A 57,671-nucleotide genomic window follows, 5' to 3' on the forward strand; every position below is an offset into this window, starting at 1 on the left:
CCCTTGGCGGGTGCAAACCTACTAACTATTCACGTATAAACAAGACTTTTTTTAAAGTATTTTTAAAAGAAATGACAACCTCCTGAAAATACAAGATTTACAAACAAAAAAATCAATAATCAATACCAAATTGTAAAAGACATCAGAAGCTAATCATTGAAAAAGATACAGTGAAAATTAAAAAATCCTCTTAGATTTTTCATAAACATTGTTAGAATCACTCTAATAATAAAACATTAGGTTTACTTAACATCCAAGAAAACTCAAATACTAACGATACTCTTACATCCTCGTTTACGTATGTAACACACGCATAAACAGATCATAAACAACAATTTTACACTTTCTCTATAGTAATTACAATCGATTTACTGATTGGTGTGTTGCTTTTATCTGCATAGTGATTATATGGAACCAATACATTGGTTTCTGGAAAATAGGCAGCAACATTGCCCTGAGGTATATTATAAGGGACTACTAAAAACTTTATGGCTTTTCGCTCCTTACCATCATACTTACTTATTAGATTAACAACACTTTTCTTTTCTAAACCAAGTCGCTGCATATCTGATGTATTCATCATTACAATTCTTCTTTCATTATATATACCGCGATATCGATCATCCAATCCATATATTGTAGTATTGAATTGATCATGTGAACGAATTGTCATCAACATAAATTCTCCTGATTTTAATGCATGATCAGGTAGCTCACAACAACTAAATTGTGCTTTTCCTTGTGGGAGTTTACTGAAATCCAAATTCCGAACATTATTAGGTAAATAAAAGCCTCCATCTTTTGACTTATCATTAATATTTTTAAATCCTTTGATCACCTGCTCCATCTTTTCTCTCATCAAATGATAATCTTCACTGAGCAATTTCCAAGAAACTGGGTGTTGATCTTTAAAGTAAGCTTGAGCTATATTACCTATAATTTCAGGTTCGCTTTTTAGGTTATCAGATACTGGTTGCAACATCCCTTTGGATCGATGTACTTTACCCATACTATTTTCTACGGTAAATGATCGCGATTCATCTCCTTTTTGATCCAATTCTGATCTACCTAATGTAGGTAATATTATTGCTGTCTTTCCTGTAATGAGATGTGTTCTATTAAGCTTTGTACTAATCTGCACGGTAAGATTACATGCTTGTAATGCCTCTGCAGTATATGCAGTATCTGATGCCGCCGAAAGAAAATTACCTCCAAGACCCATAAAAACTTTAGCTTTTCCCTCATGCATTGCCTTTATTGAATGCACCGTATCAAGTCCTGCTTTATCCGGAGGTGTAAATCCAAAGGTGTTTTTTATAGCTATATTTAGTTCTTCTGACACAAAATGCATAATCCCCACGGTTCGATCCCCTTGCACATTACTATGCCCTCTTACAGGGCAGGTCCCTGCGCCAGGTTTCCCCAGGCTTCCTTTTAGCAATAAAAGATTCACACACTCTTTTATATTATTAACTCCATTTTTATGTTGAGTAAGCCCCATAGCCCAACAAATAATAATCTTATTTTTTTTAGCTAACACATCAACCACTTCATTTATATACTTTTCATTTACTCCACAGAGAGAGAGTAACTCTTCCTCTGGATAGCTATCCAGATCTTTCAATAAATTCTCATAACCCTGGGTATATCTTTTTATAAAATCGTGATCAAATACATTCTTATTAATTGCATCTAAAGCTTTTAGTTTCTTAATTATTAGTTTTAACAGTGCTATATCTTGATTAATCTTTACCTGAAGATGTATATCTGCAATAGCTGTACCTGATAGTAACACTCCGTTCACTGATTGCGGATTCTTAAAACGGACTAAGCCTGCTTCCTCTAATGGATTGACACTAATTATAGTTCCTCCATTATTTTTGCATTTCTCTAATGCAGATAACATTCTAGGATGATTGGTTCCAGGATTTTGACCTAAAATCATAACTACTTCTGCTTCATAAAAATCTTCCAGTTTAACTGACCCTTTACCAATACCTAAAGTTTCTCCTAAGGCGACTCCACTGGATTCGTGACACATATTAGAACAATCAGGCATATTATTAGTTCCTAGTGCTCTAACAAATAGTCCATACAAAAATGCTGCTTCGTTACTGGATCTTCCGGATGTGTAAAAAATTGCCTCGTCAGGAGATGCTAATGTGTGCAAATTTTCTGCGATGGTATCAAAAGCTTCTTGCCAAGAGATCGATTCGTAATGAACACTACCAGGCTTAAGAATCAGTGGCTCGATTAATCTTCCTTTTTTTCCTATTTCGTAATCTGACCATTTTGAGATTTCTTCTACAGAATGTTTTGCAAAAAAAGCTTTATCTATAGTTTTATTAGTTGCCTCGTCTGCCAGAGCTTTAGCTCCATTCTCACAGTATTCAGCTATTTTTGATCTTTTTTCAGGATCTGGCCAGGCACAACTAGGACAATCAAATCCTTCTTTTTGATTCATCTGAGCAAGACCACTCATCGATTTTACAACTCCCATTTCCTTAAAAGCATGCTGCAATGCTATTTTTACCGCTGGTACACCTGCAGCATAATCAGCTTGTTCTTCTATTCTGATCCCGGTGAATTCTGTAGAACCGGTTATAGAAACATTTCTTTTGTTCATTGGTTTATAAAATAATGAAGGTTAGCTCTAAACTCTTCTAATGGTAATTAGAGACCTGAAAAGTAAAAATTAAAGATACAATGAATATAAATAATCCAAGATATGATTACTAATTTATGCTAAAATTTAAGAAGTTACTAATCTCAATCACTAAGAATATAGTTCTATTAATTTACAGAAAGAAATTCCAAACTAATCCAAAACGAATGACCGCATCACGGGGTGCATATCCTGGTGCAGAGAATTCTGTATTTTGCTGAAAAGCTTCTCCAAAGTTTTCTACCTTAAAATAAATACGAGTTTGTCTTATTTTAGCATTAAAGAAAATATCAAACTGTGGAAATCCGCCAAAGCGCTGTGCATTGTTTTCAAAATAGGTCTGCTCTTCTGCACTTTGGACATAAAATTCTGATAAAACAGGATCATATCCATCAGCAGTATATTGTGAGTAATACTTGAATGTTACTCCCGTTTGTAAGTACAATGCGCTCTTAAACCAATAATCTTTATAGTACAAACTATTTCTAGTAACAATCTCTGGCACATTATACACCTCATCTCCTTCTGATACATTCTGATACATTATGGTGTTATCTAATCCAATAAAACCAAAATCTAAATTCTGAGAGAGTTTTACTTTTAAAAGATTTACATTTTCTCCATACTGTAAAGGGGTTGTAATAGAATCTGAACTTTTTGTAAAATAAGTATGATTTTTTATTGTCGTATAACTTGCATCAATCGCAGCGATATTTTTTGCTTTCAGATGTAACTTAATTTTTTGAGTTTCAATGTTGGTGAAATTATTCTGTGCTTCTTCATTATTAAAATTTTGCCAGTTATAACTAACATAATCACTTTGATGCAGTAAAAAATTATAATTCGGTAGTACAGAGTTACTATGAATACTTATCGATGCTCCATATTTATCATTAAGGTCATATCCTGCTCCTGCATTGAGATAATTACCCTCAATATCTCCAGCTAAGATTGCACTTCCGTCTACAGATAACAGAAATCCTTTATAATTATTAACATAGGAACCACCAGCAGCATACGCATCTCCTTTAATTCTATTGGTTATATTAATTTCATTTCCTTCTTCATCTACTTGCCTGAGAATGGTATTATATCCATAATTATAATTAGAATTACTTGCATGAAGGCTAATAGTACCAATCCAAGGATTCGTATAAGCCACGTACATTTTATTACTAAAATCTTCTAGTGCAACTTTATTCGACAATTCACTATCTTCATAAGATGTTCCAAAAAGATCATTTGCCGTTGTCTGATTGAAAGTAAAAGATTTATCGGTAAGGTCAAGCACATGACCTAATGATAATGATGTATCACTGCTATCTGTTGATTTAATAATTGCATAAGAGTGATCTAAATAAAATCTTTTTCCTAATAACGTACTTTCTGCATCTGTAAAATTAACTTGTATAGATGACCTATCCTCAAAATCATCTCTATTATCAGCTGCCTGTCCTAATCCTAAATATTCTTCGACTCCGGAAGATGCACTAGTTGTGCTTGAAGTAGCAGATAAACCTCCGTATTCTTCATTTAATAAATCTTGCGCTACAAAATGAGTTCGGACTTTGTATCTCTCATTTTTGGTACTATAATTTGCTGTGGATCTAAAATTACCTGTGCTAGCTAATGCATGTTGATACTTTCCCAGAGATCGAACTCCTTTATATGCAATAGAAAGATTAAGTCTAGGGGATGTATTTATCGCAATCAGTGCATCTAATTGTTGCCCTTGCTCAAAAGTAGTTTTAAAATATAACTCTGTAAGTGGTGTGGGAACGTGATAATAAGTAACGTCTTCTGCTTCTATAAAATTAAAATGTCTTGCTCTAGCGCCAAAAAGTGGCAACATATGATCCGCTTCTTCAGTTTTCACTAAACTATTATAAGCTTGTCCCACATTGTTTAATGGCATCAATCCAAAATCATCTTTACGCAAATAATTAAAATTGTAATCCTTCTGGATAGTAAGGGTAGTATCCACAAAAGTGGTGTCATTCTCAAAAGTTATAATTTTATAATCAGAAATTGGTGGTTTCTCTTGTTCTTCTTCTTTCTTAGCTGCATCTCTTCTTTCTCCTAAACCTTTTCTTTCTCTAGCTGTCTGTTTTTCACTAGTGCTACCCTCTATTTCTTCCTCTTCATTCCCTTCCTGTGCAAAGCTTATGGCCCCCATGAGAAGTATAATTATAAATACTATGTTTTTTTTCATTGCTATGTTAAACTGTGACAAAAATATGCTTTTTTAATGAAAGTTAACCTCCTGATCGAATCGTTTGATTTTAACCTTTTTGACTAATATTTATAAATAGTTTTCTGATTTTCTATTGATACAGTATCTTCGTAATATGCTTACACTAAAATTAAATGCTGATCTTTTAGAATGCGGCACTGACGAGGCTGGTCGTGGGTGCCTGGCAGGTCCAGTTACTGCAGCTGCTATAATTTTACCCGATAATTTTAAAAATGAACTCCTTAACGATTCTAAACAGCTTAGTGAATCAAAACGTGCATTACTGCGTCCTTTATTAGAAGACTGTGCTCTCTCCTATGGTGTGACACATATTTTTATGGAAGATATCGATAAAATTAATATTTTAAATGCTTCTATCCTGGCAATGCAACGGTCTATCGAGCAATTAAAACCTCAACCGGAACATATTGTTGTGGATGGAAATCGATTTAAACCCTATAAAAACACTCCATATACCTGTGTTATTAAAGGTGATGGAAAATTTATGAATATTGCCGCAGCATCTGTATTAGCAAAAACATACAGGGATACATTTATGGAAAAGATTCATGAAGAGTTCCCAATGTATAACTGGAAAAAAAATAAAGGATATCCTACAAAGGAGCATCGAGAAGCTATCCGGAAATATGGAATTACGAAGTACCACAGAAAGAGCTTTAGGTTGTTACCCGAACAGCTCACATTAGAACTGGAATAAATAGATCTTACAGATCTTTTTAACGAACTATAAAAAGTAAAAATGAGTTATGTATCTTTGAAACCTTAATGGGATTTAATAAAAAGTAAAACATACACATGAAAAAAATAGTTGTACTTGTATTATTAACAATTGTTTTAGCTTGTAATACCTCAATACAGAAATCATATACGCTTATAGACTATATCCCAAAAGACGCTCAAATTGTTTTAAAAATTAATGATTTAGAACAAACTAAGAATCTTTTACGGGATAATGATCTTATAAAAAATAACAGTAATACTAATTTCTTTCAGTATTTTAAAACACTTCCTGTTCTTGACCATATTAATCAATCTAAGGGGCTTTTGTGTTTCTCTCCAATAGGAAAAAATGATTTTGAATACACTTATATTTCAAAATTTGATGCTTCGGTTATTCAAAAAGATTCTTTAGGCATAAAAACTATTGAAGCGATCTCATACGCTAATAAAACTATTCATAAAATTAAAACTGGCGAAGCGGTTTTTTTTGCCACACAGCAAGATAGTATTCTCATCGCCTCTTCATCAAAATTACTTATTGAAAATGCGATACGCCATCAAGAAAACAAAGTTTCGGTTAGTCAAGATCTTATAAAAGCATATGAGGTTACTGATACAGAAAAACCCCTTTCTATTTTGGTGCACGGAAAGAGACTTAAAAACATTCATGATTCTTTATTACCTAATAGAGATCTTTCTGGTCTAACAAATTTTAGCGGTTGGATCTCTGCAGATGCTTCCATAGAACAAAATGCATTATATATTGATGGAATTGCCATAGAAAAAGATTCTTTATCTTCTACAATAGGTATCTTTGACAATACGATACCTCAGGAAAATCATATCGCAAAAATTACTCCTGTAACCGCACTTGGTTTTATTTCCTATACATATGATGATTTTAACTTATTAAAAAGAAATCTGGCATTTGCCCAGGATCGCAAACTTGATAATGTCTCTGATGATCTGGATGAAATTTTATCAGGAGTTTCTGAAATAGGCATGATTTTCATGGACACTGATGACATCCTTACCCTAACATCTTTGGAACCAGAAAACACAGCTGATCTTCTGGCAGGATCTTCTTCTGGTACTTATAGAGGTATTACCATTTACAATTTTAATTCTTCTACATCCTTTTCTGATATCGTATCACCATTGCTCCCTGATTTTGAGGCTAACTTTTATATTTTGTTTGAGAATCATGTACTTTTTGCTTCTTCTAAAAATGGATTACAAACGGTTATAGCTAATATTCTTAACAAGACTGTTTTACAACAGCAGGAATATTATATCAATGCTGTAGAAAAATTATCGGATGAATCCTCTATACTTATGGTAAGTACCGTGAATCACCTCAAAGACTATATCAGCAGTGGAGTTACAGAAGAACAAAAGAAACAATGGAAGGATCTGAACAGCAATAAGTATAAAATCGGCGCATTACAATTTATTAAAGAAAATAATTTTGCTCATGTTCATGGTGTTCTTCAGAAAAATGTTGCAAAAGGATCTGCTACGTCTGTTATACAAGCAACATCTACTACCTTAGAAAATAAAATTCTCACAAGACCAATTCTAGTAAAAAATCACCGAACTAAAGGAATGGATATTGCCGTACAGGACATTGACAATCAACTATATTTAATTTCTGACAAGGGAGCTATTTTTTGGAAAAAGCAAATAGATGGAGCTATTATGGGTGATGTCCAGCAAATAGATATTTACAAAAACGGGAGATATCAGCTACTTTTTAACACAGAAACTACAGTATATCTTGTGGATAGAGATGGCAACGATGTAACCTCATATCCAAAAAAACTAGAGAAATCAATTACACAACCACTTTCCTTATTTGATTATGATAAGAGCAAAAGATATCGCATTCTTGTAACCCAAGGAACTGACATCACTATGTTTGACGCAGAAGGCAAGGTCGTATCTGGTTTTGGTTTTAATACTACAGAAACCAGTGTAACACTACCTCCTAAGCATATCCGCATAGGTAGTAAAGATTATATTCTCATTCCGGAAGAAAACGGAACTCTACATATTCTGGATAGATTAGGAAGACCTCGGGTTCAGCTAAAGGAAAAAGTTAGTTTTTCTAAAAATCATTGGTATCAGTATCAAAATAAATTTACGTCTTTACAAAAAGATGGAAAATTATTACAAATAGCATCAGATGGATCTATATCACTAGAAGATCAAGAATTAACAGAAAATAGTTCTTTAACCTCCACAAACAAAACGTTAGTTACCTTATCTGAAAACAAATTAACTATTAAAGGAAAAACTATAGAATTAGATTTTGGAGTGTATACAACTCCGCAATTATTTTATATTAATGATAAAATATACATTGCTATTACTGATATTCAATCTAAAAAAGTATATCTCTATGATAGTAATGCTGAGTTATTTCCTAATTTCCCTGTTTATGGCAATTCTTCTATTAGTTTAGGAAATATGGATAAAGACCCTAATCTTGAATTTGCCGTACAAGGCGAAGAAAATAGCATCCTAACCTATCAAATTAATTAAACCATATATATCTTTGTAAAAATCATTATCAAATCCCATTAATTTTAGTGCCTGTACTCTGTTATAAGTGTAATTGCAAAAGCAATTTTATAATACACTATAAAATTACCTCAGGATACACTACGGAAAACCGCAAAAATAATTGGATTTTTTTCACAATATTACTCAAGTTAAATTGATATATAATCTTTAAATCCCAAATGAGATTATAGATTTAAAGTAATAAGTTAATGAAGAAAATGAACGATGATATATATTATAAATTTGCAAGCGATATATTAGAAGCTTTACATCTGAAATCCAAGACATTCTATGATGATGTTAAAAACCAAAAATCCTACGAGGTTCAGATTTTCAAATGGATCAATGAACTATATCAACAAGAAAAAAACAGTAAAGAGGCTATTCAGGATATTCATCGCAAACGACTGACTGCATTAGCCTGTATTGATATTTCTCCAAAACTATAAGTTCATCAATCTATCAAAGCACATTACTATGATCAAATATTACAGAGAATTAAATGATGAAGAAAAAAGAATAGCTATAGAACGCCTGGCAGTAAGAATAAAAACTTCGAAAGAAATTATGCTCTCTGTATTACTTAAAATGAACCCTTTATTAGCGATAAAAGGCGGCAAAGTGGTCATTTATCGAAATACCTTTACCAGACTAAATAATAAGATAAGAGAATATGTCACATAGTATATATTAAATCTACTTACGCTACATTATTAGAGCTTTTTTCACAAACCTCTTAATGGGATACAAAAAAATTAACAATTTTTGTATAAGAGAGGACTAACCCTTTACTAATTCTCCTTTCAAAATTGAAATACCTAACAAAAATCTCAAAATTATTTTTTAAGTTTTTGACTTAAAATGTTTACTTCTTTATAAATTCTTCACTAAGTAGTATAGAACGTATTAAAACTTAACTCTATACTACATTATGAAAACAACCCTTATACTTTTATGCCTATTTTTTGGGGTTCAGGCACAAGCACAATCAGACGATCCCAACGTAATATCCAACTCTGGAGGAGCAGATGTAAACGCATCATATCAAATCTCTTTTACCATAGGAGAAATTTTCACAGGAACAATTTCGAATACAAACGATATAGAACAAGGATTTTGGGCAGGAATATCAACTGATAATATCTTGTCTACAGATGATTTTAATCCAGAAGACAACACGATACTTTTTTATCCTAATCCAGTAACAAATTTCTTGAATGTTCATATAAAGAACACAAATGAATATAACATGATGCTTACTAATATTCATGGACAACTGGTAATGCAAAAAACGATAACCGTTGCTCCACAAGGGAATAATATAGATGTTCGTGCTTTACCAAAGGGTATGTACATACTCACCTTACAAATTACCAAAAGCAAGCAAAACAAATCCTTTAAAATCATTAAAAACTAGTTTCTCATTATCTAAAAAATCATATCTCATGAAAAATATACATACTCTTTTTAGCATTCTTTGTATTGTATTAATAACTACTAATTCTTTTGCACAGGCACTACAAAAAAACTTTATTAATTATCAGGGAATTGCAAGGACAGCGGATGGAACCCTTATGTCTGATCAATCCATAAATATGCAAATAGCGATTAAATTTGGTGCTCCAGATAATACAGCCAGTTATGTAGAAAATCATACTATAACCACAAGTATAAATGGAGTTTTTAATTTACAAATAGGTAATGGGACTTCTATTACAGGTGATTTTGACACACTACCTTGGGGTGGAACCGCTTCATATGTATCAGTATCGATGAATGGTTCTGAAATTGGAACTAATGAGTTGATGGCAGTGCCTTATGCAATTTCATCTGGCGATACCAAATGGTTTTCTAACGGAAATGATATTGAAAATATGAATAGCGGTAATGTAGGTATTGACAGATCTCCAACCTCTAAACTAGATGTAAACGGAGATTTGAAACTACAAACCGGAACTGCTGTAAATGAAATCTCTATAGATGGTACATTAGGAGGCAACAGTAACAATGCAGTACCTACAGAAAGAGCCGTAAAAACCTATATTGATAATGCTACAGCCACAACCACACCAGTTGTTTTTAAAGTTCGTGGTAGTGGTTTTGCCGTGAAGGATCTCGATGGAGGCACCTCTATAGAAACAGATATCTGGGACATCAGAACCTATGATACCCGTAATGCTTTTAACACAACTTCCAAACGGTTTGTGGTACCAGAAAGTGGATATTACTACTTACATGCGGTTGTACGTCAGTCTAATACTGTAACTACAGCATTTTTTAGAATTCATTTTAATGTAGACACAGGAATCAATCATAACCAAATCATTGATGGTGATGACGTGAAAATAAATGTTAGCGGTATTTACTTTCTTAATGCAGGTCAGGAAGTATTTGTCAACCTCCGTAATTACTCGACAGGAAATGATGTTCGAATTGATGGAACAGGTAGCTGGTTCGAGGGATATAAAATTAATTAGCCATATCCTTAACAAGGATATAAAGCACCAAATTTTATAAAATTTGGTGCTTTACTATTTCTATCTGATTATGAATCCTATTTATTTCGTGTAAATTTTATTCATTATCTTACACTTTTTAGCAATAAAATTCCAAAAAAGAAAAGAAGATCTAGGATTTCTTCTCTTCAACAAATATAAAAAGCTTGTAATCAGTTTGATTAGTTGAATATTTTATCCTATTATACCTTAAAATCATACTATACCCCAATTTATAAGACGCGATAATAGCGTACAAACTCAATTAACAAATGAAGATACCTTACCTAAAAGTAACTTTACTAATCATCCTCGTTGTAAATAGTTTATCCATCAATGCTCAAATATGGACCTCTACAACCGCTTCAAAAACTCAAAATAAGGCTAAAAAAGTAAGGACGACCATGCCTACTAACTATCAGCTATTTAACCTCAACAAGGATCTGCTTATATCTATTTTAAAAAAAAGCGCTCCAAGAGATTCTCAAAAAAAAACAACTACTATTATAGATTTACCTGTAGAAGGCGGAATGCTACAAAAATTTAGTGTACAAGAAGCATCTACCTTAGACAAAGATTTGGCAAAGAGATTTGTGGATATTAAATCTTATGTCGCCCACGGAATTGATGACCCTACATCCGTCGCTAGATTTAGCATTTCTCAAATTGGTTTACACGCTATGATTTCATCAGGCAATCATGCTACTATATTTATTGATCCATATACTAAGGATAAAAAAGAATATATCTGTTATGCCAAAAAAGATGTCCCTTCTGATCCCAATTCTTTTGAGTGTCTAGTGGAAGAACAGGTTAAAAAAGAAATACCTCAAAATCCTTCTCGAAATTTCAGAAATGCCAATGATGGTAAGTTAAGAACTTTTAGACTTGCTTTAGTCTGTACCGGAGAATATGCTCAGTTTCATCTCGAAAATCAAAGTATTGCGCCAGATGCATCTGATGAAATTAAGAAAGCTACTGTTCTGGCGGCTATGAATACAACGATGACCAGAGTAAATGGAGTTTTCGAAAGAGATTTAGCCCTTACTATGGTTATTATAAATCAAACTACAGAAATGATCTTTTTTGATCCAGCTACTGATGGATTGACTAATAATGATGCTACTAATTTAATCAATGAAAGCCAAACGACTTGTGATAATATTGCTGGTTTTAACAATTATGATATCGGTCATACTTTTAGCACCGGAGGTGGAGGTCTAGCGTCTCTAAGATCTCCCTGTACTACTTCTAAAGCCAGAGGAATTACCGGAAGTTCTCGCCCTATAGGAGATTCTTATGACATTGATTACGTTGCCCATGAAATAGGACATCAATATGGTGGTAATCATACACAAAACAATAGGTGTAATCAATCCAATGCCTCCGTAGAACCTGGTAGTGCTTCTACTATTATGGGATATGCAGGTATTTGTACTCCCAATGTTCAAAATAATAGTGATGCTTATTTTCATGCCATTAGTATTGAAGAGATGTGGAACAATATTTCTGGAGGAAGGAGTACCTGTGGAGAAGAAAGCAATACCAATAACACTGCCCCTACTGCAAATGCAGGAGCTAATTTTACTATTCCCGCTTCTACTCCATTTATATTAAAAGGTACCGGAACAGATAGTAACTCTGATAATATACTAACATATTGTTGGGAACAAATGGATAATGAATCAGCGGATATGCCACCTTCAGCTAACTCTACTGTTGGACCCACTTTTAGATCAATCAGTCCTACAGCTTCTCCTGACAGGTACATGCCTGCCCTACCTACAGTAATAGCAGGCGCAACCTCTTCTACCTGGGAGGTAGTTCCATCTGTAAGCAGAACTATGAATTTTAGATTAACCGTAAGAGACAACTCACCGGGAGGCGCAAGTACCGCTAGCGACGATACAGAAATTACTGTATCGGAAAATGCAGGACCATTTATAGTTATGGTGCCTAATACCAATATAAATTGGGCAGCTGGATCTACACAGTCTATTACCTGGGATGTTGCCGGAACGACAGCTAATGGTATCGATGTAGAAAACGTAGATATTTTATTATCCACAGATGGAGGTAATACTTATCCAACAACTATCGCATCTGCAGTAGCTAATGATGGCTCTCAAAATATTACCGTACCTAACTTAGTAGGAACACAAAACAGAATTATGGTGAGAGGCACAAATCATATTTTTTATGATATTTCTAATACGAACTTTATAATTACTTCTGGTAGCGGTGATGATACAGAACTACCCACTGCTCCTACAACACTAACCGCTTCTAATATAACAGAAACAACTGTTGATCTTAGTTGGAATGCAGCTACGGATAATGTAGGCGTAACTGCATACGACATATATCAAGGAAGTATCGTTATAGAAACAATAGTAGCCAATACTTCATTTCAGATAACTGATCTATCTCCAGATACCACATATAATTTTAGTGTAACCGCAAAGGATGATGCAGGTAATGAATCAGATGCAAGTAATATAGTAATGATTAATACACTCCCAGAAATTTCTCCAGATACAGAAATGCCTGCGGCTCCAACTATGCTAACAGCTTCTAATATAACTCAAACTACCGTTGATCTTAGCTGGAATGCAGCGACGGATAATGTTAGCGTAACAGCATATGACATATATCAAGGAGGTATCGTTATAGAAACGATAGTAGCTAATACTTCATTTCCAGTAATTGATCTATCTCCGGATTCTACATATAATTTTAGAGTAACCGCAAAGGATGCTGCGGGCAATGAATCAGATGCAAGTAATATAGTGACAATTACTACATTCCCGGAGATTTCTTCCGTTACTTGTACAGAAGTAGATTTGCTCATTAATTTAGATAACTATCCAGAAGAAACAAGCTGGAGCCTTGAGAACAATGGTGATATTGTTGCAACTGGAGGCACTTACGAACTAGAGGGTGATAGCACCTCTATTACAGTGACCGAATGTCTGTTTCCAGGCACGTATACCTTTACACTGAATGATAGTTTTGGTGATGGCATATGTTGTGGATATGGAAACGGCACCTATACACTAACATCTCTGGAAACTATCTTAGCCTCTGGCGGTACTTTTGGAAATTATGAGTCCACCACGTTTACGATTACTGATCCTGTAAAAGTGCCTGTTATTGATAATAGTACCACTACGGATCAGAGCAAAATACTGGTATTCCCTAACCCTTTACAATCTGCTGATATACTAAATGTGGTAGCATTTAAAGAAAATACTGTTTACGCTATCTTCGATATGTTGGGAAGGATTGTTATGACTGGGAAATTAACTAATAAATCTATTAATACCAGTGGATTATTATCAGGCTCTTATATCCTGAAATTAGAAATTAGTAGCAAAGATAAGGCTCGAAGTATTCAATTTATAAAATAGTAATACCAGATGTTATTAATAGAATAAGGTATAGTGTGAGGAAAGTCTTATGATTTTAATTCGTGCTTACATTCAGCCTCGAATAAAGTGGTAAAATGTTTTAATAATTTTTCTTTCACCTGATTTACATCAACTTTCTCCACTCCTAGCTCTACCTGTAGAGATGTAACTGCTTTATCATTGATCCCACACGGAATAATATGGTCAAAATATCCTAAATCGGCATTTACATTAAAAGCAAAACCATGCATGGTCACCCATCGACTGGCACGAACACCTAACGCACAAATCTTTCTAGCAAAAGGAGTTCCTGCATCTAACCAGACTCCCGTTTCTCCATCACTTCGTACTCCTTTGATATTATATTCTGCTAGGGTTAGAATAACCATTTCTTCTAGCAATCGTAAATATTTATGAATATCAGTAAAAAAGTTATCAAGATCAAGAATAGGATACCCTACAATCTGTCCCGGTCCATGATATGTAATGTCTCCACCTCTATTAATTTTATAAAAAGTAGCTTCCTTTTCTTGTAGTTGTTTTTCGCTCAAAAGAAGATTACTAATATCTCCGCTTTTCCCTAAGGTGTACACATGAGGGTGCTCTACAAAAAGAAAATAATTTGGTGTTGGGTGTAGCGTTTCTTCTCTTCTGTTTTTAATCTTAAGGTCCAGTATCATTTTAAACAATTCTTCCTGATACTCCCAGGTTTCTTTAAAATCTTTGAGCCCTAATTCTTGTATGTTTATCTCCTTATTCATGATAATCTAAGTACACTATTCTTCCAATTCTACCTCAACATCCAATAATTTTGGATTATTCATAAATTGCATAAAACCTACTTCCAGGGTAAAACTTTTTCCATCAAGACTAAACATCGCTTTATCTGAGGATATTTTCTTTATTTTTCTTGGGAAATTATATTTAAGTTTATATTTAGAGCTCGCTAAAAACATTTCCATAGAAGCCATACTATCCACGTTTTGCTTTAGTTTTTCTTCATCAAGAATTTCTGTTATTCTAGAAAATTTATTGTTTTTAAAAGAATACACAACTTTTGTAGGCTCCTCGTCAGCCGTATCGGAGAGAGGACTTACCATACCCGCTGCTGAAGCATCTTTTTTTGGATGTACCGCACCAGAAGCTGTTTTAAAATTATTCAATAAATCACTCAGTTCATTCACATTCTGAAAATCCTGATACAAATCAAATTTCATCTCCTTTGTTTCAGGGTTCATTACCATATGCATTTCAAAGTTTTCTAACTTCTTTAATTTTTCCTGTTGTTCTATTGGTAATGATAAGATACTATCCTTATTTTCTTCAAGAAACTCTTTAAAAACGACTAGTGTATCTATAATTTCTTCTCTTCCTTCGGTTATTTTATCTCCGCCCATTTGCATTAGCTCAGACCCATCAAAATTGAATGTTATTTTTCCGGTTCCATCTTCATTTAAATTTAATTCTTCAGAAAATTGACAGCCTATCAGTAGCGTTATCACTAAAAATGTCTGTATATACAAGTAAGCTTTTTTCATAGGTACCAGTAACTTATAATTATTTATTAGGATTATTTAGAATGATCAATGCCGCTATGACTCCAGGAATCCATCCACACGCAGTCAATAAAAGCACAATAATAACAGAACCACAGCCTTTATCTAAAACAGCAAGTGGTGGAAAAAAAATGGATAATAAAACTCTCCAGATACTCATATTACTTGATTACAAAGTTATAATTAAATACTACCTGATTAGACTACCTAATTACTTTTTTGTTACATAATTAAAAATAATTTTAATCATATATACCTCGGCTTATCTCTTCTCTGATTTTATTTAATCATTTTTTGAATTCTAAAATCGCTCCATTAGATGAATATTTTTACAAACATACAATCTATTTACGAGTACTCTAATACTAGTATTAGGATTTTACACAAAAAGATCTCTAAACAAAACAGAAACTCTCATAACAATTTTATTTAAATATGAAAACCAGTAAAATCCTCGGTTTTTACTGGTTTTCTATACAGTGTGAGATTAAAGAATTATTTAGATTCTTTGATCTTTTCTATTTTAAAAAAGTTATTATCTAACTTTTCCACCTGATACTCCTTTTTCATGAAGTCATAATTTAATTCTTTACCCTTTACTGTAATGACAAATCCATTTTTTGTGGGCACAATTTTAAAATCTGCATCATCATCAACAGCATATGATAATTCAATCAAGTTATCATAGTAATGGTCTGCATCATCATCAATTCTGATAATTTTGGTTATCATTTCGGGAGTATTTATCCTCTCTTGATTTAACGCATTTTGATCTTCTTTTTTTAATAAAACTTCACTAGTTTCTTTATTCTTAATATGTACTTTATATGGAATGGTAGATGCTCCCTTTTCTACTTCATACTGTTTAGTGATTGTTTCTTGTATGATCTGCTTGTTATCATGTTGAGCTTTTACCAAAGTGGTTGTTAAGAATAATAGAGTAACCGTAAATAATTTTAAATTTTTCATTTTTATTTATAAATTTTTAATTAATAGTTTATACTTTTTCTGAGAAAAAATAAAACCTTAATTAGCATTTATAATTTCATTTTCCTTTCTCAGATTGGCTAATTTTTTCTCTAATGATTTAATTACATCATCAGCTTTTGTATTCATATCACTTACCATGGTATCAAGATTTGATTCGAATTGCGCTCTTTGAGAATTAAATTTTAAAGCTATCTCGTCTGACACAGAATTTGCTTTTTGCATTAAATCCTCTTTTGTATCTAGAGCCTTAGTCTTAATTTTTTTTCTTGTTTTCGTTCCTTTATCTGGTGCAAATAAAACGCCGATTAAAGCTCCGGTTAACGTTCCTGCTAAAGTTCCTATAATGGCTGTACTTGTGCTATTTTTCATTTTTCTAATTTTAAATTAAATTTATTAATAACTTTTATTAATAAAAGCATCGGATTTTTAAACAACCCAAATGCCTGTTTATATTCTATTACATAATTTGGATTCCGTATTATGCAACTTCTTGTTCTAACATACTTTTGTTGAGTTGATCACTTGTCTTTTTAGACCAAGCGTTTAACATCCAACTTGTTTTTTCTAGTTCTCTTACATATGCTCCAATCAGATCAATAGTTCCTTCATCCTTGGCGTTATCCGCATTTTCAATAACTATTCGCATCTGAGTCAATATTTGTCTATGATCGCTTAATAATTCTTCTACCATTTCCTCATCTTTTAATAAAGGACTGGTCTCATTAATTGAAGAAACTTTTATATAATCACTATATGAACTCATAGGATGAAATTGTAAGGTGAGGATTCGTTCAGCAATTTCATCAATTTTTACTCTTGCATCCGTATACATTTCTTCAAATTGAACGTGTAAGTCAAAAAAATTCTTGCCTAAAATATTCCAGTGAAAATTTCTGAGTTTTTGATAATACATATTATAATCTGCTAATAATGTATTCAATTCAGTTACAACCGGTATCAATTTTTTTTCACTTAAACCTAAATAATTCATTTTTCTATATTGTTTTTTAAAATTAATAATTCTTTGATGTCGTATTTATCCTAAGAGTTTTTCATTCAATTCTAGGATAGAAAGCTCTGATATCAATTGCTTTCAATAAATCAACACTTTCAATATATAGGCTATCTTAATTTTGTCAAGCGGTTTAACGTTGTTTAACCCATATTAGCAAATATTAACGTAATACCTCCTTAAAATATCCCATATTTGTTAAATTAATTAACTATTAAGTCAATATTCAAAATTAAAAAAATGAGTAAAATTGATCAAAAACTATAAAAATAATCTATTTTTAATCAAAAATTACTTGTTTTTAGCCAATAATGAGTTTTTTTTACAAAATCTAAATGCGTCATAACAAAGTCTTTATTTCTTAAATTTATTAACACGGAAGTGTATTTGTATTTAAAAAAGAACAGTTACAGACGAGATCCTCTTTCTTAAAAAACAACTTTATATTTTATAATAAATCTTTATATTTCGATCTTAATTCTCAGAATGAAACATCTTTATTTATTTGTTGCAATAGCTTTTATTATTACACCTCAAATTAGCAGAGCCCAGTATGAATTTTCTGGACATATTGATAAAAATATTTGGCGTGGTGATATATATCTATCGTTAATTGAAGACTATAGAAAAGTATCAGGAATTCATACAGAGCAGATTATTCAAAAAGCCACTCCTGATTCTACGGGCTATTTTAGATTTTCTGGAGACAACTTACCACTTGATAATAGAATTTATAAAATTCAGGTAGAGAATTGTTTTACAAATAATGAACCCTCCCTTCATTTTAAAGGGCATTGTACTCAGGGTAAAGAAATATTATTTATTGCTAATAATAAGGATACACTTTCTACACCGCTTTCTTCTGATCAAGAAATGTTTTGTCGTATGTATTCTACTAATGAAAAGAGTATTGGCTTTATTAAAATTGACTCTATTATCAATGAGATGCAATTCGCTTTTAGTACTTATCGCAGTGAGACAAATAGAAAAATCAATTCTAAGCGATGGTGCACAGCACTACAAGAATATGGAGTATCCATAAAAGAACCATTAATAGAACTGTATATCTATTCACTGTTATCAGATAAAACCAATGAGTTGCATTCATATTATTTAGAAGATTTAAAGACAAATACATATTATGATCAGTTATTTAACCGCCTTCTACAAAAATATCCTGACAGCCCCTATATCAAACAATATGAGCCAGAACTAGCTGCTGATAAATTCCTTATTAATAGCTCAGCAATACAGTCATCTAACCGTTGGTGGATATATGTAATACTTATTTTATTAACAGGTTCTGTGCTTCTCAACATTTTTCAGTTATTCCAAGCAAAAAAAACACATAATCATTCAGTAACAATTGATAAAAATCTAACGGAGCAAGAACAGAAAATCTTAAATCTTATTCTAGAAGATAAAACAAATAAAGAAATTGCTGCAACTATGTTTATAAGCCTTAGCACGGTAAAAACACATATTAACAATCTCTACAAAAAGCTAAATGTTCGATCTAGAGAAGAAGTTAAATCACTGTAAAACATTGTTTTAAAAAATATCCACCCTGGTTCTAGTCCTTATTTCAACCTATCCACTAACATTTTTTACTCTATTTTAATTCATTTTTGGATCATTATTAATTTAAAATCTAAATAATGAAAAAAGAATTTTTAATTGCCATGAGTATCCTTGTATCCATCATGGCATCGTGTAACAATAGTACTAAAGGACAAACCTCTTCTGCCAGTCTAGAAACAGCCACTGCTTCTTTAGACAACAATGTTCTTGTACCTATTATGACATTTACTGAGACTGAACATGATTTTGGAACTATTAATGAAGGGGATTTAGTAAGCCATGAATTTTTTTTTACGAATACCGGTAAAGCTCCTTTAGTAATTATCAATGCTAAAGGAAGTTGTGGGTGTACCGTTTCTCAGTGGCCTAAAAAACCTATTGCTCCCGGAGCAAAAGCATCAATGTTAGTATCGTTTAACTCTAAAGGAAAACCTAACTTACAAACTAAAAAAATTACCATTACTGCAAACACTTCAACAGGCAAGGAAACTTTAAAAATAAGAGCCATGGTAACGGCTAAAACCAAGTAGAAAAGTCCTTGTTTTTTGCTAAAAGTTATTTGTAGTTCGATTAAGGCAAATAACTTTTAGCAATTAACACTACTCTTTCTGGTCTCTTATAATATAAAGGTCTTCAAATCTCTACACATTAAAACACATTTATGAAAACAATTATCCTTAGTATCAGTTATTTTTTTCTATCCCTTACCACATTGTGCGCGCAATCATTCAATCATGAAATTATTAATGAAAATAAAGACACCCTACTTCTAGGTAAAATCAATAAACAAAAATTAGCAACTCTTCCTTACTCATCCTGGTTTATGAGCGGCTATGAAAACTATATCCCCAAACAAAAAAGTATAGATTCTATAAAACATACTTTAGACCAATATACAATTACTCTTTTTTTAGGTACTTGGTGTGGTGATAGTAAACGAGAGGTACCACGTTTCTACAAAATATTAGAAGAAAGTGAATTTTCATTAGATCGATTAACAACAATCGCAGTAGATAGAAAAAGAAAATCATACAAACAAAGTCCTGGTGGAGAACATGAAGGTCTTACTATACACAGGGTGCCTACTATTATTTTTTATAAAAATGGAAAAGAAATAAATCGCATCACAGAATCACCGGTAATCACCTTAGAAGATGATATTATTGCTATTCTTAATCAAGAGTATACTTCAAAATATCAATCCGTAACAATAGTAGATTCCCTATTGACTACTAAAGGATTAAAATATTTTTCTGAAAAAAGAGATAAGATAGCAAAACAACTTAGTACTGAGAGCTTCTCTGAACTTAACACTTATGGTAATGTTCTGTTTTTTGCTGATAGAAAAGAAGAAGCCATTGAAATATGTCATCTAAACACCATATTATATCCTAAAGAGGCCAACACATATATAAGCTTGGCTAATAAATACGTTGCTACTCATACTATAGAGAAGGCAATCACATATTATAAAAAATCTCTGGAATTTTCGGATAATGAGAACGTATCTAAAAAAATAAAAGAATTAGAAGATTCACTTAATTAAGCTATCTAATCCATTATCTTTTTACAGATTCTGGATTTTATTATCTATTGCAATACTTACAACTAAAAAGCACAACTCATAAAAATTAGTGGGATATAATGAAAAGAACAACGTATATGCGCTCTCTTTTAATAGTAACAATTTTCCTGATAAGCTGTAATAGAAGTATAGTTAAGCAACCGCATTATGAAAATCAAATTGGTGATACGCCGTTTAATGCATACTTAGATACTGATGATTTTAAATTCTGTGACCCTACTAATGTTTTACACAAACGCTCTTTGGTAACTTACAAAGGTGGCACTAGAGCTTTTGAGCAGCAACTTATCAAAAACTACAATTATAAGCTCAGTTATGAGCCTTATAGTGGCTATTTTATTATTCGCTTTGCTGTTAATTGTAGTGATCAGGCAGGAAGGTATCGCATGGAAACACTTGACGTTAATTTTAATCCATCAAAACATCCTACAGAATTTCAGGAACATATTCTTTCCACCGTAAAAGAATTGAAGGGTTGGAGGCATGCTTTTTATCAAGGCAAAGATTATGATTGCTATAAATTTATTACCATAAAAATCATAAACGGTCAAATTCAAAAAACATGAAAGTCACTTTAATTATCTCATTACTTTTATACAACATTTTATGCTACGGTCAGGACAACTGTTTTATTTATCCGGAAGGAAGTGGCAATAGAAAAGCCTGTGAGCTTTCTTATAAAGCAATAGAACTCTCGCAAGGTAGCAAAGAATCGCAATTAATTTTTGATGCTGCCATTGCTATTGGTCCAGAATATGCGTGGACCTATTATGAAAAATCTGTACCCTATTTTAAAAGAGGTTTTTTAACACAAGGGCTTCACATATTAAATAAGGCTGTAAAACTAAAGCCTTTGGACTACTTATGTTATAGAGCGTACTGGTATTGGCAATATCAAAATTATAATCTATGTATACAAGACCTGGAAACCTATTATTCACTACCTAAAAGTTATCAGCAATTTACACCTGGGGGAGAGAAAGATATGAGACTAATTCTAGGATTGGCTTATGCAAAAAACAACAAGTATGCAAAAGCAATCAAAACAATCGAAGATTGCATCAATAGCTATGAATCAGAAGACGATATTGGGTTAGCAGATTATCATTCTCTTGGCATTCTATATTTAAAGAATAAACAATATGATAACGCTATTAACACTTTAACAAAACAATTAGCCATATACGACATGATACCCGATAGTTACTTTTTTCTTGGATTAGCATATAAAGGTGTATCTGATTTTAAGCAGGCTCAGGTCCAATTTAACCAAGCTCTTATAATGTTTAAGGATGATCAGCGTTATCCGAATCCAAATGCAGGGTTTCGAATCTATGCATCAGATGTTGAAAAAGAAATCGATAAATGATTAAACTCCACCTAAGGGTACGAAGTGTCAAAAACAAGACTGCTTCACTACAAGCATTAGGAAATCAGACTCACTTATCCTGATTTTAGGCACTACACCCGAGGCAGAGCCTTAGGAAATTCTATGAACTAAATGTGTCAAATTATGGATCATAAGACTACCCCTATTCATAAATTATAACATCTTCTGGGTAGTAAAAAAGAAAAACGATCCTTATAGAGATCAAGAAATAAGAACTATTACATAGTAAAAACTATAGAACCCTCACAAAACAACGAATCCTAGTTGAACTACGTCAAATTCTAGAAGACCAGTCTCTTAACCTTTTTTATTTGGTATTTTGGAAGCTTTATTTTATAATCCCAAAACACATAGCGTATGACCTGCAATTTTTCTGGACTGGCACCCTATATACCAACGACAGAAAAGCCCTGGAATGCCATGAGAGCCAAACACTTTTATCGTAGATTTGGTTTTGGAGGCACACCTGATATGATTAAAAATGCACTAACGCAAAATCCTTCTGATCTAGTTGATGACCTTATAGGTCAGGCAAGCGTCTTACCCACCACACCAGATCCCGGATGGGGCTATTTAGACAAGGAAGAAGGAATACAGTATGTAGGTGAAGATGCGTATTGGCATCATCTAAGAGCTCAATTTTTACATATGATATTTGATGATCTTAGAAAGGATCAGATCAGAGGTCGGATGACTATGTTTATGCATGGTTTATTTGTATCGAGAAGAGAAAACAATATCCCTTATATGTATCAATCTTATCTTACGAAACAGAAATATGCGGTTGGTAATTTTAAAGATTTCATACACGATATGGGATTAGATGCTTGTATGATTCGATATTTAAATAATTATGATAATAAAGCAGGAAAACCTAATGAAAATTATGCGCGAGAATTATATGAACTATTCACTCTTGGCGTAGATAACGGATATACAGAAAATGATATCAAAGAGACTGCAAGAGCATTCACAGGATATAATACAGAAAAGACGTCTTGGGGTGTTATTGAATTTAATAAAAATGACACATTTGATGATGGAGAGAAAACAATTTTTGGGCAAACGGGAAACTGGGGATATAGCGATGTTATAAATATATTATTTGATCAAAAACCAACAGAAATTGCCACTTATATTTGTACCAAATTATATGAATATTTTGTTTCCTATACTAAAAATGAAGATATAATCGCTGGATTAGCTCAGACATTTCTTGAAAATAATTACGAATTAGCTCCCGTATTAAGTCAATTATTTAAAAGTGAACACTTTTTTGACGAAGCATGCATTGGAGTTTTAGTCAAATCACCTTTAGATTTAGTAATCTTACATGATCATGAAGTAAGTTATCAAACACAAGATATTGATGGTCTTAATAGTATGTATAGCTTATACCCTTTTAGCGCATTATACAATTTAGAAATGGATTTATTACGCCCTCCTAATGTATCAGGTTGGATAGAACATAAAGCCTGGATTAATTCTGTATCAGTATCCGAAAGAATTTCAAGGATGCAGAACTATTCGAGACAGCATAATAATCTTACAGATAGTGCAAAAACATATATAAATTTTGCAAAAGACTTATTCGATATTGATGAAAATGTAGAAGTTGTAGCGAGAGGAATTGTTGATTTTTGTTTGAGTAAAGAGATCATATATGAACCCGAATACCAGGAAGCTATTTCTGTTTTTAAAGAAGGGGTACCCGATAACTATTTTAACGATGGAATTTGGAATTTAAATTACCCAAACCTATCTGGTCAGGTAAAAAATTTAATAGACTATATTTTTACCATCCCAGAATTTCAATTAAAATAAAATCATCATGAAAAAAAACACCTGTAATCATAAAGATCATACCCTATGGAGCAGACGTTCCTTTTTACAAGGCTTAGGTTTATCCGGGATTAGTTCTATGTTATTTGCAAATTCGACTATTTCATTTGCTACTAATAATCAACTCACCTCAGCTATCGAAAATGCGGATAGTGAGAATATTTTATTAATTATCAAACTTTTTGGTGGTAATGACGGTCTTAATATGATTGTACCCGTCAATCAATATGATGCTTACGCCAATAACAGACCTACTATAAAAATACCTAAAAACAACTTACTTAACCTTACTGATGAGTATGCTATTCCTGACTTTATGAGTAGTCTGGATCCCATGTGGAAAGAAGGTAAAATGAAAGTTGTTCACAGTGTTGGTTATGACAACCAATCAAAATCTCATTTTAAAGGATCTGATCTATGGGCCTCTGCAGAAATTGATTCAAATATTCAGGAAACAGGTTGGCTAGGTCGATATTATGACAATATTTATACTGACTACGTCCTTAACCCTCCAGAATCTCCAGTAGCTATTCAGATAGGAAGTACACGTAATATTACTTTTGATGGAGAAGAACATAAGTATAGTTATGCCGTTGCTAATATCTCCAGTTTACAAAATATCGCACAGACAGGTAAAGTTTACCAATCAGATAATATCCCTGATTGCGAATATGGTGACAATGTTTCATTTTTAAGAAACACATACAATAGTTCGTATAATTATGCTGGCAAAATACATGATGCCTATAATCGGTCTTCTGATTATACAGGAGGTGTAGGAGGATATCCTGCCAGTACTCCAGCCTATGGAAAACTGGGAGAAAGTTTAAATATAATCGCTCGTTTAATTAAAGGTAATTTAGGCACCAAGATATATATGGTCACATTAAGTGGATTTGATACTCACGCGACACAATTTGACACCCATCAGGGCTTATTAACTAATATATCAGAAACTATTTCTTATTTTCATGAAGATTTAACGGATGCTGGCTATGGAGATAAAATTTTAACCATGGCACAATCTGAATTTGGAAGGCGTGTAGCAGAAAATGGATCTAAAGGAACTGATCACGGTGCCGCTGGTCCGATACTGTTTTTTGGAGAAAGCTTGCAAGGCAGTGGTTTTGTGGGTGAACACGCTGATTTAAATGATTTGGTCGCAGGAAATCTTAAACATCATACTGATTTCAGACAAGTATATTCGAGTATTCTAAAAAACTGGATGTGTGTAGATGCTTCTGTAGTCAATGCCACAGTCCTGGGCAGTGAATATGAAGATTTAAATTTAGGGTTTGCTTGTGAGACTGAAACGGAGACAGAGGTACCTCCCGTTCCTCCGATTCCTCCAAATGAAGGTGAGGGTGTTCCAGATAGTGTTGTAACCTTTGAAACTTATGTTTCATTTGAAGGAGATGATACAATCATAACATTACAATCCAATACCACGCAACATATCACTGTAACCCTTTATGACATAAAAGGACAACGCTTAGGAGTTATAGAAAACAGTATATTATACGCAGGGGTTAAGAAAATAAACGTGAAACAAAAAAACCCAAGTTTAGCCGCTGGTCTATATATTTTTAAAGCACAGAGTAATTATGACGCCGTGAGTAAAAAGATTTTAATTCAATAGTTCTGTATGAATTACATTTAACGAACCATCTCGACCCAAGAGTATGAGGTGTCAACAACAAGACCGCTTCGCTACAAGAATCAGGAAACAAAACTATTATATCCTGATTTCTGATTCTATTAGTTACACTCGAGATAGAGCATCTAGGATTTCTATTGATTAAAAAGGTATTTGTTTTATATCTGCTAAATTGTGAAATTAGAATTATCATTTCAAAAATATAATTCGATACTTATTCAAAACTTTAGACCATACATCTGTTTTTTCTTACAAACCTAGCTTCGATTGAAAAACAACTCCACAAATTGAAAGATACTTACAGACTTCGTATCTTTGCACGCTTAAAACGGCAGCATTATGCAATTATCAGAACAAGAATTGGTACGAAGAGAAAAATTAAAATCGCTTCGTGATTTAGGTATCAATCCATATCCAGCAGCATTATTTCCTGTGGACCACACATCAACAGATATAAAACAGCAGTATACAGAAGGAAAAAAGGTAGTGCTGGCAGGAAGATTAATGTCCAGAAGGATTCAGGGTAAAGCTTCTTTTGCAGAGCTACAAGATGCTAATGGTCGTATACAGGTTTATTTTAACAGAGATGAAATCTGTACGGGAGATGATAAAACACAGTATAATGAAGTGTATAAAAAGCTACTGGACATAGGAGATTTTATAGGTATAGAAGGTGAGTTATTTACTACTCAGGTAGGAGAGAAAACAGTAATGGTCAAAAAATTTACTTTATTAAGTAAAACATTAAAACCACTACCTCAACCCAGAACTGATGCAGACGGAAAAGTGTATGACGCGTTTACGGACCCAGAATTACGATACCGTCAGCGATATGTGGATCTAGTAGTAAACCCGTTTGTTAAAGAAGTTTTTGTGAAAAGAACAAAACTTTTTAATGCCATGCGCGAGTTTTTTAATTCTAAAGGATATTTTGAAGTAGAAACTCCTATTCTTCAGCCAATTCCCGGAGGTGCGTCTGCACGACCTTTTATAACACATCACAATTCATTGGATATACCTTTATATATGCGTATTGCAAATGAGTTATATCTAAAAAGGTTAATCGTTGGTGGTTTTGATGGCGTATATGAGTTTTCCAAAAATTTCAGGAATGAAGGAATGGACCGGACACATAATCCAGAATTTACAGCCATGGAAATTTATGTCGCTTATAAAGATTATAACTGGATGATGGAATTTACCGAAAATTTGGTAGAACATTGTGCTATAGCAGTAAATGATACTACAGATGCTACCTTTGGAGAACATCATATCAATTTTAAAGCTCCTTATGCCCGTGTAACAATGACTGATTCTATTAAACACTTTACAGGTTTTGATATTACAAACAAGTCTGAGGATGAGATTAGAGAAGCCGCAAGAGGTATGGGCATTGAGGTTGATGCTACCATGGGAAAAGGAAAACTAATTGATGAAATCTTTGGTGAAAAATGTGAAGGAAACTATATTCAGCCTACTTTTATTACTGATTACCCTAAAGAGATGAGTCCTTTATGCAAGGAGCATAGAGATAATCCTGAGCTTACAGAGCGTTTTGAACTGATGGTCTGCGGTAAAGAGATTGCGAATGCATATTCTGAGCTCAACGATCCTATTGATCAGCGTGAGCGTTTTGAAGAACAACTGAAACTTGGTAAAAAAGGAGATGATGAGGCTATGTTTATTGATCAGGATTTTATCAGAGCATTAGAATATGGTATGCCTCCTACCTCTGGAATGGGAATTGGAATGGATCGTCTTATTATGTACCTTACTAATAATCAATCGATACAAGAAGTATTATTCTTCCCTCAGATGAGACCAGAAAAAAAGGCTGTTGAACTTAATGATAATGAAAAAGTGATTTTTGACATTATTAAGAAAGAAAATAGTATGGTATTGTCTGATCTTAAAACCGCATCAGGGTTAAGTAATAAAGCCTGGGACAAAGGGATGAAAGGGTTGTCTAAATTGGGACTTACCAAAGTCACTAAAACAGCAAACGAATTGATTGTAGAAGTTACAGAATAACTTACAATAAATATTACTACAATAATTAAAATAAACGGTGTGCTTTAGGTAAACCGTTTTTTTTATTTTTTAATATATATATCATGAAATCAAAATACATATCAGTATTCTTCTTTTTCTCTTTCGTATTAGTGTTTGCTCAGAAAAATAAACTTGTAGAAGAATACTTAAGTGTTTACTATATCAAATTACCAACGAATCCCATTCTTGATGAAAACAAAAGAACATACGCTACAAACAATGAATCTATAAAAGTTAATGGTTTTTCTAAAACAACCTCAAATGGATCTTTAACTTTTGATTTCATTTTTAATGAACCTTATACTCCGGAAAGCAGCGAAATTTATATACAGAAAGATGGTAAAATAGAGATAATAGATGCCTATGGAATGGTAAAACTAGTAGATGCCTACTGGTATGGTGTGGATTATACTTCATCTGCCTCTATAGTAATTCAAGATACGCGTATTGCAGAGACGACTAAAAATAATTATACAGAAGAAAGCACTTATGAAAGCCCCCTTTTTGATAACAGTAATAAAGCGCTAAATCATTACATCAGTAATCGAAATAGTATACAAGAACGTTATCGCACTCAACATTATCAAACCATAACCAGTACCATTAATAAAACGATCAGTAGTACCTATGGTTATGCACCTTATACTACTAAGTTTGAAATTTTTCTTCGCCCTGCCTCTAAAAGAAATCCTGAATACAAAAATTTTGAAGTAATAATGCCTAAGTTAAAAAGAACATTGGCAAAGATGAAATATAGCATGAATAGAACCAAGGAAGATGCGCAGGAAATTATTACGTATTTTGATAAGACAGCCGCTAGCTATCCAGATGATCAAATGAAGCCTATGAGATATGCCTGTTATTTTAACAATGCAAAAATTTATTACTTCCTTGATATGCCAGAAAAAACCCAAGAATATGCCAAAAAGCTAATCGACAATGGATATAATATAGAGGATGGACAAAAACTTGACAGTATTTCACGGGTTTTACTTAACGATTTTGAGGTTAATAAAACAAGATCCAGACACCCCAAGATACCTATAGAAAGTACTCATAGAGTTAGTAACAGACGAGCCTTATATCAGCCGCCTATCAAAACAAGAAAAGCATATATAATCTCACAAGAAGATGATACCATTGCAGTAGAGATTAACCAAAAAGAAATTATTCGAATTGGGAAAACATTAAAAATCGTAAAATATGATGAAAATGGAAAACCTTTTGGGTCTAAAGTTATAGAAGCTTCAGAATGTAAAAAAGTTATCATAGAAAATGGAGCACACTTCAAAAATGTAAAATTTAAAGACTTAAAAAATAAATACACCTCTGTAGATGGATCATTAGATATAGGAGCTATTGCAACAACCCGATCTCAGCCAAAACTTTGTAAAATACTTTTTGAATCGAATGTTATAGGTTTATATCTTTATGAAAATGATCAACACATTATAATACCAGCTGGAAAAGAGAAAGGAAAATCTACACAATCTATGGATTATATTCTGGGATTTAAAGCAAAGCTTAAAACGTTAGCCGAAGCTTATCCGCAAGTGAAAGAAAATGTTAAAAATGACAGCTACCATAATACAGAAGAAGGCCTGTTAAACTTTTGTAAAGACCTCACTACTGCGTATGAGGCAAAAAATGAATAATAACCGAGTTGTATTCAATATTATTCATTTTCTCAATTGTAAATCCACTCATCTATAAAAAGTATATAACACTGATTAATTAGTTTGATCAACAAATGTTATTGGATATATTTAGTTATTCTACCCATGGACAATAGCACTCATATTTCTTTTCTCTACATCCAAAATCAATTCCTAATGTTATCTGATGAAAACCACCATTGTTAAAAGTCACAGGGTTTGATTGATATGAATAAGTATAAGCCACCATATATTTTCCAAAATTAACTCCCATAAAAGGTGTAATATAATTCAGATTCTGACTTTTTGACTCTGTACCATCCACAAATTCAATCGCATCCAGACTTGTTCTATATGATACTCCTCCCCATAATTTTCCAAACTTCATAGTACCATAAGCTTTTAAATTGAAATCCACATTAGATTGCTTAATCCCTTCTCTGTATGAGTACAAAATTGATGGTTCAAAAGACCAGGTTTTTCCTGGTCTGGCAATTACATAACCTAGAGAAACCAGTAGATTTCTAAGATTTGTACTTGCTTGTAAATCACTATTAACTCCTGAGTTATCAAGTAAATTCTTTAAAGTAACATGGGTATAAAAATTATACAAATTATAAGAAAGACCTATATCCATATTAAATTCACTGGAACTTACAGCTCTGGAAGAGATCAAAGCATCTCCATTTGCTACAAAAGTACTTTGGTCTAAGCGATATTGAATCACACCTGCACTCAGTCCAAAAGACAATTGATTTAAATCAGATTCACTTCTGGAAAACATAAGATGATGCGCATACGTAGCGTAACCTCCTGTTTGCGAATAATAACCATTTTTATCATTATATAGAATTGCTCCAATTCCGGATTGATCTCCTACTCTCGTATTATATGCTGCTGTAAAAAGACCCGGAGCATCTTCCTGACCTACCCAATTCCTGCGACCTGTAATTCTTATTTGAGAGCAATTAGAAGCTCCTGCCATTGATGGATGTAATAAATAATAATTATCTGTTAGATAATCTGAATATACAGGCAAGCCTTCTTGTGCCATTGTCATTTTAGTGAATATGACCACAAACACAATAATAAAGGCGTTTTTAAAATTCATAAGTTTTAATTTTTTTTGTTGAATAAGATATCGTGATATATTATCGTACAAGACTAAAATGACCTCTATATGCCTCAGAGCCATCTTCTAGTGTAGCAGCAAACCAATAATCAGATGATGGTAGGTCTCTCCCATTATAAGTACCATCCCACCCCTTGCCGTCTGGTGATAATTGCGCAAGAAGTTTTCCATATTTATCAAATAAAAATATAGACATATCTGGTAACTCCTCATCAGCAATAACATTCCAGAAATCATTAGCACCATCATTGTTTGGAGTAAAGAATTTAGGAAAACCAATGACAAATATTTCTTTTGATATAGAACTACACCCATATATATCAGATACAGTAACTGTATGTAGACCCAGCGAAACATCTGCAAAAACATTATTTTCCTGAAAAACACCTCCATCTAAGCTATATTCATATGCTCCAGAACCATCTACAGTAGCTATAATATTATTATTTTCTGCAAATGTCCCATTAGATAAGGCTAACGTTAATTCTTGCGTTTCTAGAGCAGGTATCAAATTGACCATAACTTCTGCTATACCAGCCGGACAACTTCCTAAGGCAGGTAAGGTATAGGTATACAAACCTTCTAGGTGTAAAGAAGGATCAAAGGTTCCTAAAGAACCATTAGTTAATCCACTTGGTCCGGTCCATACGCCTTGTGTATTATTTACTAGACTAAATTGATCAAATAAATTAATAGTGATTACATCGCCCTCACAGATATCCATAGTTAGCAGAGGCTCTGTAATTTGTAGATATTCTTCCCTAAAATCAACATCCACACCGGGATTTTGGTTATCCGGTAAATCCGTGGGTAGTTCTCCTCCGTCAATAGGATTTGTTTTAGCAGTAGTCATAGTAAGTGTAATACGATCGAATACCTCATCTAATCCATCATTATCTGTATCCATTGCTGTAATTACTTCTATATCTGCTATACCATCCTGATTAATATCATAAGCTTCTATAGTATCACTGAAACAGTCATTATCTGAGTTATTGTCTATATAATCAGGGCTACCATCTGCATCAGTATCTACAGGTTCGATAGCAGAAGCTCCCTGATATATATCGTCTACACCATTCATATCAGAATCAACACCACTTGGAGGGATATATCCATTTGTAGATTGACCTTCTATAATATCCTGAATTCCATCAGCATCAGCATCAATATCTATATAATCAGGCAATAAATCAGCATCTGTATCAATCACATCAAACCCTCCACCCGCAGCTATTGGAATTCCGTCTACAGAGACAGCACCATCTACTATTCCATCATTATCAAGATCCAGATCGCTATGACCTACCTCTACTACATCATAGATACCATCGTTATCACTATCTAAATCAAAACAGTCTAAAATACCATCCTGATCAGAATCTCTCGCTGTTGCCAGAGGACACTCTATACTATCTAAAATACCATCATCATCACTATCCAAATCCTGAGCAGCATCACAGGCATCCGAAGTACCATTTGTATTCTGATCCGGTCCTGACTCTATATAGTCATCTACCATATTCATATCACTATCTGCAGGTGGTGTATAAGGTGCAGTGATTACTAATCCATTTTGATTAACAATCGTTGAGAAATCAATTGGATCCTCGCCATAAACACCTGTATCCCCTCCATCCGCATCTGTTGCAAAATAAGCCTCATTAGCATCACTACATAAATCATTATCACTATCCAGATTTAAATAATCAGGTATGCCGGTAGTTGTTGTTAAAGGTGTTAACCCACCAGCTGCTGCACGTGGTACCCCATTAGCATCTACATCTCTAACTAAAGCTCCATCAACCATACCATCTCCATCCACATCCAGATGACCATATCCTGCTTCTACAATATCATAAATACCATCGTTATCGCTATCCAGATCCAGATAGTTAGGCACTAAATCTTTATCAAAATCACATTCTAAAGGTGCAAATCGAATATTATCAATTCCGATATCATTTCCCGTATTGGTGGCTCCACCTACCTGTTGATTAGTAATTCTTAAAGTTAATAACGTATTTGCAGTTACCGTTAATGGTAGTTCTAGTCTTCTCCATATATCATCATTAGCAACACCAATGATATCAGATGTGGTCTCGAAGATAGGAGGTGATCCTAATGGAGCATTCTGATCAATGATCTGTAAATCTAATTTTGGAGCAAACTCACAAAAACCGGCTCCAACCCCTGGTCTATCGCATAAACCTGCAATATCAATCCTAAAATTATACGGTATATTACCAACAATAGGAATATCAGTAAGTTCATATAATACTTCATCAATAAAATTATCTTTAATATTGACGGCCAGATATCTTCCTTCATTAGTACCTGCTCCATCAATATGTGGTGTTGGATTAATATCGGTAGCCATAAACCAAATATCAAAACTATCAGAATTAAAAATTGTTAATGAGTTCGCTACTGTATATTGTCCGTCATCAGGCCAGGAAGTGATAAAATTATGCCCTATAATATTCTCATCTGCAATAAAAGTATTCCCTGTTCCAAAATGTATGTCCTTGACCGGTCTTGATTCTGTTAAATCACTGGGTGCACAACTGTCATTTTCATCACTATCTAAAATCCCATCATTGTCATCATCCAGATCTCTGTCATTATCAACCCCATCGTTATCAAAATCATTATCAAAGCATTCTTTTACCTCGATAATTGCTTCTCCATCATTACAAGGAGCATTTCCTGTCACAAGATATTTATATTCACCTACAGCATCTGTCCCTACTACAAAAGTACCAAGATGACCATTTGCTAATGGAGGAGACCAAGTTCCTGTATCATCAATATCGACTCCTTTCAGCGAATCAAATAAATTAATTGTACCAGTTTTATTACATAATAAAAGATCAGATGAAAAACCAGGATTAGGAGAGTTTTCGACGACTATTTCAATGGTTTGTACTAAAGTAGCATCTCCTCCAAACACTTCAACCTGAATCATAGATGTTTGAGTAAGCGCATATTCGTCTATTAAGATGACATAAGTACCTTCATCACCAACAGCACTTTTTATAAATTGACTATTGGTGGTATTCGTCCAATTATATGTGTATGTTCTTCCGGATTGAGGATTCATTACTTCTGCCTGAATTTGAATCGGACTCCCTGAGCAAAGCGCAGGAATTGCACCGTCCTTAATTGTTAATTGAACAGATTGCGAAAATAAACTCTGACAAAAAAATAGCAAAAAGAAAAATGACGTAGGTAAAAGAGTGTTTTTTGAGTTCATGGTTAGTTGGTTAAGCCCTTAAAGGACATCTTACACATTGGGGGGAGGAAAGAGGTAAGATATCTTTTTACAAATGATAAAAAACATACAACGTTTGGTTGACCAATTTTATTTTTGCTTATATTAACTATTCGTTAGAATACTAAAATAATCGTTAACAGTATTTTCACTAAATAAAAACATTGTTTATCAAAATTTTATAATCTCGTCATATGAAAACCACAGTATCTTTCTTCAACTTTTCATTATAGAAACCAATACATAAATTTTCATTTTTCTTACATTGTAAGAAAAAGCTTTCCTATTGAATACTAAACAAAAAATTCTAAGCTATTTTTTAAACTAATTATACCGCAATTGTAAATACGTTAATCGTATATATAGATTCTAAAGTATTTACTATCCTTACAGATACTGTTCAATTCATTAGTATATTAAGGGAATTATGATTAATACTCCGTAACTTCTTTAAGGTTAATCTGTAATTCTTTTTGAGAAAAACAATAATCCCTTATATTTGAATGCATTAAAACTAAACGCCATGCCACATATTAGTGACGAAGAACTGTTAGATTATAAAGTTCAAATTGAAGACGCAAAAGAAGAAAAGCGAGTAACCGACTATGCTCACACCAAAAAAATCAGAGACGAAAAGGAAAATACAAAGAAATTTAAAATCGCCACCATTATCCTTGGGATCATTGCATTAATAGGAATTGCAGGAACTATTTACTTTATGAATTTTTATGTGTCTGACAATTTGATTGAAATTAGCAAAGCCAATGCTCAGAAAAAAGTTTTACAAGATAAAATCAACACATTAGAGGAAGATCTTAAAACTATGGCCATGAATCAGGAGATTAATGAATCGGCTGCACTCGCTGAGCAAAACAGAGCATCTTTATCTGATGAGATTATTTATGCGGTACAGGTTGGAGCTTTTCAGAAAAAAGATTTATCCATGTATTCTGATAAATTTGTCAATTTTAAAGAAATTAAAGATGGGAATTTTAACAAATATGCCTTAGGTAATTTTGCATCCCTATCAGAAGCAAAAGAATTTCGTAAAGAGCTTGTTCGATTAGGTTTTAGAAATGCATTTATCGCTTCTTATCAAAACGGCGAACGCTTAAAAATTGAAGAGGCCTGGTAAGGAGGTAAAGGCAACAAAAAAGCAAACTAACTCCTTACCTAAAAAGATAATTAGTAAGCTTAAGCAACATTCTAAAGATTAAAAACAAAAAACTCCCTATTGCGCTTTGGCATTAGGGAGTTTCAATTAACTAACTACTAATCTAACGAAAAATTATCTATTCACAATAACATAACTTCTTCCGGATCTCTTATAATATACACCCTTGTATTTATATAATTGTACTCCTCTAACTTTTACTACTTTATAGCCTCTTGGCAACGTATTTATCCTTACCCCAACCGGAGCAGCAATACTTACATATCTATTATTTCTCAAAACATACCAGACTCCATTATTTCTGTAATATCTTTTATTTTTATAAACTACAAGTTTTGGTTTATTAATATTTCTGATCTCCAAAGAGTTCTCCATATCCGGAGTAACTGTTGCCGCTGTTGTTGTATGTATTGTCATAAAAGTGAAAATAGATGCCAACACGAATACTGTTTTAAATATTGTTTTCATAATCTTACTTTTTAATGTTTACACTACTATGACAGTAATTATATCAAAAGGTTTAATTATTAATTTTTATTTATGTGTAAAATCACTTTTCTACATACTTCTGGATAGAGATTTCATTGATGAAGACATCTTTTAAAACAGCTTCCCCTTCTTTTATATAGACTAAAGCATATACATTATCAGGCAGACTATCTCTTACTGCCTCAGTATAAGCCAGCTCTGCGTCATATGCTTTGGTTTCTTCCATATAAAATTTATTAAATGGCAATTGAAATCGGACCCTATCCTGATAAGACGCAGTCACTTTTGCTATTACATACTCTTTTTCATTATCTAACAACTCTTTACTAACCTTTTTTACTGTAGCAAAATCTTTAGTATCTTTCTCCAAATACACATAGATATCATCCCCTCTTACATATGTAGAATCTGATGTAGAAAATGAATTTATATCAAAATCTAATGTTATATACTTACCTCTATATGGATCTGTAGGATCAATAGGTCTGGTTTTAAAATGATACTTGGTTCCTAACGATAATGTATCTTCGCTATCCTTAACCATTTGGGCAGGCACAAAAATCTGAACAAGTGCTACTACTACAAATAACACAAATATATAAGTCGTTTTCATCTCTTTAGTTTTTATTTTTTTGTCTTTTTAACATCATATAATTAGTTATAAAAAAACCTGTTCCTACAACTACAAATAATATTCCTCGTACTACAAAACTCATATCAGTATCAAAAAACCTACAGATAATCAATACAGAAATGATGAGTAGTCCATAATTAAGAATTCCAAAATTAAAAGTATCAGTACCTATTTTAATAACACTAATACCTAAAGCAAATACGAGTATATTCATAAGAGTTACAGACACTATTACTCTATCTGCAAAAAGAAAGAACAGTATTCCAAATATGAGGTATGAAAACTGAAATAAATTGACCGATTTAATGCTGGTTTTAAAGATATTATACCCTATCAGGAGACTATTAAAAACTCCAAGTATACAAATCACATAAAACTCCAAAGAATCATATTGCCATTCTGTAAGTTCCTCCCAATACCATCTAAATGTAAATGTCATACATAGCAATACTACACCCAGTGAACCTAACACCAAAAGACCATTTCTCAATGTTCTTGTTGTATTAAAAACCGGCAATCTGCCTATTGTATAAAACAACCCAAATAAGCCAACATACATAACAAATCCCAATACCTCATTGCTTTCTATAAAAGTCCCTAATGTTATGATTAAACTGATAGGTAACAACCAATTAAAAATAGAGACCACATTACTTGAACTGTTATTTTTTAACTGCATCCAATAATGAGGTAAGACAGCAAAAAACAACGCCAAATAAGCCCAGGGGATTTTATCATTACGATAATTCCAATATCCAACTGTTGTCGCATAATTAGTACTTAAAATAAGAATAAGTAATGCCACAGCATGAGATCTTAATAAATATATAAGAGGCAAACACAATACAATCCACGTGAGCAAAAAAGAATCCAGATCCCCTATAATATTGTAAATCTGACTCACTAAAGCGATACTAGCTCCTACTACAAAAAACAAAAAAGTTCCTGAAGCTTCTTTCCATGCTTTACTTTTATTTTTTAAAATCGAAAAACCAGCAAAAAACTGCCCAATTAGTAATGGGACAAATGCTAAAATTGTTTTTGTTGTTCTCGAAAAATGATCCCAATTATGTGCCAGCATTAAAATAATACCAGACCCAATCAGTAATCCTCCAAAAATTCCAAAAATAATAAAGAGCCTATTGGTTCCTGAAGTATTTTTATCTCTATAATATTGCGATATTTTCTCTGAAATCTCAGAGGAAATAACCTGGTCTTTAACCAAGTTTTCTAATTCTTTAGTAAATTTTGAACTCATAATAATATTTTTTATACCCAATCAAAAAATAACTGATTGCTACTTTTTTAGTGTTTCTATAATTAAACTCTTTTTTTTAAAAGCATTCAATACAACGTAAAATCCAATTCCTGCAATAATATGTTTTAATGAATTTCTTTTTGTACAGATAATACATTTAATTACTCAAAGAAAAAGTTCTTTTATAAGTACGGTTCAAATAAGTGATCCCTACAAAATAGATTGCAATACAAAGAGGAACACTTTTCATTAGTATTGTTTCTATATTGTTTATTGAAAAATAATCTCCGTTTAAAACTATCCACGTTACTAAAACGTATAGGGCTACAACACTCCAATAAATAATTAACCCTTTTCTTACAACAGTATGATGTTTTTTCCAGTAAATAAAAAAACATATTCCTGTAAGTAGCTGAACAATTCCTAGAGCAAATTGCCACATATAACCGGTTATAGCCTCCGTCCTATTGACATGATCGAAATACGATTTGGATTGAAAAAATAAAACAACTATCAAGAAGATAGCATTTAATATGAATAATAAATTTTTCATTTATAAATTTTTATATTGATTATCGTAAATTTTGATTATTTATTGATTTATAAAAAAGCAGCTGCAACTACAGCTGCTTTCTCTAATCATCAAAACAAGAGGCTATTTATGATAGCCCCTTCTTCTGATTATTCCTCTTCTTTACTTTCAATAAAGTTTTTATCTCTGGTATTTTTTTGTACAGCAATCGCTGAGAATAAACTAAGCGTAAAAGACATCCCATAAAACCCTTTCTCACTCAGTCCCAATTCTGCATTCCATAATCCAATAACTAATAAAACAACAGATGCCAATGCTGCAAACCAACTGATCCCATAATAAATTTCTGTTACCTTAAGTCCTTCTAATTTATCTCTTACATTTTTTTGTACAGATACTGCAGCAAATAAACCAAATAGAAGAATTGTAAAATAATATCCTTTTTCATTTAGCATCATTTCTGCATTCCATAATCCCGCACAAAAAGATACCATTCCCGCAAATAAGGCTACCCAAGAAGCTCCTATAAAAGCGGGAGTAGGCTTTTGATCATATACTTTTTTTTCTTTATCAATGGCAAGGTCTTTACTCACCTCTTCGTTTACTTCATTACTAAATTTATATTCCATAATAATTGTTTTTGATGATTAATTAATTATTGAACTCGTTCGTTTGAACAGGACAAATTTGCATCGATTATTTCAGCATACAAATTCATTTTTTATAAAAAACTTACGATATAAAATATTTAAAAATTAGTTTATTCTAATATTTACAGTACTTTTATGATAAATAACTTATGATATAATGAATACAATATCTCACATGATTGCTACATTATCCGATGAAGAAAAAAAAAGTTTTATCTCCCAATTAAAGCAAAAGAACAAAAGGAGAGATACTAAAAACATTCAATTATTTAAGTTATTAGAGACACACCCAGAAAGAAAGAACATTGATATATTAATCTATGGAAAAAAATCCAAGGGTGCTTTTCATGCTCTTTGTAAGCGATTGTCTGATAGCTTGATTGATTTTATTGCTACAAAAAGTTTTGATGGGGAGAAATCAGAAGAAATGGAAATTCTTAAACTTCTTCTGGCAAGTAGAATTTTCTTTGAACAGAAACAATATAAGATTGCGTTTAAAACTTTAAAGAAAGCAGAATCAAGAGCTAAGAATGATGAGTTTTTCGGAATATTAAACGAAATTTATTATACACGTATTCAATATGCACATCTGGATCAAAAAACTTCTCTGGATAGTCTAATCCAGGATTTTAGAATTAATAAAAAAGCATTTCAACAGGAAGAAAATCTAAATTTATTTTATGCAAATATTCAGGATAAACTGACTTATAAAAAAGCTGATATCACCCAGACTATACAAGAATCCCTATCAAGGTTTGATATATCCGTTAATACTGGTCTCACCTTCAGATCTCTTTATAAAATATTAGAAATTAATAATCAAGCCGCTAATGTAACGCAGAATTTTTATTCGATACTTCCTTTTATTGAAAAGGTAAACAAACAATTAGAAGCAAAAGAACGACATACAGAAAAGCACCTTTTTTATCAAATCCAGATTATATACTATGTTGCAAATTCTTATTTCCGGAATAAAAACTTTAAAACATCCCAATGGTATCTGGACCGTATGGAGAAACAAATGCACGCGCAAAAAGACAAGTATCACAAAAGATTCTTTCCACAATTACTTTTATTAAAAATTCTGAACCTTAACTATAGTGGTAAAGCAGCAGATGCCATAAAAGCCCTGGAACAATTTGATTACTACAAATACAGACATCAGGTAGGTTATATCTTAGATCTTAAACTTAGCTTGGTTGTGTTCTATTTTCAACAAGCAAGATATAAAGAAGCTTTGAGCCTTTTTAAAGAATCACAGCATAGCGATAATTGGTATGCGGAAAATGCAGGGATTATATGGGTCATCAAAAAAAACCTAACAGAGATTTTATTGTATATGGAACTTGATCATATGGATCTGGTAGAATCGAGACTAAAAAGCTTTAGAAAAAAACATGGGACTTATTTAAAAAATAACAATGAACATCGTGTACTTGATTTCCTATCATTAGCCACTAAGTACTACTACAATACCCATACATTAAACACAGCGTCGTTTATGGAAAAAATTCTAACATCACTAGAGGTTAATAGTCCAGAGCAAGAAGATATTTTTGTGATGAGTTTCTACGCATGGTTAAAGGCTCGAGTACTAAATGCTAATTTATATGAAACAACATTACAAGTTGTAAATCAATCTAAAGCTTTTACTATATCTGATTAAGATCACTCCAATCAGAAAATCAATACTTCAATTTTACAAATTGTTCATTAAACCATAAAACCAACAAGATGGGTAACATCCATTGATGATAAATTAAATACCGACCTATGCTATGCTGCACCAGGCAAATGATCAATATATTGCTAAAAGTCAACAACATCAAAAAACAAGAAAAAAGAGCAAGGTTATTGTTATACTTCCTCCATATATACATCGAAAACAGCAGTACTAATAAACAAAGCCAGATCATATAAAAACCTCCGAAAGCATGCTCTACATTTTTGTAATATAGGTCTACACATTTCCAAAAATTATCTAATAATAATGGCATCCACATGGTCATTAGAAATTTATCATTCTTTATTAATGAATCTATAGAATCAGGATCATCAGGAAATAAGTATACTCTTCCTTTTTTAGAAAGTATCTCGTAAGAGATAAAAATATAATTATAATCAAATGCATGAAATACATTATCATTAGAAGGAATATAAAAATCATCCAGCAATTGCATATTCACCGCCTCCTGATACACATATTGATAATAATTCTGAGTTTTTGTATCCTTATACAACTTATAATCATCTGCGTCTGCCACAAATAAAGGCATAATCATTACCTGAAGTCCTGTACTGGAAATATTGACATACCGATCATGTACTAAATAATTAAATGATTTCTGGGTAAAAGAAACAACTAAAGGCACTATCATAATTGCCAAAACAAGAAAACCAAATAGCTTATGCTTTTTAGTCATAATCCAAAAATATCCTAATACCAATAAAAAGACCGGGAGTGCAAATAAGAATTGCGTTCTTACTAATATAATTGTAACCAATGCAAGAATAAATAAGATAAAAAAGGCTTTCTTTTTCTTAAAAACACCTTGAATAAAAAAAGCAATCACTACTAAGAAAAGTGGATATGCCAATCCTTGTGTAACTATTCTATTTACAATTAAATATTCTGGAATAAGAATGGGAGCTAATAAAATGATATCTACCAGAACCAATAATCTTTTATTGATTCTAAAATTTTCGTCTAACACCTTACTAAAATACCAACAAGACAAAAAGCATATAAAACCCTGCGCAACTAGTACATAAGTGAAATAATTTTCTTCTCCAAACACTTTTCTAAAAACAAACAAAAAAGTCCCATATCCAGGAGGTGTGATAACAGACAGCCCAACATAGCTCAGCGTATCTGGTTCTGTCACTACGCCTATAAAAAATATTACAATAGTAAAAAAAAGATATACTATAATCCTCGACAAGTAATTAAACGTAAAGATTTTCATAGGATTCATCGGTATAAATAGTTAATCAGATATACTACTCCAATCTTGTATTCAAATTTTATAAATTTTTAGCTATTGCTGATACTGCTTCTATAGTAATGTCCAAATCTTTATAGGTTAAAGCATCTGTAATAAACCAAGTCTCAAAAGCACTGGGGGCAATATATATTCCTCTGGACAGCATTCCATGAAAGAATTTTTTAAATCTTTCATTATTACCCTTTGCAGCACTTTCAAAATCTATTACAGGATCTTCAGAAAAATGTACCGAGATCATAGACCCCAACCTATTAATGGTATGCTTCACATTATTTTCAGTCAATACCCTTGACATTCCTTCATGTAAATATTTAGTTTTCTTTTGGATACTTGAAAAGATCTCTGGATTCTCATTTAATTCTGTAAGCATTGCTAATCCTGCAGCCATCGCTAATGGATTACCACTTAAGGTTCCTGCCTGATATACCGGACCCAGAGGTGCCAGATGATCCATAATTTCAGATCGTGCAGCAAAGGCACCTACAGGAAGACCACCACCTATTACCTTACCAAAAGTAATGATATCTGCAGCAACTCCTAATAATTCCTGCACACCACCTTTTGCTAATCTAAATCCGGTCATTACCTCATCAAACACAAGTAATATCCCGTGAGCATCACATAATGTACGTAAGCCCTCCAGAAAACCAGCTACAGGGGGTATACATCCCATATTACCAGCTACTGGTTCGATAATAATGCAAGCGATTTCTCCCTTATTAGCTTCTACCAATTGTTTCACCTGAGCTAAATCATTATAGACTGCCAATAAGGTATCCTTTGCAGTACCTGTTGTAACTCCGGGACTATTAGGACTCCCAAAAGTTACTGCTCCACTACCAGCCTGTATCAAAAAGGAATCACTATGTCCGTGATAACATCCTACGAATTTAATAATCTTATCTTTCTTGGTAAATCCACGTGCTAGCCTAACAGCACTCATACATGCTTCTGTACCAGAATTTACAAATCGTATTTTATCTATATTAGGCACCATAGAAATAGCCAACGCTGCAATCTGCGTTTCTATCTCTGTGGGCATACCAAAACTGGTTCCTTTTTTTGCCTTTTCTATAACTGCATTTACAACTGGAGGAAACGCATGACCCAAGATCATAGGACCCCATGAATTAATATAATCAATCAATCGATTGCCATCCTCATCATATAAATATGCCCCTTTAGCTTCTTTTACAAATATCGGATCTCCGCCAACTGCCTTAAATGCGCGAACAGGAGAATTAACACCTCCCGGAATTACTTTTTGTGCTTCTTCAAATAACGCACTACTTCTTTTATATATCATACAAAATTAAAATTCTTCAATATCATCATCAGGGGTTACTCTTAATACCTGACCAATAACAATCTTATTATCTGTTAAATTATTATATGTTTTAAGTTCTGAAACCTGAATACGATAGCGTTTTGAAATAGAATACAGTGTATCACCTTTCTTCACTACATGGCCAACATCTTCTGTTTTAACAGGTTCCAAAGGCGGTAACTTTTCAGAAGATACTACGACTATATCTTCTGACTTAGACACTATGGGTCTTTCTTCTAATTCTTCTTGATAATCTCCTTTTAAAACTTCTTTATCATAAGAGTATAGTTGATATCGCTCAATGATACTAATCAGTTTTTCGGGATATTTTTTATCAGTAGCATACCCGGCAGCACGCAATCCACGTGCCCAGGATTTATAATCACTTTTTTTGTACGTAAAAAGTTTAGCATATCGCTTTCTATTAGCAAGAAATAATGAATGATCTCTAAAAGAGTGACTTGCTTTGTCGTATTTTCTAAAACATTCTTGTGCAAGATCATCATCATGATATACCTTTTCTCCGGTCCAATTATGACACTTGATACCAAAATGGTTATTCGCTTTACTTGTAAGCTCTCCATATCCTGCACCTGATTCTAAAATCCCTTGTGCTAAGGTAATACTAGCAGGAATTCCATATGTATTCATTTCATTCTTTGCGATTGGAGCATATTCATAAATATAATTCTGAACCCTCTCTGCATATGGAGCTGTAACAGGTAATTTATTGGTTGTTTCTTTAGGGGTCTTTATTGTTTTCACCTCCTTCTCTACAATAGTCCGTTTTGGAGTAGATGTTTGTGTTTTTGGTGTATTATTTACAATCTTTTTACTTCCTCCACAAGAAATAAAAACTGCGGAAATACAAATTAATAACATTATTTTATTCATGCTCATATCAAATCTTTATAAGGGGGAGTTTTTGTTTTAGTAACCTCCTATTCATCCCTGTAATACCCTGTAGTCCTCCGGTATGAATGGCTAAAATACGAGTATTTTTCATAAAATATCCATTCCTGATCATATCAAAAACACCATACATCATCTTTCCCGTATACACAGGATCTAATATAATATTGTGTTCATCCCTAAATGTATTTATAAACTCTATTAGTTCCTGATTTATTTTACCATATCCACCAAAATTATAATTCTCTATTAACTCCCAATTTAAATTCTTAGTATACTGTACTATTTCTTTGGAAAGAAAACCTCCTTTTAAAGCTGGAAAACCTAGAATTTTTTGATTCTTATAACTACTATTAATAATACCAGCGATCGTACCTCCAGTACCAACCGGGCAACAAATAATATCAAAATCCATATCTGTAGTAGTCAGAATTTCTCCACACCCTCTGACTGCTAATTTATTTGTTCCTCCTTCGGGGATACAGTAAAATGATCCAAATTCGTTTTTTAACCTACTTAAGAATGATTGAGAATTTTTTTCACGATATTGAGTTCTGGTTACAAACTTAAATTGCATACCATTATCTGATGCTAAACGCAACGTATCATTACTTTCCAATGTTTTAGCAATATCATTACCTAACTCATCTCCTCTAATGATACCAATTGTTTGTAATCCTACTATATTTCCGGCAGCAGCAGTAGCAGCAATATGATTACTATATGCTCCACCAAACGTAAGTATCCTATCAAAACCCTGTTTTTTAGCTTCCTTAATATTATATTTTAATTTTCTAAACTTATTTCCAGAAACCTCACGATGGATAAGATCCTCTCTTTTTATGCATAATGAAACAGAAGCATTTTTAAGAATAGTATGCGTGATCTCTCCATTTTTTGATTCGGCAAGAAAAGATGAAAAGAGTGACATAATAGTTATTAAAATGAATGTTGACAAAATTACAAAAATCAATCTGCCAAAAACTATTAAATTTCAATACATGAGTCCAACAAACCAAGTATTAAAAACAAAGTTTTGTTTTTAAATTTTCATGAAACTGATATTTTTATAGAAAACAAATATCAAAACAACCCATACTAAAAGAAAAAATCCCTCAAAGCACAGAGAATTTCAAAAATAAAAACTTTGATATGTGATGGTTAAACAGTATGAAAATTATGTTAAAAACCTAAAATACAGATACATAGACACGCAGTACCTAACATCATAAAACTAGATAATTAAATAATTGGGATTATAAATCTTTATTTTATGAATATCCTTCACTTTTTTAACATTTTTTTTGTAGGTTTATGTCTCAGATTAGAAACATACAATTAGCAATTAGAAGACTAATGATTCTAATCAAAACAGAAAATTATAACTGCTATAAAAAGCCAGTTAGTAAAATTTTGCTCCATCACTATTTTTAAAAGACCTATCTGATCAATATCGGATAGGTTTTTTACTTTTATTTTAATCAACATCTATTGTAAATCAATTTTTATTTTATGAAGATAACCAAAGTAAGTTATATGTATAAGTAGGCTCGTTTAACCTTAGCTGATACTTTTTACAGAAATATACTCGATCGATTTACGTGTACTTTTTGCAAATTTTCAACGAAACCAGCTTATTATTTACTTAAATAATACTTGATAAGCACAACTAAATAATTATATTAAATTTTGTTAAAATTAAGGATTTCGCAAAAAATATAAACACTTTATCCAATATTATTGTTTTTAGTCGTTTTTTTAATTATATTTTTATATAATATACTGATAATCAAATCAGATAAACGAGTATATTTACACTAAAAAAAAAGAATTAAGTTTTAATCCCCAAAAACACAAAATATTACTATGAAAAAAAATACCCCAACACTTTTACTGCTTTTATTTGCGATTATATGTATCAATTGCAGCTCTGATGATTCTATGGACGAAACCGATGAACCTACTGGCTCAACAGGAAGTACCGGTGAGACTGGAGTTACAGGAATAACAGGATCTACAGGAGTAACTGGCACGACGGGTACTACCGGTACAACAGGATCTACCGGAATGACAGGTGCTACAGGCACTACTGGCACCACTAGTACTGTTGTATGGAAAAACTGGTACCTATCTGTTCCTATTGATAGAGGAGATGGATCCGGGAAAGCAACTTCTATATACTATCAAGACATAGAAAATGACAATTTAACTACAGAACAGAAAGAATATTTTTATAAGAACGATGATGGGAGCTATACTTTCTATACAAAATTTACCGGGTTTACCACTTCTGGCGCATCTGAGATTAATGGGTCTAAATATTCCAGAACAGAATTAAGAGAATACTGGCAAGGAGAACAGGATACTGATGAAAATTGGTATATGGATGAAGGTTCTCATGAGATGGAATCCACCCTACAAGTAAATTATTGCGAAGGCAACGGACAAACCTATGTAGCTCAGATTCATGGAAAAAGTAGTCCTACATTATCTGGTTCTCCTGCAACCATAAAAGTGCAATGGAAAAACGGAGACATTGTGATAGAATATTATGTAAAACCAGATAATGGAGTATGGACAAGTCAATATGATGAGAAAATAACGATTGGTAAAGTTGATAGCGAAAAGTTCACCATTAAACTACTTATAGATGACGGCAAACTATCCTATGCATTGATTTGCGAAGCAAAAGGTATTGATCAAGAATATCAATTTCTTTATGACTATGCCACTAATGGATATAATTTTGATAATTATTTTAAAACAGGTAATTATTTTAAATGGAATTCAGATTACACAGCAGATGCAGAAGTAATATTATACGGTGTAAAAACCGATCATAAGTAAAATATTATTAATTGAGAACATAAAATCCTGTTAGACTTATCTCTGATAGGATTTTATATTTATAGATATTTTATAAAACTCCATAACTTTCTATGAGTAAGATACATTAATTCTTCTTCTCGCTCATATGCCTCTCGCTCAAAAGAAATATTACGATAGGCATCCTGAGAATTTTTATATTGCAACAATCTTACAAAATATTCAACAATGTAGAAAAAATAAAATGGTAGAATCAAGAGCTCTATCTGTTGTCTAAGATGAATTTTTTCATGATTAATAAAAGCTTTATCATCTTTAAGCCGATCATTCTTAACCACAATAAATGGCCAGAGTGCAATTCCTGCAAACCTTTTACCTATCAAATATTTGTTAACTACAACTGGCATTTCATGGCAAGATAGTACTTTTGTAATAATGAATAATCAAAAAAAAGCATCAAAGCCAGAAGAAGGTGATTATTACCTTACCCCAGAAGGGTATAAATGTTTTACAAAACAATACCATCTGAAAAGAGGATATTGTTGTGAGAGTGGTTGTAGACATTGTCCATACGGATATGATAAGAAAACAAACACATACACCTAGCTATATCATTAATGGTATAATTATTGTGGATTATTTATAAAAATAAATAGTATAAACTATATGCTATCAAAATGATTTCCAATCATGTAACAGGTAGCTAAACAAAACTCACGATTATGAAATTTTTCTCTCTTTTATCGCTAGTACTTATCATCTCATTAAGCTCATGCTCTAGTGTTCGTGTTGCTTCTGATTATGATCAAAAAGCCAATTTTGATGGTTACAAAAGTTATGCTTTTTATAAACCCGGAATCGATCAGGCCGAAATTAGTGATCTGGACAAAAAACGTATTTTACGAGCTATTGAAGCTGATATGACGGCTAAAGGTTTTATCAAATCTAATAATCCGGATGTACTTGTTAGTATTTTCACAAAAACAAAAGAAAACGTAAACATTTATCAAAATAACTTCGCATTTGGATATGGCTGGGGCTGGAACCCTTGGTTTTGGGGAGGTAACTTCAATAACAACTCGGTTTCCAGAGTGACTGAAGGTACATTATATATCGATCTTATTGATGCGACAAAAAAAGAATTAATTTGGCAAGGTATGGGAACCTCAGCATTGACTATGGATGTAGATCGAAAACAAGAAAAGATGAATGAAATTGTTACTGCAATTCTAGAAAAGTATCCTCCCCAGGATAGATAACATACATAAGAGCATTTTTATAATACAAAGATTGTGCAATAGACTTCTTTAAAAAGTATAGGTTTATTTTTTTATGTATTTTTATAAAAACCTAATCGTTATCGTCTATGCGCAATTTTCTCTTTGGTGTTCTGATTTCAGCTTTTGTTGTTATTTGTATCGCTTACTTTATAACTAATGCCAAAGACAGAGAAGCCCAAATGCAGTCCTCTGGTCTTATTGTGAATCAAATTAAAAATGTTGGAAAATTAATCGTAACAGAAGGACACTTTTCTGAGGTCATCACATATAGGGATGCAAAAAAGTATTATCTGGATATGTTAACGGCAGAAAAAAAAGCAATTGTTATTGTAAATGCTAGTGTAACTATATCTTATGATCTAAGCAAAATAGAGCATCATATTGATGAAACTACTAAAACACTGACAATTACACATATCCCGGAGGTTGAAGTCAATATCAATCCAGACATAAAATATCACGATCTGGAAGAAGATTTTTTTAATCAATTTACACCTCAGGATCATAATCTAATTCGCAAAGAGGTAACCCGCAAACTTAATGAAAAGATCAAAGCATCTTCATTACAAACGAATGCCGAAAACAGATTAATTAGTGAACTACAAAAAATATACATCCTCACTAATTCACTTGGCTGGAAATTAGTATATCACGGAAATACAATTACAGAATCCGAAGAATTGATTCTATAAAAAAATAAAACGACTGATTAATTTACCACAAAAAACGTACGCGTTATTCATTGATTTTTACAAGTAAAGGATTAAGCATTTTTGATGTTACCATTACTTTATCTCCTATACTAAGATTAGAAACTTCTGATTCTTCTGCCATCATTTTTATAACATTACCATTAATGAAAACTGATAATATGCAGACCACTTCTTCTTTTACAATCTTAACAACTTCTCCCATACACTGAAAAGTGCCGCTTAGTTGGTTATTGGTAAATAATGCTATTGGAGAACCTTGTTTACTAATTTTACCATCTTCTAAACAAATTAAATGATCTGCCATTTTTATAATTTCCCCAGCATCATGACTTACTAAAATAGTAGTAAGTTGGTATTGTTTATGTACTTTCAAAATATAATCCTGTAACTTTGTACGCATTTTTATATCTAATGCAGACAATGGCTCATCGAGCAATAAAATTTCTGGTCTTCTCACTAAGGCGCGAGCTAGTGCTACGCGTTGTTGTTGACCTCCGGATAAGGTTACTGGTTTCCTATCTTCTAATTTTTTTAGTTCTATAAGATCAATTAATTCATCAATAATACTCCTATCCTGTCCTTTCTCTAATGCGAATTCGAGGTTTTTTCTCACGGTCATATTGGGAAATAGAGCATACTCCTGAAAAACATATCCTATATTTCGTTGTTGTGGTGTATAATTAATTTTTTTTGCAGTATCTACCCATGTTGTATTATGGACACTAAGTTGTCCCTTATCCACAGAAAGTAACCCTGCTAATATACGCAATACAGAGGTTTTTCCTACTCCTGATGCTCCGTATAGTGCTACAAACTGACCTTTTTCAACTTGTAATTGAATATCAAGTTGTAGTTTTGTATCCGCAGCTTGTAATGTCTTATGAATTGTAGCGGCTATCATTTCCAAAAGCGTTTTATATAGTTACCATTCATTACATACACAGCTAATAATATACAAAAAGTAATTACAAATAAAACTAAGGCATGCTTATGAGCAGCGCCATAATTAAGTGCTTCTACCTCATCATAAATTGCAATAGAAACTACTTTTGTTTTATCAGGAATATTTCCCCCAATCATTAAAACGACTCCAAACTCTCCTACCGTATGAGCAAATGCTAAAACAATTCCGGTAAGTAATGAAGGCTTTATATTAGGCAACAATATATGAAACAATGTCTGTATTTTGGATTTTCCGAGCACATAGGACGCCTCTGATAATGAGACTGGTAAGCTAGAAAGACCTGACTGTATAGGATTCACCATAAATGGTAAACTGTAGATTACAGAGCCTATTACCAAACCAGAAAAAGAAAAAATGAGCTGTATCCCTAAGTATTCTTGTAACCATTGACCAAGTCCATTGCCCGGACTAAAGGTCGTTAGTAAATAAAACCCTAAAACTGTAGGTGGTAAAACTAAAGGCATACTTACTAAAGTTTTTACCACAGGCTTTATTCGGGATTGAGAGTAAGCCAACCAATATGCTAACGGAATAGCAATCACAAATAGAATAGTAGTAGTCACCATTGCTAATTTAGCAGTCAATATCATCGGTCCCCAATCCATCATATGGATACCATAATTTCATTCATTTGTACCATCGCAATAATCTCTTGATGCTTCTCCAGCATAAGTCGATCCACAGCCTCTGTGGCAAGTATAGAGATTACGTTTCCCGCTTTAGTATTAATTGTTAGTTTACTTAACAGCAATCCTTTTTCGATATCACTAATCACCCCCTCAATACCATTCTCTATACTAATCGCTTGCTGCTTATTAGTAGTAATAACAACTTCTGTTTCTTTAAACAATAACTTAATCATATTGTCTATTCGCAAATATGAAGCCGTATCCGGAGTTTCTGCAATAAGGATTTTCCATACGATATCCTCCTTAATTTGCACAGAAACAACAGCTAAGTTAGTACTAATCTGTATATCGCATATATGACCCTGGATTGCATTCATTATTCAGTCACTAAATATCCGAAATCTTCCAGTATTTCTCTCGCTTCTGAGGAAAAAAGAAAATCATAAAATTTCTCACTCCTTTTCATGTGTTCTTCTGTACTTTTTATTGCCACTACTCCTTGATCAATTGGACTATATGTGTTTTTATCTAATTCAACCCATACTCCTTTTCCTTTCATACGAGGTGACATCACAACGGATTTAGCCGTAAAACCAATTTCTGCAGACTTAGATATTATAAATTGATTGGTTTGCGCAATGCTTTCTCCGTACACTAACTTATCGATTACGCTATCATACATTCGAGCTTGTTGTAAAACTTGAACAGCTGCTTCTCCATAAGGAGCTGTTTTAGGGTTTGCCAATGCAATATGATGTATATTTCTATGCGTTAACTGTCTTATCGACGTGGGTACCTCTGTATCCACAGACCATAAGACAAGCTGTCCCAGTGCATATATCTTAGGAATATCTGCGGCAAGTCCGCTTTTATGAATTTCATTAGGATATTTCATATTTGCTGCTACAAAAATATCGTAAGGAGCTCCTTCTTTGATCTGTGCTGTCAGTTTACCGGACGAACCAATAACTAATGTACAAGACAAACCAGTTTTTTTCGTGAATGCCTTTGTTATTTCTTCGATAGCAAACTGCATATTCGCCGAAGTAGCAATGGTAATCACCTCCTTATCTTCTTGGTAACAGGAAGTGCATATTAAGAAAAGACTTAATAGAAACCCTATTATTTTTAACTGATTCATATTGATTGTTTTCTTCATTCGAAGATGATTACTGTATCAACAGGATTTCGCACTATGCAAAACTATACAAATAAATGGTTTCCTAAAATTATAAACAATTTGATACACATAATAATACTAAGTGGAAGGTTCTACTTAAATTTCATCATTTTACTGAATTATTTTACTAAAAACCTTAAAATCTAGTTGTTTTACTTACTAGACATAGATTACAAAGTTATAATTTCTCAGCATCCATTGCTTTTTCTGTAAACTGTAATGTTTCTCCATCTCCTGCTATGGTAATACTATCCATTTTCCATTTGACTTTTATCATATCTCCTGGTTTAAAATCATACTTTTTATTTTCAGACCATCCCCAACTATATATCAATGAGACATCCTTATCATTCTTTTTTCCTTCCATAAAAAAATAGTCATAATCGTCATTGTAAGATAAAAATTGAATTGTATCTGTATATTCTTTGTTTAACACAATAGTTTCATCTGGTCTTATATTGTTTTGAAAAATAGTTTTAACTTCATTTATCTCGCCTAATTCATTAATATGATAAAGGGTTGTGTCTATTTTTTTGACATCTCCATAAAAGCTGTCAATAGTAGTGATCAGGCGTTTTTTAATAATTGATTTTTTTCGAAACCAGCCTTCTGCTATCTCATCATAAGCGATCACTTTAGCATCAATTAATTTATTTTTTGAGTCATAAGTGATCAGGGTAGATTCTAATTCGTGATCTCCCCTATACGCATAAACAACAAATGTTTTAAATGTATCAGAAATAATAAGTTGATACCCAGGAATAAATACAAACACAGATCCTTCTTTACCTAATTCAGGATATATAGTGGCAAGTTGTAATTTTTTAATATCGTTAGCATTCAGTGCTCCTGTTTTTTTAATATTATCAAAATTTGTAGAATCAGCTACTGGCATCTTCATGAATGAAAATGATGACCATATATCATTAGAAGAATCATTTCCTACCATAAGCTTACCTTTATCTATACCATTAGAAGCTTTTAAAAATCCATCGAACACATATACGGTATCTTTGTTTTTATTCACACCAACCCATTCTCCCTTTAAGATAGTATTTCTATCGTTTATTTCTTCAAAAACTGCAGTGCGAACTACTAATTCTAATTTGGTACGATTCGGGAATTTACCTAAAATCCTGCCATTAGGTTCATCTCTGTAGTGTAAACCGGACTTGGCATTTACATAATATATCGAATCCGTACTTTCTTTTACAGTTTTGTTTTCTGAGACCGTTTTATCCGTTTTTTTATCAATCGTATTGCACCCCAATAACTGAACTAAAGCTAATAAGTATATAAAGTTTTTCATGATTGTTACTGTTGTTTAAATCCCGCTTAATATTTTCCAATATAAACATCTTTTGATTTATGGATAGTTAACATGCAATATTCGCCGCCTTCCATATTGTCATACAATTGTTATATGCCTATTTCAAAACGAGCTATTTATATGAGAAGAATATGTAGATAAACTATAATCAATAGTTGTTCTCTTTTTTAATTAGTTTTAGATTGTATTCTAATCGTCAGCAAAAATTAATAGTCATTTATGACATCTTACTAATAAATAATGTATTAACTATCAAGTTATTACTTTAATAAACTCACAACATCACCTCCTACCCATATTTTTAACCTGAATAATTTGCGCTGCAATACTGACCGCAATTTCTTCTGGAGTTTCACTTTTTATAGATAATCCAATAGGAGCAAAAACGTTATCCAATTCTTCTTGAGCAACCCCTTCTTTACACAAAACCTCCCACATCGTTTTTAGTTTTGCTGTACTTCCTAACACTCCAATAAATGCATATTTATTCTTAATTAATTTGCTTAAAATTAATTTGTCATCGATATAGGTGTTTGTCATAATTGCGACATAACTCCCATTTCCCTTATGCACATAGTCTTGTATCTGAGTATAGTCTATTACTATTTTTTGATGTGCAAAATTATTATTTTCCAGAGTGTTTAAGTCTTTTCTGTTATCAAAAACAACTATATAAAACCCAAGCTTCACCAATAATTCTGAAACTGCCACACCTACATGACCTCCACCTACAATGTATAAGGTTTCTCTAAAACCAAGATATTCTTCAAAAAACCAATCACTTTCTGACTCAATTTGATAATCAAATTGTTTGTCTAAACACTTATTAGAAAAAGAGAAAGAATCTGACCTCAAACATAGGGTTCCTTTTTCTCCATTTTGCAAACAAGCCAAAATATTCTGAATTACAGAAATATGACTGAAATCTAAACAATGAAAAGCTACTGTTTGTTCACCAGAACAAATCATACCGGAACCATTTTTTATATGCCCCTTATGAATTTGTTTTTTTATAAATGTTGCTGGATTTTTTTCTAATAACAATCGTTGCGCTTCTGCTACCAAAGAAAATTCCATCACACCACCGCCAATAGAACCAAAAATGAATTCATCCTGAGCAACAAGCATTTTAAAACCTTTTCTTCCAGGAGAACTTCCAATGTTTTCTATAACAGTTAAGACGTATACTTTTTGACCGTCCTGAAGTTTATGTAATAGATGTTGCCAAAAAATCATTGTTTCTTATTATCATCATTGTGGAGAAAGTATAAGGATGTAATCTCTTTAAAAAGTCTATACCTCACTTCATCCATATTGACAAGTTAATTAAAAAAAGTTTCGCTAAGCGCATAATAAACAGCCATGAATCCAGAAAATACAGCACTAGCCACAAACCTCCAATCTAAACGTACTTTATTCTGAATCAAATAATTCGCAATTATAGAAATAGGAATATTTACTAAAAACGACCAAAAAGCAACTAGTAACAACTGACTATTTATTTGCTCATACGCGCCAGCAAATAGTTTTATAAATACCAAATGCCTGAAAATCCATAATGGATTAAAATAGGCAATTGCTAATGCTGTTTTGGTTATTGTTTTTCTTATTCCATAAGATGTTTCGGTTTTTTTATCAATCCAAGCAAAATAATTTGGAATTTCGAGACTATATAAAATGGCTCCAACCAGAATCATCCCTAATATCCTATAAATAGAAAATTCATTTAATAACAACGCAGCGATGGTATCTCCTGCACTATAGATGACAGCGCCTCTAATTATATTTTGTTTAGTGTATTTCAGCTTGCTTACATTTAGATTTAGAATGTATAATTGCCTATTGTAAGCTTTCATACAATCCCATCAATACTTTCTCTGGTGTAAAAGGAGAGTGAAATTTTAATTTATAATTTGGATTAAACTCTTTTACAGCCTGCTGAATCGCAAAATACACTCCTATTCCATACATCAGAGGAGGTTCACCTACTGCTTTTGATTTTTTAATTGCCATAGCAGTTCCTTCTGTCTCTAAAGGAATGGTTTCTATTGTCTTTGGCCCCGAAAAAATATCCGGAACTTTATACGTCGACAAGGCATTAGACAGTAATCGCCCATCATTATTATACGCAATTTCTTCCATCGTCATCCAACCAATTCCCTGAGCTAATGCACCTTCTACCTGTCCTATATCAATCCCTAGATTCATCGATGTACCAAAATCATGAACAATTTTTACTGCATCGATTTCATAGATACCCCGCAAACAATCTACAGTTACTGTTGTCATTGCAGTTCCATATACATGATAGGCAAAAGGATGTCCTTTTTCTTTAGTTTTATCAAAATGAATGATCGGTGTGGCGTAATGTGCATTTTCGGATAAAGCAATACGTTCTACCATTGCCTGAGTGATCACCTCCTCCCAAGTAAGTGTAGATTTTTGACCATCAATACAAACAAAATCTTCCTGGAAAGTTATATTTTTTTCTTCTGAAGAAAGCAAATTAGCAGCTACTCCAGACAATCGTTCTAATAGAGAAGTACATGCCATTTCTACCGCTTTTCCGTTCAGATCTGCAGTAGAACTGGCAGCAGAAGGAGATGTATTAGCAACCCGAGTCGTATTAGTTGTTTCCAGTTTTATTTTTGTAGCAGAAATTCCCAAAACTGACTGCGCTACCTGTAGCATTTTGGTATTTACACTTTGCCCCATTTCTACGGCACCAGTAGAAACACCAACACTCCCATCCTGATAAATATGAATGAGGGCACGTGCATGATTCATTTGTGTATTGGTAAATGAAATCCCAAAAGTAACAGGCATTAACGAAATTCCTTTTTTGTGGCGGTTATTTTCTTTGTTGAACGTTGCTACTTCTTGTTCTAATTCTTCTAAATTAAAGGTCTCTTTAGCGGTAAACCAAGTATTTTTAGCTGCTACCTGTGTTGCAATTTGACCATATGAGAACACATCATTTTCTGCCAGTAGATTTATTTCCTGTATCTCTGTTCTACTGACTCCTATTTTATCAGCAGCATCGGCAATGGCACTTTCGATTACAAACATTCCCTGAGGCCCACCAAAACCACGAAAAGCAGTATTGGGTGGTAAATTAGTTTTACAACTATACACCGTAGTACTGACATTAGGAATAAAATAACTATTAGTGGCATGAAACAATGTTCGTTCTGCAATGGCCGGAGATAAATCTGCAGCGGCACCAGAATTTTGTAAGAACTCAACTTCAAAAGCCTGAATCTTTAAGTCTTTTGTCAATCCTATTTTATAAAAAGAGGTATAAGGATGTCGCTTACCTGTCATCCGCAAATCATCATGACGGTTTAGCATATATTTTACCGGACGATTGAGATGTTGTACGGCAACAGCAGTCATAACAGCCCAAGGGGTTGCCTGATCTTCTTTTCCGCCAAAACCACCACCTAATCTGATAACATCTACCTCAATTTTATGCATTGGAATCCCCAATACTTTAGCCGCTGTTTTCTGAACTTGTGTGGGTCCTTGTGTAGAAGATGTCAATTTTATAGTTCCGTTTTCCTGAGGAACTGCATAACACCCTTGTGTTTCTAAATACAGATGTTCTTGTCCGTTAGAAAACGTCTCTCCTTCAAAAACATACTCACAATCTGAGAAAGCACTCGTTGAATCTCCTAGCTTAAAAGAACGGGGTGCATTAATAAAACTACCTTTTTCCTTAGCTTCCTTGGCTGTCGTAATCACAGGTAATTCTTCGATTTCTATGGTAATTAAAGCACGTGCTTTTTTTGCAATGGCTTCTGTTTCTGCAACAATAAAAGCGATAGGCTGCCCACAAAAATGAACTTCATCTTCTGCCCATAAAGGTTCATCCGGGATAATTCCTCCTATCTGATTTTCACCTAAAACATCTTTATAAGTAAATATTTTTACAACACCAGCTAATGCTTCTGCTTGTGAATAATCTACCGATGTTATTTTTCCGTGGGCTTTGGGTGAATCAAAACACAATCCTATTAGCACATCCTGTCGCAACATTAAATCATCTACAAATAATGATTCTCCCCGAACGTGGGTAAAACTATCTATATTTTTCATTGTCTTCATCGAGTACACAGTGTATCTGGTTCTATTTGATTTGGGAATAATTCAATGAAATGTGCAAAGAATAATTGTGTTGCCAGCAAACGTTTATACGCAGATGATCCTCGCACATCACTAATAGGAGAAATTTCTGACTGCATTACTTTTGCTGCTTCGGTTATTGTTTTTGCCTCCATTGCTTTTCCCGTTAGGAATTTATTAGTGCTATACAGATATTTAGGAATTGCCGCAGCACCACCTATTGAGAAATGCGCTTGTGTGATTATATTATCGGCTATCGATATTTTTGCCGCTGTATTTACACTGGCAATATCTAAATGAGTACGTTTACTCACTTTTTCGAAATTGAAAAAATCATTCGCTTTCAGAACTTCAAAAGATATATTTTTTAAAATTTCGTTCTTTTGTAAATCGTAGACTTTATAATTTTGGTGAAATGATTGAAACGGAATTTTTCTTTCTGTTCCATCTTCTCTCCGGATGGTTAAGATCGCGTCTAAGGCTAAAAAGAAAATAGACATATCTCCAATAGGAGATGCATTTACAAAATTCCCTCCCAGAGTCCCCATATTCCTAATAGGCTCAGAAGAAACCAGTTTCAAAAATCGCTTTAATCCCGGAAAAAAACGTTGCAGTTTTTTATTTTCTATAATCTCTGTAACTGTTGTATTGACTCCCAAAGTGCACATTCCTTCTGAAAAGAAGATCCCTTTTAAGTCCGTTTCATCCACTAATAAATGTACATTTTGTTCTGCCATTTTATCTGCATGGCGAACGTATAGATCAGTTCCGCTTGCAACTTTTATGTTTTTTACAGATTGCTCTACTA

General features: G+C 32.8%; 50 protein-coding genes (1 of these 50 running past the window's edge). 22 read left to right on the forward strand and 28 right to left on the reverse strand.

The window, feature by feature from the left end; all coding sequences use genetic code 11:
* Positions 1-337: 337 nt before the first annotated feature.
* Positions 338-2,626, reverse strand: a complete 2,289-nt coding sequence (locus ABD816_RS18875) for an FdhF/YdeP family oxidoreductase (RefSeq protein WP_344930048.1) — start codon at positions 2,624-2,626, stop codon at positions 338-340.
* 172 nt (positions 2,627-2,798) lie between these two features.
* Positions 2,799-4,841 carry a putative porin gene (locus tag ABD816_RS18880; protein WP_344930051.1) on the reverse strand — a complete coding sequence of 681 codons (2,043 nt, stop codon included), beginning with the start codon at positions 4,839-4,841 and terminating at the stop codon, positions 2,799-2,801.
* 172 nt (positions 4,842-5,013) lie between these two features.
* Here ABD816_RS18880 and ABD816_RS18885 point away from each other — a divergent pair, with 172 nt between their 5' ends.
* The 7 genes from ABD816_RS18885 to ABD816_RS18915 all read left to right on the forward strand — a co-directional run bounded on the left by ABD816_RS18885 (position 5,014) and on the right by ABD816_RS18915 (position 14,109).
* Positions 5,014-5,616: a ribonuclease HII gene (locus ABD816_RS18885; protein WP_344930053.1), complete on the forward strand. Its 603-nt coding sequence runs from the start codon at positions 5,014-5,016 to the stop codon at positions 5,614-5,616.
* Positions 5,617-5,714: 98 nt separating this feature from the next.
* On the forward strand, positions 5,715-8,183 hold the full coding sequence (locus ABD816_RS18890; protein ID WP_344930055.1) for a ribonuclease HII: 2,469 nt from the start codon (positions 5,715-5,717) through the stop codon (positions 8,181-8,183).
* Positions 8,184-8,413: 230 nt separating this feature from the next.
* On the forward strand, positions 8,414-8,653 hold the full coding sequence (locus ABD816_RS18895) for a hypothetical protein (RefSeq protein ID WP_344930056.1): 240 nt from the start codon (positions 8,414-8,416) through the stop codon (positions 8,651-8,653).
* 28 nt (positions 8,654-8,681) lie between these two features.
* Entirely contained in the window at positions 8,682-8,888 is a 207-nt protein-coding gene (locus ABD816_RS18900) for a hypothetical protein (protein WP_344930057.1), read from the forward strand.
* Positions 8,889-9,135: 247 nt separating this feature from the next.
* Positions 9,136-9,621, forward strand: coding sequence for a T9SS type A sorting domain-containing protein (locus ABD816_RS18905; RefSeq protein ID WP_344930058.1), 486 nt, complete (start codon positions 9,136-9,138; stop codon positions 9,619-9,621).
* A gap of 28 nt (positions 9,622-9,649) precedes the next feature.
* On the forward strand, positions 9,650-10,681 hold the full coding sequence (locus tag ABD816_RS18910; RefSeq protein ID WP_344930060.1) for a hypothetical protein: 1,032 nt from the start codon (positions 9,650-9,652) through the stop codon (positions 10,679-10,681).
* Positions 10,682-10,971: 290 nt separating this feature from the next.
* Complete coding sequence (locus ABD816_RS18915; protein ID WP_344930062.1) at positions 10,972-14,109, forward strand: reprolysin-like metallopeptidase; 3,138 nt, start codon at positions 10,972-10,974, stop codon at positions 14,107-14,109.
* Between the two features lie 47 nt (positions 14,110-14,156).
* On the opposite strand, the gene lipB is transcribed toward ABD816_RS18915, so the two are convergent.
* From lipB to ABD816_RS18945, 6 genes are all read right to left on the reverse strand, one after another.
* Positions 14,157-14,870, reverse strand: a complete 714-nt coding sequence (gene lipB, locus ABD816_RS18920) for a lipoyl(octanoyl) transferase LipB (protein WP_344930064.1) — start codon at positions 14,868-14,870, stop codon at positions 14,157-14,159.
* A 15-nt stretch (positions 14,871-14,885) separates the two neighbouring features.
* The gene (locus ABD816_RS18925) at positions 14,886-15,647 is read right to left on the reverse strand and encodes a hypothetical protein (RefSeq protein ID WP_344930065.1); all 762 of its coding nucleotides are present in this window, start codon (positions 15,645-15,647) and stop codon (positions 14,886-14,888) included.
* A 19-nt stretch (positions 15,648-15,666) separates the two neighbouring features.
* On the reverse strand, positions 15,667-15,825 hold the full coding sequence (locus ABD816_RS18930; protein WP_344930067.1) for a YqaE/Pmp3 family membrane protein: 159 nt from the start codon (positions 15,823-15,825) through the stop codon (positions 15,667-15,669).
* A gap of 335 nt (positions 15,826-16,160) precedes the next feature.
* On the reverse strand, positions 16,161-16,634 hold the full coding sequence (locus ABD816_RS18935) for a hypothetical protein (RefSeq protein WP_344930069.1): 474 nt from the start codon (positions 16,632-16,634) through the stop codon (positions 16,161-16,163).
* A gap of 57 nt (positions 16,635-16,691) precedes the next feature.
* The gene (locus tag ABD816_RS18940) at positions 16,692-17,024 is read right to left on the reverse strand and encodes a YtxH domain-containing protein (protein WP_344930070.1); all 333 of its coding nucleotides are present in this window, start codon (positions 17,022-17,024) and stop codon (positions 16,692-16,694) included.
* 109 nt (positions 17,025-17,133) lie between these two features.
* A complete protein-coding gene (locus ABD816_RS18945; RefSeq protein ID WP_344930071.1) occupies positions 17,134-17,646 on the reverse strand; it encodes a Dps family protein in 513 nt (170 codons plus the stop codon).
* Between the two features lie 507 nt (positions 17,647-18,153).
* Here ABD816_RS18945 and ABD816_RS18950 point away from each other — a divergent pair.
* The 9 genes from ABD816_RS18950 to ABD816_RS18990 all read left to right on the forward strand — a co-directional run bounded on the left by ABD816_RS18950 (position 18,154) and on the right by ABD816_RS18990 (position 29,429).
* The gene (locus ABD816_RS18950; protein ID WP_344930072.1) at positions 18,154-19,209 is read left to right on the forward strand and encodes a response regulator transcription factor; all 1,056 of its coding nucleotides are present in this window, start codon (positions 18,154-18,156) and stop codon (positions 19,207-19,209) included.
* Positions 19,210-19,325: 116 nt separating this feature from the next.
* Positions 19,326-19,778 (forward strand): DUF1573 domain-containing protein, encoded by a 453-nt coding sequence (locus tag ABD816_RS18955; protein ID WP_344930074.1) that lies wholly within the window; start codon positions 19,326-19,328, stop codon positions 19,776-19,778.
* A gap of 131 nt (positions 19,779-19,909) precedes the next feature.
* The gene (locus ABD816_RS18960; protein ID WP_344930076.1) at positions 19,910-20,794 is read left to right on the forward strand and encodes a hypothetical protein; all 885 of its coding nucleotides are present in this window, start codon (positions 19,910-19,912) and stop codon (positions 20,792-20,794) included.
* Positions 20,795-20,892: 98 nt separating this feature from the next.
* Positions 20,893-21,399 (forward strand): hypothetical protein, encoded by a 507-nt coding sequence (locus tag ABD816_RS18965; RefSeq protein ID WP_344930077.1) that lies wholly within the window; start codon positions 20,893-20,895, stop codon positions 21,397-21,399.
* Entirely contained in the window at positions 21,396-22,202 is an 807-nt protein-coding gene (locus ABD816_RS18970; RefSeq protein ID WP_344930079.1) for a tetratricopeptide repeat protein, read from the forward strand. Before ABD816_RS18965 ends, ABD816_RS18970 begins: the two co-directional genes overlap by 4 nt.
* 378 nt (positions 22,203-22,580) lie before the next feature.
* Positions 22,581-24,047 carry a DUF1800 domain-containing protein gene (locus ABD816_RS18975; RefSeq protein ID WP_344930080.1) on the forward strand — a complete coding sequence of 489 codons (1,467 nt, stop codon included), beginning with the start codon at positions 22,581-22,583 and terminating at the stop codon, positions 24,045-24,047.
* 7 nt (positions 24,048-24,054) lie between these two features.
* Entirely contained in the window at positions 24,055-25,704 is a 1,650-nt protein-coding gene (locus ABD816_RS18980; RefSeq protein ID WP_344930082.1) for a DUF1501 domain-containing protein, read from the forward strand.
* A 357-nt stretch (positions 25,705-26,061) separates the two neighbouring features.
* A complete protein-coding gene (gene lysS, locus ABD816_RS18985; RefSeq protein ID WP_344930084.1) occupies positions 26,062-27,753 on the forward strand; it encodes a lysine--tRNA ligase in 1,692 nt (563 codons plus the stop codon).
* 83 nt (positions 27,754-27,836) lie between these two features.
* Complete coding sequence (locus ABD816_RS18990) at positions 27,837-29,429, forward strand: hypothetical protein (protein ID WP_344930086.1); 1,593 nt, start codon at positions 27,837-27,839, stop codon at positions 29,427-29,429.
* A gap of 115 nt (positions 29,430-29,544) precedes the next feature.
* On the opposite strand, the gene ABD816_RS18995 is transcribed toward ABD816_RS18990, so the two are convergent.
* Together ABD816_RS18995 and ABD816_RS19000 are read right to left on the reverse strand one after the other, a co-directional pair.
* On the reverse strand, positions 29,545-30,540 hold the full coding sequence (locus tag ABD816_RS18995; RefSeq protein ID WP_344930088.1) for a PorP/SprF family type IX secretion system membrane protein: 996 nt from the start codon (positions 30,538-30,540) through the stop codon (positions 29,545-29,547).
* Between the two features lie 40 nt (positions 30,541-30,580).
* Positions 30,581-33,817, reverse strand: a complete 3,237-nt coding sequence (locus ABD816_RS19000) for a T9SS type B sorting domain-containing protein (protein ID WP_344930090.1) — start codon at positions 33,815-33,817, stop codon at positions 30,581-30,583.
* A gap of 517 nt (positions 33,818-34,334) precedes the next feature.
* Between ABD816_RS19000 and ABD816_RS19005 the strand changes: the two genes are divergently transcribed.
* Positions 34,335-34,970 carry an SPOR domain-containing protein gene (locus ABD816_RS19005; RefSeq protein WP_344930092.1) on the forward strand — a complete coding sequence of 212 codons (636 nt, stop codon included), beginning with the start codon at positions 34,335-34,337 and terminating at the stop codon, positions 34,968-34,970.
* Between the two features lie 153 nt (positions 34,971-35,123).
* Here ABD816_RS19005 and ABD816_RS19010 read toward each other — a convergent pair whose 3' ends face one another.
* The 4 genes from ABD816_RS19010 to yiaA form a co-directional block, all read right to left on the reverse strand.
* On the reverse strand, positions 35,124-35,477 hold the full coding sequence (locus ABD816_RS19010) for a DUF6515 family protein (protein ID WP_344930094.1): 354 nt from the start codon (positions 35,475-35,477) through the stop codon (positions 35,124-35,126).
* A gap of 82 nt (positions 35,478-35,559) precedes the next feature.
* Positions 35,560-36,111 carry a GDYXXLXY domain-containing protein gene (locus tag ABD816_RS19015; RefSeq protein ID WP_344930095.1) on the reverse strand — a complete coding sequence of 184 codons (552 nt, stop codon included), beginning with the start codon at positions 36,109-36,111 and terminating at the stop codon, positions 35,560-35,562.
* Between the two features lie 4 nt (positions 36,112-36,115).
* Positions 36,116-37,390, reverse strand: a complete 1,275-nt coding sequence (locus ABD816_RS19020) for a DUF2157 domain-containing protein (RefSeq protein ID WP_344930098.1) — start codon at positions 37,388-37,390, stop codon at positions 36,116-36,118.
* A 681-nt stretch (positions 37,391-38,071) separates the two neighbouring features.
* Positions 38,072-38,551, reverse strand: a complete 480-nt coding sequence (yiaA, locus tag ABD816_RS19025) for an inner membrane protein YiaA (protein ID WP_344930100.1) — start codon at positions 38,549-38,551, stop codon at positions 38,072-38,074.
* A gap of 178 nt (positions 38,552-38,729) precedes the next feature.
* Here yiaA and ABD816_RS19030 point away from each other — a divergent pair, with 178 nt between their 5' ends.
* The gene (locus ABD816_RS19030) at positions 38,730-40,238 is read left to right on the forward strand and encodes a hypothetical protein (RefSeq protein ID WP_344930103.1); all 1,509 of its coding nucleotides are present in this window, start codon (positions 38,730-38,732) and stop codon (positions 40,236-40,238) included.
* 19 nt (positions 40,239-40,257) lie between these two features.
* Here the strand turns inward: ABD816_RS19030 and ABD816_RS19035 are convergent, their stop codons facing one another.
* The 4 genes from ABD816_RS19035 to ABD816_RS19050 are packed head-to-tail and all read right to left on the reverse strand — an operon-like array spanning position 40,258 to position 44,747.
* On the reverse strand, positions 40,258-41,538 hold the full coding sequence (locus tag ABD816_RS19035; RefSeq protein ID WP_344930105.1) for a hypothetical protein: 1,281 nt from the start codon (positions 41,536-41,538) through the stop codon (positions 40,258-40,260).
* 58 nt (positions 41,539-41,596) lie between these two features.
* Positions 41,597-42,883 carry a glutamate-1-semialdehyde 2,1-aminomutase gene (gene hemL / locus ABD816_RS19040; RefSeq protein WP_344930107.1) on the reverse strand — a complete coding sequence of 429 codons (1,287 nt, stop codon included), beginning with the start codon at positions 42,881-42,883 and terminating at the stop codon, positions 41,597-41,599.
* Between the two features lie 6 nt (positions 42,884-42,889).
* Complete coding sequence (locus ABD816_RS19045) at positions 42,890-43,786, reverse strand: glucosaminidase domain-containing protein (RefSeq protein WP_344930108.1); 897 nt, start codon at positions 43,784-43,786, stop codon at positions 42,890-42,892.
* A gap of 19 nt (positions 43,787-43,805) precedes the next feature.
* The gene (locus ABD816_RS19050; RefSeq protein ID WP_344930110.1) at positions 43,806-44,747 is read right to left on the reverse strand and encodes a 1-aminocyclopropane-1-carboxylate deaminase/D-cysteine desulfhydrase; all 942 of its coding nucleotides are present in this window, start codon (positions 44,745-44,747) and stop codon (positions 43,806-43,808) included.
* A gap of 935 nt (positions 44,748-45,682) precedes the next feature.
* Here ABD816_RS19050 and ABD816_RS19055 point away from each other — a divergent pair.
* Positions 45,683-46,663 carry a polysaccharide lyase family 7 protein gene (locus ABD816_RS19055; protein WP_344930111.1) on the forward strand — a complete coding sequence of 327 codons (981 nt, stop codon included), beginning with the start codon at positions 45,683-45,685 and terminating at the stop codon, positions 46,661-46,663.
* A gap of 59 nt (positions 46,664-46,722) precedes the next feature.
* On the opposite strand, the gene ABD816_RS19060 is transcribed toward ABD816_RS19055, so the two are convergent.
* The gene (locus ABD816_RS19060; protein WP_344930114.1) at positions 46,723-47,049 is read right to left on the reverse strand and encodes a hypothetical protein; all 327 of its coding nucleotides are present in this window, start codon (positions 47,047-47,049) and stop codon (positions 46,723-46,725) included.
* Positions 47,050-47,077: 28 nt separating this feature from the next.
* Between ABD816_RS19060 and ABD816_RS19065 the strand changes: the two genes are divergently transcribed.
* The 3 genes from ABD816_RS19065 to ABD816_RS19075 all read left to right on the forward strand — a co-directional run bounded on the left by ABD816_RS19065 (position 47,078) and on the right by ABD816_RS19075 (position 48,614).
* Positions 47,078-47,248, forward strand: a complete 171-nt coding sequence (locus ABD816_RS19065) for a C1orf53 family protein (RefSeq protein WP_344930115.1) — start codon at positions 47,078-47,080, stop codon at positions 47,246-47,248.
* Positions 47,249-47,364: 116 nt separating this feature from the next.
* Positions 47,365-47,901: a DUF4136 domain-containing protein gene (locus ABD816_RS19070; RefSeq protein ID WP_344930117.1), complete on the forward strand. Its 537-nt coding sequence runs from the start codon at positions 47,365-47,367 to the stop codon at positions 47,899-47,901.
* 107 nt (positions 47,902-48,008) lie between these two features.
* Positions 48,009-48,614, forward strand: coding sequence for a DUF4230 domain-containing protein (locus ABD816_RS19075; protein WP_344930119.1), 606 nt, complete (start codon positions 48,009-48,011; stop codon positions 48,612-48,614).
* Positions 48,615-48,657: 43 nt separating this feature from the next.
* Here ABD816_RS19075 and ABD816_RS19080 read toward each other — a convergent pair whose 3' ends face one another.
* The 9 genes from ABD816_RS19080 to ABD816_RS19120 all read right to left on the reverse strand — a co-directional run.
* Positions 48,658-49,536 carry a sulfate/molybdate ABC transporter ATP-binding protein gene (locus tag ABD816_RS19080; protein WP_344930121.1) on the reverse strand — a complete coding sequence of 293 codons (879 nt, stop codon included), beginning with the start codon at positions 49,534-49,536 and terminating at the stop codon, positions 48,658-48,660.
* Positions 49,533-50,204, reverse strand: a complete 672-nt coding sequence (gene modB, locus ABD816_RS19085) for a molybdate ABC transporter permease subunit (protein ID WP_344930160.1) — start codon at positions 50,202-50,204, stop codon at positions 49,533-49,535. The genes ABD816_RS19080 and modB overlap by 4 nt, the downstream gene beginning before the upstream one ends.
* Positions 50,204-50,605: a TOBE domain-containing protein gene (locus ABD816_RS19090; RefSeq protein ID WP_344930124.1), complete on the reverse strand. Its 402-nt coding sequence runs from the start codon at positions 50,603-50,605 to the stop codon at positions 50,204-50,206. The genes modB and ABD816_RS19090 overlap by 1 nt, the downstream gene beginning before the upstream one ends.
* Positions 50,605-51,387 carry a molybdate ABC transporter substrate-binding protein gene (modA, locus tag ABD816_RS19095; RefSeq protein WP_344930126.1) on the reverse strand — a complete coding sequence of 261 codons (783 nt, stop codon included), beginning with the start codon at positions 51,385-51,387 and terminating at the stop codon, positions 50,605-50,607. The genes ABD816_RS19090 and modA overlap by 1 nt, the downstream gene beginning before the upstream one ends.
* Before the next feature lie 199 nt (positions 51,388-51,586).
* Complete coding sequence (locus ABD816_RS19100) at positions 51,587-52,717, reverse strand: hypothetical protein (RefSeq protein WP_344930129.1); 1,131 nt, start codon at positions 52,715-52,717, stop codon at positions 51,587-51,589.
* A gap of 303 nt (positions 52,718-53,020) precedes the next feature.
* Positions 53,021-53,974, reverse strand: coding sequence for an XdhC family protein (locus tag ABD816_RS19105; protein WP_344930130.1), 954 nt, complete (start codon positions 53,972-53,974; stop codon positions 53,021-53,023).
* 86 nt (positions 53,975-54,060) lie between these two features.
* On the reverse strand, positions 54,061-54,594 hold the full coding sequence (locus tag ABD816_RS19110; protein ID WP_344930132.1) for a hypothetical protein: 534 nt from the start codon (positions 54,592-54,594) through the stop codon (positions 54,061-54,063).
* Positions 54,578-56,845 carry a xanthine dehydrogenase molybdopterin binding subunit gene (locus ABD816_RS19115; protein WP_344930134.1) on the reverse strand — a complete coding sequence of 756 codons (2,268 nt, stop codon included), beginning with the start codon at positions 56,843-56,845 and terminating at the stop codon, positions 54,578-54,580. The genes ABD816_RS19110 and ABD816_RS19115 overlap by 17 nt, the downstream gene beginning before the upstream one ends.
* Positions 56,842-57,671, reverse strand: partial view of an FAD binding domain-containing protein gene (locus tag ABD816_RS19120; protein WP_344930136.1) — the 3' portion only. The gene runs 601 nt beyond the window's last position; 830 of the gene's 1,431 nt are visible here — the last part of the coding sequence; the start codon falls outside the window, past its right edge — the gene reads right to left on this strand; its stop codon occupies positions 56,842-56,844. The genes ABD816_RS19115 and ABD816_RS19120 overlap by 4 nt, the downstream gene beginning before the upstream one ends.

This window comes from Aquimarina addita, assembly GCF_039539305.1.
GTDB lineage: Bacteria > Bacteroidota > Bacteroidia > Flavobacteriales > Flavobacteriaceae > Aquimarina > Aquimarina addita.

Excerpts from the sequence above, each read along its gene's own strand:
- ABD816_RS18875 (WP_344930048.1), bottom strand. The coding sequence starts at position 2,626 with ATGAACAAAAGAAATGTTTCTATAACCGGTTCTACAGAATTCACCGGG.
- ABD816_RS18880 (WP_344930051.1), bottom strand. The coding sequence starts at position 4,841 with ATGGGGGCCATAAGCTTTGCACAGGAAGGGAATGAAGAGGAAGAAATA.
- ABD816_RS18885 (WP_344930053.1), top strand. The coding sequence starts at position 5,014 with ATGCTTACACTAAAATTAAATGCTGATCTTTTAGAATGCGGCACTGAC.
- ABD816_RS18890 (WP_344930055.1), top strand. The coding sequence starts at position 5,715 with ATGAAAAAAATAGTTGTACTTGTATTATTAACAATTGTTTTAGCTTGT.
- ABD816_RS18895 (WP_344930056.1), top strand. The coding sequence starts at position 8,414 with ATGAAGAAAATGAACGATGATATATATTATAAATTTGCAAGCGATATA.
- ABD816_RS18900 (WP_344930057.1), top strand. The coding sequence starts at position 8,682 with ATGATCAAATATTACAGAGAATTAAATGATGAAGAAAAAAGAATAGCT.
- ABD816_RS18905 (WP_344930058.1), top strand. The coding sequence starts at position 9,136 with ATGAAAACAACCCTTATACTTTTATGCCTATTTTTTGGGGTTCAGGCA.
- ABD816_RS18910 (WP_344930060.1), top strand. The coding sequence starts at position 9,650 with ATGAAAAATATACATACTCTTTTTAGCATTCTTTGTATTGTATTAATA.
- ABD816_RS18915 (WP_344930062.1), top strand. The coding sequence starts at position 10,972 with ATGAAGATACCTTACCTAAAAGTAACTTTACTAATCATCCTCGTTGTA.
- lipB (WP_344930064.1), bottom strand. The coding sequence starts at position 14,870 with ATGAATAAGGAGATAAACATACAAGAATTAGGGCTCAAAGATTTTAAA.
- ABD816_RS18925 (WP_344930065.1), bottom strand. The coding sequence starts at position 15,647 with ATGAAAAAAGCTTACTTGTATATACAGACATTTTTAGTGATAACGCTA.
- ABD816_RS18930 (WP_344930067.1), bottom strand. The coding sequence starts at position 15,825 with ATGAGTATCTGGAGAGTTTTATTATCCATTTTTTTTCCACCACTTGCT.
- ABD816_RS18935 (WP_344930069.1), bottom strand. The coding sequence starts at position 16,634 with ATGAAAAATTTAAAATTATTTACGGTTACTCTATTATTCTTAACAACC.
- ABD816_RS18940 (WP_344930070.1), bottom strand. The coding sequence starts at position 17,024 with ATGAAAAATAGCACAAGTACAGCCATTATAGGAACTTTAGCAGGAACG.
- ABD816_RS18945 (WP_344930071.1), bottom strand. The coding sequence starts at position 17,646 with ATGAATTATTTAGGTTTAAGTGAAAAAAAATTGATACCGGTTGTAACT.
- ABD816_RS18950 (WP_344930072.1), top strand. The coding sequence starts at position 18,154 with ATGAAACATCTTTATTTATTTGTTGCAATAGCTTTTATTATTACACCT.
- ABD816_RS18955 (WP_344930074.1), top strand. The coding sequence starts at position 19,326 with ATGAAAAAAGAATTTTTAATTGCCATGAGTATCCTTGTATCCATCATG.
- ABD816_RS18960 (WP_344930076.1), top strand. The coding sequence starts at position 19,910 with ATGAAAACAATTATCCTTAGTATCAGTTATTTTTTTCTATCCCTTACC.
- ABD816_RS18965 (WP_344930077.1), top strand. The coding sequence starts at position 20,893 with ATGAAAAGAACAACGTATATGCGCTCTCTTTTAATAGTAACAATTTTC.
- ABD816_RS18970 (WP_344930079.1), top strand. The coding sequence starts at position 21,396 with ATGAAAGTCACTTTAATTATCTCATTACTTTTATACAACATTTTATGC.
- ABD816_RS18975 (WP_344930080.1), top strand. The coding sequence starts at position 22,581 with ATGACCTGCAATTTTTCTGGACTGGCACCCTATATACCAACGACAGAA.
- ABD816_RS18980 (WP_344930082.1), top strand. The coding sequence starts at position 24,055 with ATGAAAAAAAACACCTGTAATCATAAAGATCATACCCTATGGAGCAGA.
- lysS (WP_344930084.1), top strand. The coding sequence starts at position 26,062 with ATGCAATTATCAGAACAAGAATTGGTACGAAGAGAAAAATTAAAATCG.
- ABD816_RS18990 (WP_344930086.1), top strand. The coding sequence starts at position 27,837 with ATGAAATCAAAATACATATCAGTATTCTTCTTTTTCTCTTTCGTATTA.
- ABD816_RS18995 (WP_344930088.1), bottom strand. The coding sequence starts at position 30,540 with ATGAATTTTAAAAACGCCTTTATTATTGTGTTTGTGGTCATATTCACT.
- ABD816_RS19000 (WP_344930090.1), bottom strand. The coding sequence starts at position 33,817 with ATGAACTCAAAAAACACTCTTTTACCTACGTCATTTTTCTTTTTGCTA.
- ABD816_RS19010 (WP_344930094.1), bottom strand. The coding sequence starts at position 35,477 with ATGAAAACAATATTTAAAACAGTATTCGTGTTGGCATCTATTTTCACT.
- ABD816_RS19015 (WP_344930095.1), bottom strand. The coding sequence starts at position 36,111 with ATGAAAACGACTTATATATTTGTGTTATTTGTAGTAGTAGCACTTGTT.
- ABD816_RS19020 (WP_344930098.1), bottom strand. The coding sequence starts at position 37,390 with ATGAGTTCAAAATTTACTAAAGAATTAGAAAACTTGGTTAAAGACCAG.
- yiaA (WP_344930100.1), bottom strand. The coding sequence starts at position 38,551 with ATGGAATATAAATTTAGTAATGAAGTAAACGAAGAGGTGAGTAAAGAC.
- ABD816_RS19030 (WP_344930103.1), top strand. The coding sequence starts at position 38,730 with ATGAATACAATATCTCACATGATTGCTACATTATCCGATGAAGAAAAA.
- ABD816_RS19035 (WP_344930105.1), bottom strand. The coding sequence starts at position 41,538 with ATGAAAATCTTTACGTTTAATTACTTGTCGAGGATTATAGTATATCTT.
- hemL (WP_344930107.1), bottom strand. The coding sequence starts at position 42,883 with ATGATATATAAAAGAAGTAGTGCGTTATTTGAAGAAGCACAAAAAGTA.
- ABD816_RS19045 (WP_344930108.1), bottom strand. The coding sequence starts at position 43,786 with ATGTTATTAATTTGTATTTCCGCAGTTTTTATTTCTTGTGGAGGAAGT.
- ABD816_RS19050 (WP_344930110.1), bottom strand. The coding sequence starts at position 44,747 with ATGTCACTCTTTTCATCTTTTCTTGCCGAATCAAAAAATGGAGAGATC.
- ABD816_RS19055 (WP_344930111.1), top strand. The coding sequence starts at position 45,683 with ATGAAAAAAAATACCCCAACACTTTTACTGCTTTTATTTGCGATTATA.
- ABD816_RS19060 (WP_344930114.1), bottom strand. The coding sequence starts at position 47,049 with ATGCCAGTTGTAGTTAACAAATATTTGATAGGTAAAAGGTTTGCAGGA.
- ABD816_RS19065 (WP_344930115.1), top strand. The coding sequence starts at position 47,078 with ATGAATAATCAAAAAAAAGCATCAAAGCCAGAAGAAGGTGATTATTAC.
- ABD816_RS19070 (WP_344930117.1), top strand. The coding sequence starts at position 47,365 with ATGAAATTTTTCTCTCTTTTATCGCTAGTACTTATCATCTCATTAAGC.
- ABD816_RS19075 (WP_344930119.1), top strand. The coding sequence starts at position 48,009 with ATGCGCAATTTTCTCTTTGGTGTTCTGATTTCAGCTTTTGTTGTTATT.
- ABD816_RS19080 (WP_344930121.1), bottom strand. The coding sequence starts at position 49,536 with ATGATAGCCGCTACAATTCATAAGACATTACAAGCTGCGGATACAAAA.
- modB (WP_344930160.1), bottom strand. The coding sequence starts at position 50,204 with ATGGATTGGGGACCGATGATATTGACTGCTAAATTAGCAATGGTGACT.
- ABD816_RS19090 (WP_344930124.1), bottom strand. The coding sequence starts at position 50,605 with ATGAATGCAATCCAGGGTCATATATGCGATATACAGATTAGTACTAAC.
- modA (WP_344930126.1), bottom strand. The coding sequence starts at position 51,387 with ATGAAGAAAACAATCAATATGAATCAGTTAAAAATAATAGGGTTTCTA.
- ABD816_RS19100 (WP_344930129.1), bottom strand. The coding sequence starts at position 52,717 with ATGAAAAACTTTATATACTTATTAGCTTTAGTTCAGTTATTGGGGTGC.
- ABD816_RS19105 (WP_344930130.1), bottom strand. The coding sequence starts at position 53,974 with ATGATTTTTTGGCAACATCTATTACATAAACTTCAGGACGGTCAAAAA.
- ABD816_RS19110 (WP_344930132.1), bottom strand. The coding sequence starts at position 54,594 with ATGAAAGCTTACAATAGGCAATTATACATTCTAAATCTAAATGTAAGC.
- ABD816_RS19115 (WP_344930134.1), bottom strand. The coding sequence starts at position 56,845 with ATGAAGACAATGAAAAATATAGATAGTTTTACCCACGTTCGGGGAGAA.